The 56,331-nt window shown below is 65.2% G+C and carries 54 protein-coding genes and 1 tRNA gene (2 of these 55 running past the window's edge); 21 read left to right on the top strand and 34 right to left on the bottom strand.

The features are described from left to right. The 3 genes from ACFQ00_RS06355 to ACFQ00_RS06345 form a co-directional block, all read right to left on the bottom strand. Positions 1-458, bottom strand: the 5' portion of a protein-coding gene (locus ACFQ00_RS06355; protein ID WP_381487796.1) for a Csu type fimbrial protein. The gene continues 82 nt to the left of window position 1, outside the view; only the first 458 of its 540 coding nucleotides appear in the window; the start codon lies at positions 456-458; the stop codon falls past the left edge of the window. A 27-nt stretch (positions 459-485) separates the two neighbouring features. Then, a complete protein-coding gene (locus ACFQ00_RS06350) occupies positions 486-1,028 on the bottom strand; it encodes a Csu type fimbrial protein (RefSeq protein WP_381487793.1) in 543 nt (180 codons plus the stop codon). 958 nt (positions 1,029-1,986) lie between these two features. Further along, positions 1,987-2,589 (bottom strand): fasciclin domain-containing protein, encoded by a 603-nt coding sequence (locus ACFQ00_RS06345; protein WP_381487790.1) that lies wholly within the window; start codon positions 2,587-2,589, stop codon positions 1,987-1,989. Between the two features lie 419 nt (positions 2,590-3,008). Here ACFQ00_RS06345 and ACFQ00_RS06340 point away from each other — a divergent pair, with 419 nt between their 5' ends. Genes ACFQ00_RS06340 through ypfJ form a run of 4 tightly spaced genes read left to right on the top strand, consistent with a single transcriptional unit; the run spans position 3,009 to position 6,948 of the window. Next, positions 3,009-4,133 (top strand): 8-amino-7-oxononanoate synthase, encoded by a 1,125-nt coding sequence (locus ACFQ00_RS06340; protein ID WP_381487787.1) that lies wholly within the window; start codon positions 3,009-3,011, stop codon positions 4,131-4,133. Further along, on the top strand, positions 4,130-4,747 hold the full coding sequence (bioD, locus tag ACFQ00_RS06335) for a dethiobiotin synthase (protein WP_381487783.1): 618 nt from the start codon (positions 4,130-4,132) through the stop codon (positions 4,745-4,747). Before ACFQ00_RS06340 ends, bioD begins: the two co-directional genes overlap by 4 nt. Continuing rightward, positions 4,744-5,988 carry an adenosylmethionine--8-amino-7-oxononanoate transaminase gene (locus tag ACFQ00_RS06330; protein ID WP_381487780.1) on the top strand — a complete coding sequence of 415 codons (1,245 nt, stop codon included), beginning with the start codon at positions 4,744-4,746 and terminating at the stop codon, positions 5,986-5,988. The genes bioD and ACFQ00_RS06330 overlap by 4 nt, the downstream gene beginning before the upstream one ends. Positions 5,989-6,045: 57 nt before the next feature. Continuing rightward, on the top strand, positions 6,046-6,948 hold the full coding sequence (gene ypfJ, locus ACFQ00_RS06325) for a KPN_02809 family neutral zinc metallopeptidase (RefSeq protein ID WP_381487778.1): 903 nt from the start codon (positions 6,046-6,048) through the stop codon (positions 6,946-6,948). Positions 6,949-6,957: 9 nt separating this feature from the next. Here ypfJ and ACFQ00_RS06320 read toward each other — a convergent pair whose 3' ends face one another. The 3 genes from ACFQ00_RS06320 to ACFQ00_RS06310 are packed head-to-tail and all read right to left on the bottom strand — an operon-like array spanning position 6,958 to position 8,788. Further along, entirely contained in the window at positions 6,958-7,716 is a 759-nt protein-coding gene (locus ACFQ00_RS06320; RefSeq protein ID WP_381487776.1) for a hypothetical protein, read from the bottom strand. A 21-nt stretch (positions 7,717-7,737) separates the two neighbouring features. After that, positions 7,738-8,406 (bottom strand): hypothetical protein, encoded by a 669-nt coding sequence (locus ACFQ00_RS06315; RefSeq protein WP_381487773.1) that lies wholly within the window; start codon positions 8,404-8,406, stop codon positions 7,738-7,740. A gap of 40 nt (positions 8,407-8,446) precedes the next feature. Beyond that, a complete protein-coding gene (locus ACFQ00_RS06310) occupies positions 8,447-8,788 on the bottom strand; it encodes a ribose-phosphate pyrophosphokinase (RefSeq protein WP_381487770.1) in 342 nt (113 codons plus the stop codon). 74 nt (positions 8,789-8,862) lie between these two features. On the opposite strand from ACFQ00_RS06310, the gene ACFQ00_RS06305 reads away from it, so the two are divergent. Together ACFQ00_RS06305 and ACFQ00_RS06300 are read left to right on the top strand one after the other, a co-directional pair. Then, positions 8,863-9,084 carry a hypothetical protein gene (locus ACFQ00_RS06305; RefSeq protein ID WP_374593797.1) on the top strand — a complete coding sequence of 74 codons (222 nt, stop codon included), beginning with the start codon at positions 8,863-8,865 and terminating at the stop codon, positions 9,082-9,084. Between the two features lie 9 nt (positions 9,085-9,093). Further along, complete coding sequence (locus tag ACFQ00_RS06300) at positions 9,094-12,672, top strand: hydantoinase B/oxoprolinase family protein (protein WP_381487767.1); 3,579 nt, start codon at positions 9,094-9,096, stop codon at positions 12,670-12,672. 121 nt (positions 12,673-12,793) lie between these two features. On the opposite strand, the gene ACFQ00_RS06295 is transcribed toward ACFQ00_RS06300, so the two are convergent. After that, a complete protein-coding gene (locus ACFQ00_RS06295; protein ID WP_381487764.1) occupies positions 12,794-13,564 on the bottom strand; it encodes a helix-turn-helix transcriptional regulator in 771 nt (256 codons plus the stop codon). A 229-nt stretch (positions 13,565-13,793) separates the two neighbouring features. On the opposite strand from ACFQ00_RS06295, the gene ACFQ00_RS06290 reads away from it, so the two are divergent. Further along, entirely contained in the window at positions 13,794-14,549 is a 756-nt protein-coding gene (locus ACFQ00_RS06290; RefSeq protein ID WP_381487891.1) for a DUF1134 domain-containing protein, read from the top strand. A 12-nt stretch (positions 14,550-14,561) separates the two neighbouring features. On the opposite strand, the gene ACFQ00_RS06285 is transcribed toward ACFQ00_RS06290, so the two are convergent. The 7 genes from ACFQ00_RS06285 to dapA all read right to left on the bottom strand — a co-directional run bounded on the left by ACFQ00_RS06285 (position 14,562) and on the right by dapA (position 20,423). Next, entirely contained in the window at positions 14,562-15,434 is an 873-nt protein-coding gene (locus ACFQ00_RS06285; protein ID WP_381487759.1) for a MarR family transcriptional regulator, read from the bottom strand. 166 nt (positions 15,435-15,600) lie between these two features. Continuing rightward, positions 15,601-15,677 (bottom strand) — tRNA-Pro (locus ACFQ00_RS06280). A 44-nt stretch (positions 15,678-15,721) separates the two neighbouring features. Continuing rightward, positions 15,722-17,755: a M13 family metallopeptidase gene (locus ACFQ00_RS06275; RefSeq protein WP_381487756.1), complete on the bottom strand. Its 2,034-nt coding sequence runs from the start codon at positions 17,753-17,755 to the stop codon at positions 15,722-15,724. 104 nt (positions 17,756-17,859) lie between these two features. After that, on the bottom strand, positions 17,860-18,504 hold the full coding sequence (locus ACFQ00_RS06270) for a sulfite oxidase-like oxidoreductase (protein WP_381487753.1): 645 nt from the start codon (positions 18,502-18,504) through the stop codon (positions 17,860-17,862). Next, positions 18,476-19,048, bottom strand: a complete 573-nt coding sequence (locus tag ACFQ00_RS06265; protein ID WP_381487751.1) for a DUF2062 domain-containing protein — start codon at positions 19,046-19,048, stop codon at positions 18,476-18,478. The genes ACFQ00_RS06270 and ACFQ00_RS06265 overlap by 29 nt, the downstream gene beginning before the upstream one ends. An 8-nt stretch (positions 19,049-19,056) precedes the next feature. Then, on the bottom strand, positions 19,057-19,542 hold the full coding sequence (gene smpB / locus ACFQ00_RS06260; protein ID WP_293778240.1) for an SsrA-binding protein SmpB: 486 nt from the start codon (positions 19,540-19,542) through the stop codon (positions 19,057-19,059). Next, a complete protein-coding gene (dapA, locus tag ACFQ00_RS06255) occupies positions 19,542-20,423 on the bottom strand; it encodes a 4-hydroxy-tetrahydrodipicolinate synthase (RefSeq protein WP_381487748.1) in 882 nt (293 codons plus the stop codon). The genes smpB and dapA overlap by 1 nt, the downstream gene beginning before the upstream one ends. A 101-nt stretch (positions 20,424-20,524) precedes the next feature. On the opposite strand from dapA, the gene ACFQ00_RS06250 reads away from it, so the two are divergent. Together ACFQ00_RS06250 and ACFQ00_RS06245 are read left to right on the top strand one after the other, a co-directional pair. Then, complete coding sequence (locus tag ACFQ00_RS06250; protein ID WP_381487746.1) at positions 20,525-22,582, top strand: lytic transglycosylase domain-containing protein; 2,058 nt, start codon at positions 20,525-20,527, stop codon at positions 22,580-22,582. Between the two features lie 16 nt (positions 22,583-22,598). Beyond that, on the top strand, positions 22,599-23,084 hold the full coding sequence (locus ACFQ00_RS06245) for a GreA/GreB family elongation factor (protein ID WP_381487742.1): 486 nt from the start codon (positions 22,599-22,601) through the stop codon (positions 23,082-23,084). Between the two features lie 33 nt (positions 23,085-23,117). Here ACFQ00_RS06245 and ACFQ00_RS06240 read toward each other — a convergent pair whose 3' ends face one another. The 3 genes from ACFQ00_RS06240 to aspS all read right to left on the bottom strand — a co-directional run bounded on the left by ACFQ00_RS06240 (position 23,118) and on the right by aspS (position 26,758). Continuing rightward, positions 23,118-24,101, bottom strand: a complete 984-nt coding sequence (locus tag ACFQ00_RS06240) for a hypothetical protein (protein ID WP_381487739.1) — start codon at positions 24,099-24,101, stop codon at positions 23,118-23,120. A 70-nt stretch (positions 24,102-24,171) separates the two neighbouring features. Then, entirely contained in the window at positions 24,172-24,966 is a 795-nt protein-coding gene (locus tag ACFQ00_RS06235; RefSeq protein ID WP_381487737.1) for a polyphosphate kinase 2 family protein, read from the bottom strand. 4 nt (positions 24,967-24,970) lie between these two features. Then, the gene (aspS, locus tag ACFQ00_RS06230) at positions 24,971-26,758 is read right to left on the bottom strand and encodes an aspartate--tRNA ligase (RefSeq protein WP_381487735.1); all 1,788 of its coding nucleotides are present in this window, start codon (positions 26,756-26,758) and stop codon (positions 24,971-24,973) included. A gap of 101 nt (positions 26,759-26,859) precedes the next feature. Here aspS and rnd point away from each other — a divergent pair, with 101 nt between their 5' ends. Beyond that, a complete protein-coding gene (rnd, locus tag ACFQ00_RS06225; protein ID WP_381487732.1) occupies positions 26,860-28,023 on the top strand; it encodes a ribonuclease D in 1,164 nt (387 codons plus the stop codon). On the opposite strand, the gene ACFQ00_RS06220 is transcribed toward rnd, so the two are convergent. The 5 genes from ACFQ00_RS06220 to ACFQ00_RS06200 all read right to left on the bottom strand — a co-directional run bounded on the left by ACFQ00_RS06220 (position 28,020) and on the right by ACFQ00_RS06200 (position 34,774). Further along, positions 28,020-29,531 (bottom strand): Ppx/GppA phosphatase family protein, encoded by a 1,512-nt coding sequence (locus ACFQ00_RS06220; protein ID WP_381487729.1) that lies wholly within the window; start codon positions 29,529-29,531, stop codon positions 28,020-28,022. The genes rnd and ACFQ00_RS06220 overlap by 4 nt on opposite strands. Positions 29,532-29,600: 69 nt before the next feature. After that, positions 29,601-31,763 (bottom strand): RNA degradosome polyphosphate kinase, encoded by a 2,163-nt coding sequence (locus ACFQ00_RS06215; RefSeq protein ID WP_381487726.1) that lies wholly within the window; start codon positions 31,761-31,763, stop codon positions 29,601-29,603. After that, a complete protein-coding gene (locus ACFQ00_RS06210; protein WP_381487724.1) occupies positions 31,750-32,385 on the bottom strand; it encodes an HdaA/DnaA family protein in 636 nt (211 codons plus the stop codon). The genes ACFQ00_RS06215 and ACFQ00_RS06210 overlap by 14 nt, the downstream gene beginning before the upstream one ends. Next, positions 32,382-33,476 (bottom strand): AI-2E family transporter, encoded by a 1,095-nt coding sequence (locus ACFQ00_RS06205; RefSeq protein WP_381487721.1) that lies wholly within the window; start codon positions 33,474-33,476, stop codon positions 32,382-32,384. The genes ACFQ00_RS06210 and ACFQ00_RS06205 overlap by 4 nt, the downstream gene beginning before the upstream one ends. Then, positions 33,473-34,774 (bottom strand): heavy-metal-associated domain-containing protein, encoded by a 1,302-nt coding sequence (locus tag ACFQ00_RS06200; RefSeq protein ID WP_381487718.1) that lies wholly within the window; start codon positions 34,772-34,774, stop codon positions 33,473-33,475. Before ACFQ00_RS06200 ends, ACFQ00_RS06205 begins: the two co-directional genes overlap by 4 nt. A gap of 70 nt (positions 34,775-34,844) precedes the next feature. Between ACFQ00_RS06200 and purM the strand changes: the two genes are divergently transcribed. From purM to ACFQ00_RS06180, 4 genes are read left to right on the top strand one after another with little or no spacing between them, the layout of a single operon-like run. After that, on the top strand, positions 34,845-35,939 hold the full coding sequence (gene purM, locus ACFQ00_RS06195) for a phosphoribosylformylglycinamidine cyclo-ligase (protein ID WP_381487888.1): 1,095 nt from the start codon (positions 34,845-34,847) through the stop codon (positions 35,937-35,939). Then, positions 35,929-36,525, top strand: a complete 597-nt coding sequence (gene purN, locus ACFQ00_RS06190; protein ID WP_381487715.1) for a phosphoribosylglycinamide formyltransferase — start codon at positions 35,929-35,931, stop codon at positions 36,523-36,525. The genes purM and purN overlap by 11 nt, the downstream gene beginning before the upstream one ends. Beyond that, positions 36,497-36,868, top strand: coding sequence for an MmcQ/YjbR family DNA-binding protein (locus ACFQ00_RS06185; protein ID WP_381487712.1), 372 nt, complete (start codon positions 36,497-36,499; stop codon positions 36,866-36,868). The genes purN and ACFQ00_RS06185 overlap by 29 nt, the downstream gene beginning before the upstream one ends. Continuing rightward, positions 36,858-37,466 carry a hypothetical protein gene (locus ACFQ00_RS06180; RefSeq protein WP_381487709.1) on the top strand — a complete coding sequence of 203 codons (609 nt, stop codon included), beginning with the start codon at positions 36,858-36,860 and terminating at the stop codon, positions 37,464-37,466. The genes ACFQ00_RS06185 and ACFQ00_RS06180 overlap by 11 nt, the downstream gene beginning before the upstream one ends. Positions 37,467-37,469: 3 nt before the next feature. Here ACFQ00_RS06180 and ndk read toward each other — a convergent pair whose 3' ends face one another. The 3 genes from ndk to ACFQ00_RS06165 all read right to left on the bottom strand — a co-directional run bounded on the left by ndk (position 37,470) and on the right by ACFQ00_RS06165 (position 39,920). Beyond that, entirely contained in the window at positions 37,470-37,892 is a 423-nt protein-coding gene (ndk, locus tag ACFQ00_RS06175) for a nucleoside-diphosphate kinase (protein WP_121052901.1), read from the bottom strand. A gap of 85 nt (positions 37,893-37,977) precedes the next feature. Beyond that, complete coding sequence (locus ACFQ00_RS06170) at positions 37,978-38,433, bottom strand: DNA polymerase III subunit chi (protein ID WP_381487704.1); 456 nt, start codon at positions 38,431-38,433, stop codon at positions 37,978-37,980. After that, a complete protein-coding gene (locus ACFQ00_RS06165; RefSeq protein ID WP_381487700.1) occupies positions 38,430-39,920 on the bottom strand; it encodes a leucyl aminopeptidase in 1,491 nt (496 codons plus the stop codon). Before ACFQ00_RS06165 ends, ACFQ00_RS06170 begins: the two co-directional genes overlap by 4 nt. A gap of 151 nt (positions 39,921-40,071) precedes the next feature. On the opposite strand from ACFQ00_RS06165, the gene ACFQ00_RS06160 reads away from it, so the two are divergent. The 4 genes from ACFQ00_RS06160 (at position 40,072) to rsmA (ending at position 45,579) form a co-directional block, all read left to right on the top strand. After that, positions 40,072-42,291, top strand: coding sequence for an LPS-assembly protein LptD (locus tag ACFQ00_RS06160; protein ID WP_381487697.1), 2,220 nt, complete (start codon positions 40,072-40,074; stop codon positions 42,289-42,291). Between the two features lie 138 nt (positions 42,292-42,429). Next, positions 42,430-43,752, top strand: coding sequence for a peptidylprolyl isomerase (locus tag ACFQ00_RS06155; RefSeq protein WP_381487694.1), 1,323 nt, complete (start codon positions 42,430-42,432; stop codon positions 43,750-43,752). Further along, positions 43,749-44,735, top strand: a complete 987-nt coding sequence (gene pdxA / locus ACFQ00_RS06150) for a 4-hydroxythreonine-4-phosphate dehydrogenase PdxA (protein ID WP_381487691.1) — start codon at positions 43,749-43,751, stop codon at positions 44,733-44,735. The genes ACFQ00_RS06155 and pdxA overlap by 4 nt, the downstream gene beginning before the upstream one ends. Then, positions 44,728-45,579 (top strand): 16S rRNA (adenine(1518)-N(6)/adenine(1519)-N(6))-dimethyltransferase RsmA, encoded by an 852-nt coding sequence (gene rsmA, locus ACFQ00_RS06145; protein ID WP_381487688.1) that lies wholly within the window; start codon positions 44,728-44,730, stop codon positions 45,577-45,579. The genes pdxA and rsmA overlap by 8 nt, the downstream gene beginning before the upstream one ends. Here rsmA and ACFQ00_RS06140 read toward each other — a convergent pair. From ACFQ00_RS06140 to ACFQ00_RS06100, 9 genes are all read right to left on the bottom strand, one after another. Continuing rightward, a complete protein-coding gene (locus ACFQ00_RS06140; RefSeq protein WP_374593860.1) occupies positions 45,572-46,072 on the bottom strand; it encodes a tetratricopeptide repeat protein in 501 nt (166 codons plus the stop codon). The genes rsmA and ACFQ00_RS06140 overlap by 8 nt on opposite strands. Before the next feature lie 38 nt (positions 46,073-46,110). Continuing rightward, entirely contained in the window at positions 46,111-47,277 is a 1,167-nt protein-coding gene (locus ACFQ00_RS06135; RefSeq protein WP_381487686.1) for an RsmB/NOP family class I SAM-dependent RNA methyltransferase, read from the bottom strand. 9 nt (positions 47,278-47,286) lie between these two features. Continuing rightward, a complete protein-coding gene (gene guaB, locus ACFQ00_RS06130) occupies positions 47,287-48,759 on the bottom strand; it encodes an IMP dehydrogenase (RefSeq protein ID WP_381487683.1) in 1,473 nt (490 codons plus the stop codon). Between the two features lie 62 nt (positions 48,760-48,821). Beyond that, on the bottom strand, positions 48,822-50,291 hold the full coding sequence (locus ACFQ00_RS06125; RefSeq protein ID WP_381487681.1) for a M28 family peptidase: 1,470 nt from the start codon (positions 50,289-50,291) through the stop codon (positions 48,822-48,824). Between the two features lie 179 nt (positions 50,292-50,470). Continuing rightward, positions 50,471-50,893: a flagellar biosynthesis repressor FlbT gene (locus tag ACFQ00_RS06120; RefSeq protein ID WP_381487678.1), complete on the bottom strand. Its 423-nt coding sequence runs from the start codon at positions 50,891-50,893 to the stop codon at positions 50,471-50,473. Between the two features lie 65 nt (positions 50,894-50,958). Next, the gene (locus ACFQ00_RS06115) at positions 50,959-51,576 is read right to left on the bottom strand and encodes an ATP-binding cassette domain-containing protein (RefSeq protein ID WP_381487675.1); all 618 of its coding nucleotides are present in this window, start codon (positions 51,574-51,576) and stop codon (positions 50,959-50,961) included. Beyond that, positions 51,566-52,255, bottom strand: coding sequence for a molybdate ABC transporter permease subunit (gene modB / locus ACFQ00_RS06110; RefSeq protein WP_381487672.1), 690 nt, complete (start codon positions 52,253-52,255; stop codon positions 51,566-51,568). Before modB ends, ACFQ00_RS06115 begins: the two co-directional genes overlap by 11 nt. After that, positions 52,255-53,022 (bottom strand): molybdate ABC transporter substrate-binding protein, encoded by a 768-nt coding sequence (gene modA, locus ACFQ00_RS06105; RefSeq protein ID WP_381487669.1) that lies wholly within the window; start codon positions 53,020-53,022, stop codon positions 52,255-52,257. Before modA ends, modB begins: the two co-directional genes overlap by 1 nt. A 95-nt stretch (positions 53,023-53,117) precedes the next feature. Continuing rightward, positions 53,118-54,401 (bottom strand): tetratricopeptide repeat protein, encoded by a 1,284-nt coding sequence (locus ACFQ00_RS06100; protein ID WP_381487666.1) that lies wholly within the window; start codon positions 54,399-54,401, stop codon positions 53,118-53,120. Between the two features lie 218 nt (positions 54,402-54,619). Here ACFQ00_RS06100 and ACFQ00_RS06095 point away from each other — a divergent pair, with 218 nt between their 5' ends. From ACFQ00_RS06095 to ACFQ00_RS06085, 3 genes are all read left to right on the top strand, one after another. Continuing rightward, the gene (locus ACFQ00_RS06095) at positions 54,620-55,261 is read left to right on the top strand and encodes a lysoplasmalogenase family protein (RefSeq protein WP_381487663.1); all 642 of its coding nucleotides are present in this window, start codon (positions 54,620-54,622) and stop codon (positions 55,259-55,261) included. A 15-nt stretch (positions 55,262-55,276) separates the two neighbouring features. Next, on the top strand, positions 55,277-55,717 hold the full coding sequence (locus tag ACFQ00_RS06090) for a PaaI family thioesterase (protein ID WP_381487660.1): 441 nt from the start codon (positions 55,277-55,279) through the stop codon (positions 55,715-55,717). A 220-nt stretch (positions 55,718-55,937) separates the two neighbouring features. Continuing rightward, positions 55,938-56,331, top strand: the beginning of a protein-coding gene (locus tag ACFQ00_RS06085) for a hypothetical protein (protein WP_381487659.1). Its footprint extends 569 nt past the window's final position; only the first 394 of its 963 coding nucleotides appear in the window; the start codon lies at positions 55,938-55,940; its stop codon lies off the right edge, out of view.

Raw genomic sequence — 56,331 nt, 5'->3', positions numbered from 1 at the left:
GGCAGGCGGATGTCGTTCATGTTTGCAGCCGTGACCGTAATGCCGACGCTGCCCCCGATCGCGATCGGTGCCGTGCACGCAGCATCCCCGCAGACGCTGTAAGCGATTTGCTCGGCCGGATTCGCCCCGCGTTGAAGATGCCGCGTGGATCCCGCCGCATGGTCTCCGCCGTCGATGCTCATGGCGAGCGCGACGCCCGGCGTGCAGCGCAGCGTTATGGCCTGTGTGGTCGCGACGCTCGCGGTATGTGTCGCGGTGGAAAGCGCCGAGTCTGTTCCGAAATCGAGCGTGCCGATGACGCCGGCATTTCCGCTCGTGCCAAGACCGTCGACAAGGCAACCGGGTTCGATGGTCGCGGAAACCTGGAAGCTGGCACCGGTTGCCGCGCGGGCCGCGAAGGGCGTGGACACCAGCATCGGCAGGAGGCCGCATACGGCGACCCGTCCGAGCGCTCTCATGGCGTGGCCCCCGCCCCCGTGCTCTCGCTAGAGTTCCAGAACCACTGTTATGACATCGGTGTAGGTGCCCGCGATCAGGCCCGTGGCTCCGTAGGCGCGTCCATAGACGGGAACGACCTGCGCGCTGCCATCGGTCGCCAGCGCGATGTTTCCGCCGATGGGAATCACGGTGGAACGGCCTGCGTCCGAAAACAGGCTGTAGGTCACATACTGACCGGCGGTGACAGTATGCTCCATCGCGCGATTGCCACCGCCCGATCCGGATCCATCGTTCTGGCCGGCATTGAAAACGAGGACGGGTGAGACGCCGGGGCTGCACTGTACGGCAATGCCGGCCCCGGTGCCCGTCACTTCACCATCGGCCTGTGTAAACAGTGTATTGTGGCTGCCGAAGTCGATTTCACCAAAATCCACTGAGGCACTGCCATCGTCGGCACTTTGCGCATTGACGACACAACCAGTCGTCAATGTAATCGTTGCATCTATGCTTCCGGTTATATCTGCGTAAGATGCAGTGCTCACAAAACAAAGTATGCCTGAAACCTTTGCGCAGTATCGTATATTGAACATGTATTTGTCCTAACATCACAATCATGTAAGGCCGCTAGTCTGTTCGTTGGATCATTCGCCAATTATATTAAGAACTTGCAAACGCCGGGCCTTTTTCCCGGTTGGCTGGAATTGATCCGTATCAAGGGTCTTGCGATATTTGAGACAGGTGGAAAATACCATTGTAACATATTGAAATAAATATATATTATTTAATTGTTGCGGATAAAAAACATTCTTGCCCTTGAACAACCGCACGAGGGAATGCAGCCGACTGAACGTTAGCAAACGCTGAATCGGTAGCGATAAATGGGTTAGATCTCGACCGTCAGGGATCGACAATCGCAGTTATAACGAACGGAGAATAGCGAACCGGCGCGCAGCGTACATCAGTACGTGAGCACCGGAAGCGCAGAAAGCTGCCGTTTGCAGCCCGGCATGGACGGCTCTGCGCCCCGTTTCAAAGCAAACGGGGGCTGACCTTTCGGCCAGCCCCCACTCGCTCCGTTGGTCCTGCGCCATTCAGCCATGCGGCTGACGTTCAGGCTTCGGGGCTTGCGTCTCCGTCGGTCCCGGGGGGATCGTCCGGTTTCGCATTTCGATGCCGTTCGCCGGGGTCCATCCACGTCGCCTGTGCTTCGCACTGGCGGGTTTTCGGGCCGGGGTTTCCGGTATCGAGGACCATCGGTATTTCCTGTGGACTCCGCTTTCGCGTCGCATACGGGAAATGGAACCGAGACCCTGGTGGTTTTCCGGGGACTTCCGCCCGTTTCCGAGCTTTCGCCGCTTTCCGACCACGCATTGAAGGTCTCACGAATCCGTGAGTCGCCAAAGCGAAAAATGCGCTCGGCAGCCTGTGGATAATGGGGATATCGGGGATAAGAGGGCAGATTCGCCCAAAATGGAAACGCCCCACGCCGCATAGGGGCGCAGGGCGTTCCTGTAAAGCCTTGATCGGACTGTGATCGTTGCGCCGTACTTAACCCTGCGCAGGAACCACAATGCCATTGACGACGTGAACGACACCGTTCGAGGCCTGAACATCGGGCTTCGTGATATAGGTCGCATTGCCCTGACTGTCGGTGAGCTTGACGATGCCGGCGTCGAGCGTCGCGGTCAGCGTGCTGCCTTGGACGGTTTTCACCTCGGCCTTGCCGCCACCCGCTTCGATCGCGGCCACGACATCGGCTTGCGTCAGCCTGCCGGGAACGACAAAATAATTGACGAGGCCCGAAAGCTGCGCCTTTGCGTTCGGCTGCATCAGCTGCTGAACCGTGGTCGTGCCAAGCCGCGCGAACGCATCATTGTTTGGGGCAAAGACCGTGAACGGTCCCGGCTGCGAAAGATCGTCAACCAGCTCGGCAGCCTTCACGGCCTGCGCGAGCGTGCTGAGTTCCGGAGTCGCGAGAACGTTGCCGATCACCGAAGTGGGGTCGACGGCGACGGCCGTTTCAACTTGGGCCTCGGCGGGAGCTGCAGGCGCTGCGGTCGCGGCTTCGGGGGGCTCCGCGACCTGCGCCGCGACAGGCGTGGCCAACAGTGCGGAAATGGCAACCGCCTTCAGAAACGTGGAAGTCTTCATTCTTCTCCCTCTCGGTGATCGGGCGCACGAGCCCTCGATCTAGCAACCGCAGCATAGCGTGAAGGTTCCGAATGAAATGACGGGTGAAAACGGCCTGCCCCGGGCGTGGCTCGATTCGCCTCGAACCGTCGCAAAGCAGCGCAAAACGGAGAAAGGCCGCCCCGGATCGCTCCGGCACGGCCTTTCAACATGGGTCAGCGGCCGGCAGTCCGGCCCGGGAACCCGTCTAATCCTCAGGCAAAAGCCTCAGGCGCGATACCCCCGAACGAGCTGAACCGACCCCATCGCTGAACCATGAGACATCGGTCACCTCCTTTCGCACTTGTTGAACTCGATTCGAAAGATGGGGACAAAAACGCGATCCTGCAAGCATCAAAAAGGCGTGTCCCTCCGGCGCATCTTGGTCTAGGCAGCGCGCCATGTCGGTTTTCGAGGCCCTCGCCAGCGATCTCCAGCGGCTCGACGCCGCCTCCCGCCGCAGGCGGCTGATACCGCGCGTGGGCACGGACTTCTCTTCGAACGATTATCTCGCACTCGCAGGCGATCCCGCGCTTGCCGCCGCCGTCGCGGAGGCGGTCGCGCGCGGTGTTCCCGCCGGCTCGGGCGGTTCGCGGCTGCTGCGCGGCAATCATCCGGAGCACGAGACGCTCGAAGCCGAAGCCGCGCGCTTCTTCGGCGCCGAAAGCGCGCTGTGGTTCGCGACCGGCTACACGGCGAACTCGGCGATCGTCTCGACGCTGCCGCAGCGCGGCGATCTCGTCGTCTATGATGAACTCATCCACGCCAGCGTCCACGAAGGCTTGCGGCTCACGCGCGCCGAAGCCGTCGCCGTGCCCCACAACGACGTCGATGCCTTCGCCGATGCGATTGCCGCGTGGCGCGGCCGCGGTAGCGCGGGCCGCGCCTGGATCGCGGTCGAAAGCCTCTACAGCATGGATGGAGACCGCGCGCCGCTCGCCGATCTCGCCGCGCTTGCCGATGCGAACGACGCCGTTCTCATCATAGACGAAGCGCACGCGACCGGCGTGTTCGGCGAAGCTGGCCGCGGGCTCGCGGCGGCGCTCGAAGGCCGCGACAACGTCATCACGCTGCACACCTGCGGCAAGGCGCTCGGCTGCGAAGGCGCGCTCGTCTGCGCGCCCGCCGTCGTCAACGACTTCCTCGTCAATCGCGGGCGCGGATTCATCTTCTCGACCGCCCCTTCGCCGCTGATGGCGGCCGCTGTACGCGCAGCGCTGCGCATCATCGAAACCGCCGACGATCGCCGTGCAAAGCTCGCCGCGCTCATCGCCCATGCCGAGCGTACGCTGGGCCCACATGGCGCGCTCATCTCGGGCTCGCAGGTGATGCCGCTGATCCTCGGAGACGACGCGCGCACCATGCGCGCGGCGGGCGCGGTTCAGGCCGCCGGGTTCGACGTGCGCGGCATCCGTCCGCCAACGGTACCGGCGGGCACCTCGCGCCTGCGCATCTCGCTGACGCTGAACGTCTCCGAAAACGACGTATCGGCCCTCGCGGCAGTCCTTCAAGAGGTGCTTGCATGAGCCGCATCGTCGTCACCGGCACCGATACCGGCGTCGGCAAGACGGTGTTCGCCGCCGCGCTCACCGGAGCGCTTCGCGCGCATTACTGGAAACCCGTGCAGGCGGGTCTCGAAGACGGCAGCGACACGGAAAGCGTCGCGGCGCTTTCGGGCCTTCCGGTGGATCACATCCTTCCCGAAGCCTACCGTCTCACGACGCCCTGCTCGCCGCACCGCGCCGCCGAGCTCGACGGCATAGAGATCGATCCCGCCCGCCTCGCCCTCCCGGCGCATAATCCGCTCGTCGTCGAAGGCGCAGGCGGCGCGCTCGTCCCGGTAACCCGCCGGATTCTCTACGCCGACGTTTTCGCCCGCTGGGGCCTCCCGGTCGTCATCGTCGCGCGCACCGAACTCGGCACGATCAACCACAGCCTGCTCACCGTGGAGGCGCTGCGCGCGCGCGGCGTTTCCATCCTCGGCATCGCCTTTTCCGGCGACGCCAACGAAGACAGCGAAGCCACGATCTGCGCGATCGGCAAGGTCAGGCGTCTCGGTCGCCTCCCCCACGTCCCCCTCACCGCACCGTCTCTGTCGTCCGCCTTCGCATCCGCCTTCCGGCTGGAGGATTTCCGATGACCTCACCCGTCTGGCACCCCTTCACCCAGCACGGCCTCGGCGAACCGATCCCGCGCATCGTCCGCGCCGAAGGCTGCGCGCTTTACACAGACGACGGCCGCCGCATTATCGACGCCATCTCGTCGTGGTGGGTCACGACGCACGGCCACTGCCACCCGCGCATCATGGCCGCCATCGCCGATCAGGCGACGAAGCTCGACCAGATGATCTTCGCGGGCTGGACGCACGAGCCCGCCGAAACCGTCGCCGCCGCGCTCGTCGAGATGCTCCCCGCCCCGCTCGCGCACGTCTTCTTTTCGGACAGCGGCTCCACCGCCGTCGAGGTCGCGCTCAAGATGGCTCTCGGCTACTGGCGCGATCGCGGCGCCCGCCACCGCATCCTCGTGATGGAGCACAGCTACCACGGCGACACCATCGGCACGATGTCGGTGGGCGAACGCGGCGTCTACAATGCCGCTTACGACCCGCTGCTGTTCGACGTCGGCACCGTCCCCTTCCCTGCCGCAGGCCGCGAGCAGGAAACGCTCGACACGCTCGAACGCCTCTGCCGCACCGAAAGCCCGGCAGCCTTCATCGTCGAGCCGCTCGTCCTCGGCGCGGGCGGCATGATGATCTACGGCGCGGACACGCTCCGCGAGATGCACGCCATCTGCCGCCGCCACGGCGTCCTTTTCATCGCCGACGAGGTTATGACCGGCTGGGGCCGCACCGGCACGCTGCTCGCCTGCGAGCAGGCCGGGATCGTCCCCGACATCCTCTGCCTCGCCAAAGGCCTCACCGGCGGCGCCGTCCCGCTCGCCGTCACGCTCGCCACCCCGCCGATCTTCGAAGCACACCTCTCGAAGGACCGCGCCAAGCTCTTCTACCATTCGTCCAGCTTCACTGCGAACCCGCTCTCCTGCGCCGCCGCCGTCGCCAACATCGCGATCTGGCGCGAAGAGCCGGTGCTTGAACGCATCGCCGATCTCACCCAGCGCCAGGAGCAGAAGCTTGGGAAGCTTGCGACGCACCCCCGCATCCGAAACGCCCGCCAGATCGGCACGATCACGGCGGTCGAAGTCGAGGACACCACCGGCAACTATCTCTCCGCGCTCGGGCCCCGTTTGCTCGCGGCGTTCCGCGAACGCGACGTGCTGCTCCGCCCGCTCGGCAACACGGTCTACCTGATGCCGCCCTATTGCACGGACGACACGGACCTCTCGCGTATCTACGACGTGATCGAAGAGGCCATCGCGGAATAGTTTACGCCCACGCGGCAAGCCGGTACCTTCAGCGTCCAACAACCGGGGAGACCATCCATGCGCTGGCGCGGCCGCAGAATGAGCGACAACGTCGAGGACCAGACCGGCAGCGGTGGCGGCATGGGCTTCCCGATGGGTGGCGGCAGGCTCCCCATCGGCGGCAAGGGCGGCATGGGCTGCGGCACGCTTGTCATCGTCATCGTGCTGGCGCTCGTCTTCGGCGTCGATCCGATGCAACTCCTCGGCGGCCTTTCCCAGCAGGGCGGCGTTCCCACGCAGCAGCAGGCGCCGTCCGCTACCCCCGGCGAAGGCCAGGGCTGCGAACGCAGTGACCTCCACCGCTTCTCCTGCACCGTCCTCGCCGACACCGAAGACACGTGGAACAAGATCTTCAAGCAATCCGGGCAGGACTATCCGGAGCCGACGCTCGTCTTTTACGCAGGCCAGGGTCAATCCGGCTGCGGCACCGCGCAATCGGCGACCGGCCCCTTCTATTGCCCGGCGGACCAGAAGATCTACATCGACACCAGCTTCTTCGATCAGCTCGAAAAGCAGCTCGGCGCGGGAGGCGATTTCGCGCAGGCCTATGTCATCGCGCACGAGGTCGGCCACCACGTCCAGACGATCACCGGCCTGTCGAACGAACTCCGCCAGCAGCAGGCGCGGGTCAGCAAGGCGGAAGGCAATGCGCTGCAGGTGAAGATGGAGCTACAGGCGGATTGCTACGCGGGCCTCTGGGCTCGCACCGTCCAGCAGCAGCTCGAACCCGGCGACATCGAGGAAGCCCTCACCGCCGCGAACGCCATCGGCGACGACCGCCTGCAACGCCAGTCGCAGGGCTATGTGGTTCCCGACAGCTTTACGCACGGCACGTCGGCGCAGCGCATGGCCTGGTTCAAGCGCGGCTACGAGACGGGCGACCCGAACCGGTGCGACACCTTCTCGGCGCGGGAGCTTTGACGTCCGCTTCTAGAAGCGGCGTTCCTGATTGTCGGCAGAATCACACGTTCCGATAAAGGCATAGTCTGCTGTGCCACGAATCGAAATATGGCCAGACCGTCTGTCGATGGTGAGCTTGGGCTTGTTCAGTCCGTTCAAGCGATAATCAGCTGTGATCGTGTTCGGGCCGGTGGACACATTGTTCAGCTCCCACCACCCATGATCTCCCCGTGAGTGAATGGGCGGGATCAGCTTGTTCGGAAGACGGATGCGTCCGCCACCATCCCAGATCTGGATCATCACGGACGCATCGAAATCCTGCGTCGTGAGTTCGGTGCGGTTGCCATAGACATACCGGCCCTTGTCGAAATCCCAGGTATAGCCATAGCGCGTTGCCGTCGTCGGCCGCTTGCCTTCGCCGAAACAGACGAGCCCGATATCGAACCAGTGCTGGCCGTCGCCGGCACCGGGCACCGGGCGCGGCTCTGCCGAGAGGGGCGCCGCCGTCCGGCGACAATCGGCGGGGGGTGAGGTCGTGATCGCCTCATAGCGCCCATCCACGGTCGATACGGTGACGCAGGTCTGGGTTCCGGCGTTCCACCAGTATGTCCATTTGCGATCGTCGCCGGTCTCGCCGCCGACATTGGCGTACCCCCGCGCCTCAAGCTGTGTCTCCCCACCGGCTGCGCGCGCGCCGACAAGGTCACGAATGTCGGATGGTGTTTCGGCGGAAGCGGAGGTCGCGCCGCAAAGGCCTGCGAAAATAACCAACGACGTCGTTCGGCGCATTTCTTGTCCCCTGCTGCGTGGTCAGATGAGCAGTATTCCGATCAGTAATGTGAAAAGAAGGCCTCCGATCATCGCACATCCCGCCAAAAGACCGGCCCTGAAAATGCCACAGCCGAGCTGCCGACGAAACCAGACAATCTGAACCGCAAGATAAGCGATCAGCGCGGCGAGCATGATCGCGATGCCGAGAGCGGCCGACACCGTGCCACGGTGGAGAAGAAGCGTTCCGATGCCGATGGCCAGCGCAAACGGTGCGGCAGGATAGCATTGTTCGTAGAAAGGAGCTTTCAGCGTTTCGTCGCTGAGCTTCGATTTGCTGGCGCGCGCGACGATCGTCGCGAGGAGCAGGGGTATAATCGAGAATATGGCCAGCCTGAGAAGCAGGAGCTTCGTGTCGCTATCAACAAACCTCGCCAGGCCACGATTATCCGCAAGGATAAGATTGGTGCTGCCGTTCACGGACAGCTCGAGAGCGTGGGAAACCAGGAGCGCCAGCAGGAGGAAAAGCGGTGGGCTCAAGGCTTCGCGGAACTGCTTTTCGGGAAGCTCTCTCAGCTCCCTGCCGGCATAGGCCATCATTTCCAATGGGCGGGTTATCGTGCGCCAGAGCGTAAGCGGAAAGAAGATCAGCCAGCTCATCAGCTCATAAAGCAAATCGTCCAAAGACTGGATGAGCTGCATGAAGTTCATGGCGCAGCTTTACATGCCGAATTGGTGATGACAATCGGCGTCAGCGCTTCGCCCAATAGTCGAACACGCGCTTCTGGAGCTTCGTGACATGCCGCCGCGCGTCCGGGCCTTCCCACAGGCCCTTGTACCCTTCCGCGCCGCCCGCCACCCACCAGCCCTGCCCCGGCAGCCGGTCCGACTGGCGGACGACGAGCACCGCCATTTCCGGCTCGCCGCGCCCGCGCGCATAGGCGTCCACGTCGCCGAGAATCGTGCACAGTGCCCGCATCTTCGGCCGGGAGAAGCTGTAGCCGAACGCTCCGAGCGCCTCGGCATAGGTCACGCTCTCCCGCGCGCGGGCGTGAGCAAGCAGAAGCTCGCGAAGGTCCATCGGGTCGATCATTGCGGGACGCATCTTGCCAAGACGCGAAGCCAACCTAAATTGGTGTCATAGTCGAACGACACACTGGAACCCGAATGCTGAACCTCATCTCCGTCCTCATCGGCCTTGTCGCGCTCGTTGTCGGCATCATCGGCCTGTTCCCGCTCATCGGCCTCGTCAACTGGTTGGCGCTGCCCATCGCGGCGCTCGGCGCCGGCATCGGTACGTTGTCGGACAGCAACGCGGGCCGCAATCTCAACATCTTCGTGCTGATCCTTGCATCGGTTCGGCTTTGGCTTGGCGGCGGCATCCTGTAACCAGCCTGCATGGAGCAGCAGGGCTGGCAATTCTGGATCGATCGCGGCGGCACGTTCACCGATATCGTCGCGCTCGCGCCTGACGGCACACTGAAAACCGCCAAGCTGCTTTCGGAAAACCCGGAGCAGTACGCGGACGCCGCCATCGCGGGCATCACCCGCCTGCTCGGCCATGCGCCGGACGCGTGCGTGGCGTCGGTGAAGATGGGCACCACCGTCGCCACCAATGCGCTGCTCGAACGCAAGGGCGAGCCGACTCTCCTCGCGATCACGCGCGGCTTCGCGGATGCGCTCGCCATCGGCTATCAGGCCCGCCCGAAGCTGTTCACCCGCGCCATCACGAAGCCGTCGCCGCTCTATGCCGAGGTGCTGGAGATCGACGAGCGCGTGGGTGCGGACGGCGAAGTCGTCCACACGCTCGACGAGGCGCAGGCCGCCGCGGGTTTCGCCGCCGCCCGCGCACGCGGCATCAACGCTGTCGCCATCGTGCTGATGCACGGCTACCGCTTCCCCGACCATGAACGACGTCTGAGAAACCTCGCTGAAGCTGCTGGTTTCACGCAGATTTCCGTCAGTCACGAAATCGCCCCGCTCATCAAACTCGTCGGGCGCGGCGATACCACCGTGGCCGACGCCTACCTGTCCCCCGCGCTCCGCCGCTACGTGCGGCAGGTGACGGAAAAGCTCGATCCCGCGACACGCCTGATGTTCATGCAATCGAGCGGCGGCCTTGCGGGCGAAGGCGCGTTCACCGGCGCGAACGCCATCCTGTCCGGCCCGGCAGGCGGCATCGTCGGCATGGCGAAAACGGCCGGGGCCGCGGGCATAGCCCGCGTCGTCGGCTTCGACATGGGCGGCACCTCGACCGACGTCTCGCTCTACACCGGCAGCTTCGAGCGCACGCACGAAACCATCGTGGCGGGCACGCGCATCCGCGCGCCGATGCTCGCGATCCACACGGTCGCGGCCGGAGGCGGCTCGATCTGCCGCTTCGACGGCACGCGGCTGCGCGTCGGTCCGGAATCGGCGGGCGCCAACCCCGGCCCGATGAGCTACCGGCGCGGCGGGCCGCTCACCATCACCGATTGCAACATCTATCTCGGCCGCATCCAGCCCGCGCATTTCCCGGCGATCTTCGGCCCCGGCGGCGACGAACCGCTCGACCGCGACGCCGTCGTCCGCCACGTCGACACCCTCGCCACCGAAGTTTCCGCCGCCACCGGCCGCACGATCACCGGCGCGGCGCTTGCGGAAGGCTTCATCGCCATTGCCGTGGACGACATGGCGAAGGCCGTGCGGCAGATTTCTATCCAGCGCGGCCACAACGTCACCACCTGTACGCTTTCGAGCTTCGGCGGCGCGGGGGGCCAGCACGCCTGCAAGGTCGCCGACGCACTCGGCATCGGCGAGGTCTATGTGCACCCGCTCGCCGGGCTGCTCTCGGCGCTCGGCATGGGCCTTGCCGACCTCACCACCTTGCGCGAACGCACGCTCGGCACACCGCTGGACGAAGGCATCGCCGCCGCCGAAGCTCTCGCCGACATGCTCGAAGCCGACGCCCGCACCGCGCTCGCGGCGCAGGCGGACGACCTCGCAGGCGTTTCCGTCTCGCGCCGTGCGGAGCTTCGTTATACAGGCGCGGACAGCGGCCTCTCGCTTCCACTCGCTCCATCCAAAGCGATGCGCGCAGCCTTCGAAACGGAGCACCGCGCCCGCTTCGGCTACGTGATGCCCGGCGGCGCGCTGGTGATCGAGGCGGTGAGCGTGGAAGCGGTCGGCCATTGGCCCGCGCCGCCGATCCGCGTCGAAAGCAAAGCGCAATCCGCCTCCGCCTGCACGATGATCGTGGACGGCAAGCCCACCGAAGCCCCCGTTCTGGCGCGCGGCGCCCTCGTGCCGGGCGAGGCCATAAACGGCCCCGCCGTCATCCTCGAAGACGGCGCGACCACAGTGATCGACGCGGGTTGGCGCGGTGAGGTTTCACCCGGCGGTGACCTCATCCTCCGCCGCATCGTGCCCCTGCCCACGCAGCGCGCGCTCGGCACCGATGTCGATCCAGTGATGGTGGAGATCTTCAACAACCGCTTCATGGCCATCGCCGAGGAAATGGGCATCGCGCTCCAGACCACCGCGCACTCGGTGAACATCAAGGAGCGGCTGGATTTCTCCTGCGCGCTGTTCGATCTCGAAGGCGGCCTCATCGCCAATGCGCCGCACATGCCCGTCCACCTCGGATCGATGGGCGACAGCGTGCGCGCCGTCATCCGCGCCCATGGCGGCCGGATGCGGCCCGGAGACGCCTTCGCGCTCAACAACCCGATGAACGGCGGCACGCACCTGCCGGACGTCACCGTCGTCGCCCCCGTGTTCGCCCGCGCCGACGGCGGCGCCATCCTGTTCTACACGGCGGCGCGCGGCCATCAGGCCGACATCGGCGGCCTTACCCCCGGCTCGATGCCGCCGGATTCGAAGACGCTGGACGAGGAAGGCGTTCTCTTCGACAGCCAGTTGCTCGTCTCGGTCGGTGCGTTTTGCGAAACCGAGACGCAAAAAACACTCGCATCCGGCCCCTATCCGGCGCGAAACTCTGCCCAGAACATCGCCGATCTGAAAGCACAGGTCGCCGCCTGCACACGCGGCGGCGATGCGCTCCGCGCCATGATCGCCGAATTCGGCCTCGATACGGTCGAGGCCTACACGCGCCATGTGCAGGACAACGCCGAAGCCGCCGTGCGGCAAGCGATCGGCGCGCTGTCGGACGGCCACTTCCGCTACGAGATGGATAATGGCGCAGCGGTCGAAGTCCGCGTCACCGTCGATCACACAAGCCGCTCGGCCACGGTCGATTTCACCAACACCAGCGCCCAGCTTCCCGACAATTTCAACGCGCCGCTCTCGGTCTGTCGCGCCGCCGTGCTCTACGTGTTCCGTACGCTCGTCGACGACGAGATCCCGATGAACGAGGGCTGCCTGCGCCCCATTACGCTCATCGTCCCCGAAGGCACGATGCTCAATCCCGCGGCGGGCGCGGCGGTGGTCGCGGGCAACGTGGAAACCAGCCAGGTCATCTGCGACGCGCTCTACGGTGCGCTTGGCGTCATGGCCGCCGCGCAGGGCACGATGAACAACCTCACCTTCGGAAACGCCCGCCACCAGTATTACGAGACGATCGCGGGCGGCGCGGGCGCGGGCCCGGAGTTCGACGGCGCCGACGCAGTACAGACCCACATGACCAACAGTCGCCTCACCGACCCCGAAGTCCTCGAACTCCGCTTCCCCGTCCGCCTCGAATCCTTCCGTATCCGCACCGGCTCAGGCGGCGCGGGTCGCTACGAAGGTGGCAACGGCGTCATCCGCCGCCTCAAATTCCTCGAACCGATGACCGTGAGCCTCCTCGCCAACCGCCGCCGCGTCGCGCCCTTCGGCCTGTTGGGCGGCGCGGGCGCCAAACCCGGCGCAGGCCGCATCATTCGCGCAAACGGTGCGATCGAACCCCTCGCCGCCACGGCGCGTGCCGAGGTTCAGGTCGGCGATGCCGTGGAAATCGAAACCCCCGGCGGCGGCGGCTTTGGCCCTCTTCCCAAATAGGGAATCGTGTGAAGAAAGTGCCGATTGCTCTTTGAAGCGTATCGGCCGTCAATCGGCTCCGACGCGCACCGAATATTCCGTCTTGGCCTCTACTTCGCCTACTTCGCGGAAGTGGAAGAGGCTAGGCCGCGAGGCCGAGATACCCCAATTGCGCGGCTTTGAAGATCGTCTGGCTGCGGTTCACCGCGTCCAGCTTCTCGCCCGCGTTCTGGATGTGGAAGCGCACGGTGGCGTGGCTCCGCGCAAGGATCAGGCTGATCTCCTTGTCGGTTTTGCCCACTGCCGCCCAGCGCAGGCACTCGACCTCGCGCTTGGTGAGTTGGCAGTCCATCGGCAGCCATTTGCGCGTGCGCATCAGCTTCACATAGCCCGCGAGGAAACGGTGGACCCATACGGCCCACTCGTCGGCAAAATTCTCGTAAACCTCTGAAAGGTCGCTCTGATTCCGCGCCGATCCGATCACCGCGACGCCGATCTGGCCGAACGGCAGATGCACCGGGATCACCACGGCGGCGTGGCACATCGCCCTTTTGTCGAAGTTCGAGAGGTCGATACCATCGAGGTACGGGTTCGGCTGCTGCGTGCGGAAGCCCTCCTCGTTCGCCCAGAACGGCTCGCTTTCATACCGGCAGGCCCGAAGCAGCGGAGAACTGAGCGCGACGCGGTGCTCGCTCCACTGCCGCTCCTCGTCGCTCACGAAGCCGAAGACTTCCGAAGAGAGCGTATTCCCCTCGTCGTCCACCATGGGCCGCTTCGAGCAGATATTGTCGGTAATCGCGATCCGGAACGTGGGCGCGTTGCGCTCCACCATGTCGCGCAGCGCTTCCGAAGCGGGGCGAATGTCACTCATGGTGCGTACCGAAACGCGTGCAATATCATCCTGCAACGTCACGTTTCTCTCCCCAGTATCGCCGTCCGCTGTCGAGTCGGACGTATTTGAGGCATATTTCAACATGCCACGCACCGGGTGACAAGAGTGTGACGCATTCTAAGTATCTGCGGTTCAAGCGGGGTTCAGCCGTGCGGCTTTCAAGTAACGCCTCGGAAGGCGCCATTGATTTCGGGGACTCCCCGACGCATGGTCTGCCCGAAACCGACAATGAAGCGGGAGACACACGTTGATGTTTCGCATGGGCAGGGCCGGATTGGCAGTGTTCTCGATGATGTTCCTGGCGGCGACGGCGCACGCGCAGGATGCCAATGCCGATCTGGCACCAATTCCGGGGAGCGAAGCTGCCTATGGCACGATGTCGGCCGAAGTGCCGCCATCGACCGCACCCGTGGCCCAAGCGTCTACGGCCCCGCCGCCTCCGCCGCCCTCGGCGCAAAGTGGCGTTCCCGCAGCACCCGCCACCAATGCCGCGCCCGGCGTCGTCGGTGACGGTGACCTGCAGCCCGTGTTCAGCCAGAGCGAGGTGCTCACTGCTGCCGAGAACGTCTTCGGGCGCGGCGCGGAAGGCCTCGCGCGCATGATCGAGACGATCTTCAAGGATCTCGGCCAGCCCAACGCCTATATCGCCGGCCGCGAGGGCGGCGGCGCCATCGGCGTCGGCGTCCGCTATGGAGAGGGCAAACTCTACCACAAGGTCGAAGGCGAGCAGCCGATCTACTGGCGCGGCCCCTCCGTGGGCTTCGATGTCGGCGCCGACGGCAGCAAGACCTTCATTCTCATCTACAAGCTCTACGACACCGAAGAGCTGTTCCGCGCTTATCCCGCGGCTGAGGGCAAGGCCTACATCATTGGCGGTCTTTCCGCCCAGTATGTGCAGCGCGGCGATGTGGTGATCGTTCCGATCAAGCTCGGCGTCGGCTGGCGGCTCGGTGTCAATGCCGGCTACCTGCGCTTTTCCAAGAAGAAGAGCCTGCTGCCCTTCTAGCCTCGGCGCGCTTCAGATCGCGCCGCCGTCGACGAGCGCTATGTAGCGCTCCATCGCCTCCGCCGCTTCGTCGGAAAGGTCGATGAAGCTCCGGCGTCCGTCCCCGGGGTCGCTGCGCCGCGCCAGCATCCCGGCGTCGGTCATGCCCTTGATCCAGCGGAGCGCCGTCGTTGTCGGCACATCGGCGGCGATGCACAGGCTGGAAACGCTCACCTGCTTGCCTTCCAGCCGGGCGGCGGCAAGGTCGAGCATGATGTCCCACGCCGGATCGGCGAAGAGTTCGGCCGGAAAGAACTGCTTGCGCACCTGCCGCTTGCGGATGATCTCCCGAAGGCTCCGTGCGGTCTCGGCGGCGCTGCGGTCTGTTGCGACCGCCGGCAGCATCGGCCCCTCCTTCATGCTGGCGAGGCGTGCGAGCTGATCGGCGATGCGGCTCACTTCATCGCTCAGCATACCGATCTGCACAAAGGCATCGCGTCCCGTCTCGCGAACACCCGCTGCATAGCCCTGCCCGATGTCGATGCGTTCAAGAATGCTCAAGATGTCCTCGGCCTCCAGCGGCCATACGGCCAGTTCGACACTTTCAATATCCATAACGGATATCGCGTCGTCCAACGCATCGTCGTCCAGAATGACTATAACTGGTGCAGTTTTGGATAGAATTCCGATATCCGCCAAAGGCTGCCCCGTCCCGGCGACAAGGCCAGCTTCGGCGGCAACGATCAGCGGCTGCTTCGCCAGCGGCGCTGCGAAGAGCGCGGAGACGTCGATCCGCACGTGGCCAACGCCAGCTGCATCGAGGCTTGAACGGAGCGCTGTTTCCAGTGTTGGCGGCAGCGCCAACTGGACACGCGGTGGTCCCGCCGCGGAAAAGGTTTCGGCCATACGCTTCCCATAACACCACACGGGAAGCAGTGCTCGCCCGTCATATTTCCGAACCTGACCAGCGCCGCTGATACCAGCCGGAAGCGCACAAGGAAATCGCCAAATGCTGCCGCGAACAGCAGAGGGGGACGAGTTCGGCGGCGCAAAAAGGGGGACATTGAAGAGGTGGTCGGGGAGACAGGATTCGAACCTGCGACCCTCTGGTCCCAAACCAGATGCGCTACCAGGCTGCGCCACTCCCCGACACTGGGGCCGTCCATGACGGGACGGCTCCCACGCGTCAAGGCTTACCAGATGCGGATGCGCTGATCTTCGGGCAGGTAGAGCTTCTGGCCCGGCTTCGCACCAAAGGCCCGATACCAGGCATCAAGGTTGCGCACGGCTGTCGGACGCCAGTTTCCGGGCGTGTGGGGATCGGTTGCGAGCTGTTGCTGCAGCTGGGCGTCGCGGTACTTCTGCCGCCAGATCTGCGAGTAGCCGAGGAAGAATCGCTGGTCGCCACTGAAGCCGCCCACCACGGGCGCGGGCTTCCCGCCGAGCGACGCCTTGTAGGCGTCGTAAGCGACGGTGAGGCCGGCGATGTCGGCGATGTTCTCGCCCAGCGTCAGTTCACCGTTGATGTGTGCGCCGGGAAGCGGCTCGTAGGCACCGTACTGCGCAACGACCTGATCGGTATAGACCTTGAAGCGCTTCACGTCCTCGGGCGTCCACCAGTCGGCGAGCTTGCCGGTGGGATCGTACTTGCGGCCCTGATCGTCGAAATGGTGCGTGATCTCGTGGCCGATCACCGCGCCGATCGCGCCATAGTTGACCGCCGGGTCGGCGTTCGGATCGAAGAACGGCGGCTGCAGGATGGCGGCGGGGAACACGACCTCGTTCATTGTGGGATTCGCGTAGGCGTTCACCGTCTGCGGCGTCATGAACCACTCATCGTGATCGATGGGTTTCCCGAGCTTGGCGAGGTTGCGGTCGTATTCGAACGCAGCCGCGCGCTTCGCATTGCCGAAGGCGTCGCCGGGTTCGATTTTGAGCGCCGAATAATCGATCCACTTCACCGGATAGCCGATCTTCGGCTTGAACGCGGCAAGCTTGGCGCGGGCCTTCACCTTCGTCTCGGGGGTCATCCACGAGAGGTTTGCAATGCGCGCGTCCATCGCAGCAATAAGGTTGCGGACGAGCGCGTCCGCCTGTGCCTTCGCCTCCGGCGTGAAGTATCGGGCGACGTAGAGTTCCCCCACCGCTTCGCCGAGCGCACTGTTCACCGAATCGACGCCCCGCTTCCAACGCGGCTGGATTTCGGGGGTGCCCGACAGCGTCGTGCCCTCGAATGCAAAGTTCTCGTCGACGAAGGCCTTGGGCAGCAACGGCGCTGCGTCCTTCAGGGTCTTGAAGGCGAGCCAGTCGCGTAGCGTGGCGATGTCGGCCTCACCCATTATCTTCGCCATGCCCGCAAAGCTGCTCGGCTGGCTGACGATGAATTCGCTCTGGCTGCCGAGACCTGCCGCGGCAAAAAAGGCGTTCCAGTCGAAGCCCGGCGCCTTCGCGGCGAAATCTGCCTTATTCCATTTGTTGTAGGCCTTGTCGGAATCGCGGCTGTCGACGACGGTCCAGTGCACCTCGGCAAATTTGTGTTCGAAGTCATAAATGGCGGCGGCCTTCTTCGCCGCTTCGCCCGCCGAAATGCCGGAAAGCACGAACATCCGTGCGATGTGCGCCTTGTACTTATCGCGCGCCTCCACGTAGGCCGGATTCTCGACAAGGTAGTAGTCGCGGTCCGGCAGACCGATACCACCCTGGTAGAAGACTGGCACGTAGCGGTCGGGCGCCTTCTCATCCTGATTGATGTAGTAGAGGAATGGCGACGGGCCATAGCTGCGCAGCGCCTCGCCGAGTGCGGCCGCAAATGCGGCCTTCGAGCTGATACCGGCGACCGCATCCAGCTCGGCCTTCACAGGCGTCATCCCCTTGGCCTCGATCACCGCCTCGTCGAGGAAGCTGGCGTAGTAGTCGCCGACCTTCTGGCCGACCGAGCCCTTGCCGGCCTGGCTTGCGGCGGCGCCTTCGATGATCGTGCGCGTACGCTCCTGGCTGAGGTCGCGGAGCTTGGTGAACATGCCATAGTTCGAACGGTCAGCGGGAATCTCGAGGTTGCGCAGATACGTACCGCCCGCAAAGCCGGTGAAGTCTTCGCCGGCTGCAATGCCGCGGTCCATGCCTGCTTCGTCGAAGCCCCAGCTGCCGATTTCCGGCTTGTCAGCGGCAAGCGCCGGCGCAGCAAGGAGCGCGGCCGCAGAAGCAGCACACAGAAAAATGGTCTTCATAATGGATAGTCCCTGAAGCAGATGAGCATACCGGAAGCCTAACCGGCTCGCGCGTGCGCGCGGAGCGACCATTCGATGAACAGCCGACTCCGTTATACAAACGTTTAACTGTAGCGCTGCTCCAGCCACGGATCGCCGACATTGTGATAGCCGCGCACTTCCCAGAAGCCTGGCTTGTCTTCGGCAGTGAAGCTGATGCGCTTCAGCCACTTGGGGCTTTTCCAGAAATAGTAGCGCGGGATCACCAGCCGGGCCGGGCCGCCGTGTTCACGGCTGATCGGCGCGCCATCGTGCGTGTGCGCGACGAGGCAGTCCTCTTCGAGAAAGTGCGCGTATTCGACATTCGTCGTGTAGCCGTCGTAGCTGGTGAAGAGCACATGCTTCACCCCGCCGAGCGGCTTCACGACATCAGCGATGTGACGCGTCGAGACACCGTTCCAGCGATTGTCGTAGCGCGACCACTGCGTGACGCAGTGGATGTCGGAGACATCCTCGACCTGCGGCTGCGCGAGGAAGGCACTCCAGTCCCACGTCACGGGATTTTCGACAGCACCGTCGATCACAAGCTGCCAGTCGGCTTTCGCTACATCAGGCTGGATACCAAGATCGAGCACCGGCCAGTTTTCCACAAGCCGCTGCCCCGGCGGCAGGCGATCGATGCCATGTTCGGCGGTCTTGCCCGTCAGCAGGCGTCCGGCGCGCGCCCACGCCTTCTTGGTTTCAACCAGCTTTTCCCGGAACCCGCCCATCGCCGTCTCCCGTCCGCCGCGCATCCCGCTTCCGCCGCGCTTCCATCCGCTGATGAATCCACAGCCGCCATATACCATGAATGCCGAGGTAGCCGATCACCGCGCCCAGCGTGGCGATCGTGAACAGGCCGATCGCGGTGGGCAGCGGCGCATTGGTGAGCACCACGCTCAATTCTTCGAACCAGTGATCGGCATTCATGTTGGCGAGGCCGCCATCCTGAATCCGCAGCATCCAGCGCCCGATCTCGTAGGCCCCGAGATAGATGAAGGGCGTCGTAAGCGGGTTCGAGATGAAGGTGACAAAGGCCGCCACCGGCAGGTTCGCGCGGCACGGCACGGCGAACAGCGCCGCGGCAGGCGCCTGCGCGAAGGGAATCGAGAGCCCGAAGAACATGCCGAGCGCGACGCCGCGCGCTACCGACTTGCGGTTGAAATGCCAGATGACAGGATTGCCGATGGTATTGGCGAACGGCCGCATCCAGCGGTTTTCCAACATCGCCTCGCGCGAGGGGCGCTTTTCCTTCAGCCACTTTATGAGCCGCATCGAAAACCCTAACCGCGATCCCTGAGGATGCGCGCCTGATCGCGCTTCCAGTCCCGGTCGCGCTCTGTCGCCCGCTTGTCGTGCAGCTTCTTGCCTTTGGCGAGCGCCAGTTCGACCTTCGCACGACCCCGTTCGTTGAAATATATGGAGAGCGGCACCAATGTCATCCCTTGCCGGGCGACGGCACCGTGCAGCTTGGCGATTTCGCGGCTGTGCAGCAGCAGCTTGCGGGGCCGGCGCGGCTCGTGGTTGAAGCGGTTGCCGTGGCTGAATTCGGGGATGTTGGCGTTGATCAGCCACACTTCCTCGCCGTTCACCTCGGCATAGGACTCCGCGATCGTGCCCTCGCCGAAGCGCAGCGATTTCACCTCGGTGCCGGTCAGCGCGATACCGGCCTCGAAGACGTCTTCTATCGCATATTCGTAGCGGGCCTTGCGGTTTTCAGCGACGGTCTTGACCTTGCTGAAACTGCCTGCCCGTTGCGGGCGTACCATCAGGCGATCCCGGCATGGGCCATCGCAGCATCCACAATGCGCCGTGCGGCCTCTCCGGCCGGAACCATCGGCAGACGCAGCTCTTCATGCAGCTTGCCGAGCTTCGAAAGCGCATATTTCGCCGGGCCGGGGCTTGCGTCCGAGAAGAGGCCGGCGTGCAGCGGATAGAGCCGGTCCTGAAGCGCGAGCGCATCGTCCCAGCGCTTTTCGCGGCAGGCCGTCTGGAAATCGGCACACAGGCGCGGGGCGACGTTCGCCGTCACCGAGATGCAACCGTGCCCGCCCGAAACCATGACGCCGAGTGTCATGTCGTCGTTGCCCGAAAGCTGGATGAAGTCCGTGCCGCACGAAAGGCGCTGTTCCGAAATGCGCTGAAGCACGCCGGTCGCGTCCTTCACACCGGCGATGTTCGGGATTTCGGAAAGACGCTTCATCGTCGCAGGCGCGATGTCGACGATGCTGCGTCCGGGGATGTTGTAGAGGATGATCGGCAGGCTGGTTGCCTCTGCGACCGCCTTGAAGTGGCGGTAAAGCCCCTCCTGATTGGGCTTGTTGTAATAGGGGCTGACGACGAGCGCCGCATCCGCCCCCGCCTTCTCGGCGTGGCGGACGTGCGAAACCGCGCACGCCGTGTCGTTGGAGCCGCAGCCCGCGATCACCGGCACGCGGCCGGCGGCCGCTTTGATGCAGGCGGCGATCACGGCATTGTGCTCGTCGATCGTCATCGTGGCCGATTCGCCGGTGGTGCCGCAAGGCACGAGGCCGGTGCTGCCTTCGGCGATCTGCCAGTCCACAAACGCCTCGAAGGTGGCAAAATCCACCGACCCGTCGCGGAACGGGGTGACAAGTGCCGGAATGGAACCGTAAAATCTCGCTGTCATGCTACTCTCGCCCGTTGCCTCCTCGCGCGCCGCTGCTGCACCGTTGCACGCGTCGGCCGCAGTCGGCCTGTTTGTGGCGTCATAGGAGGCTCGGAAAGTCTGTGTCCAGTATTACCAGCGTTCTTCTGCGATTTGCCCTGCTTTCGGCAGCTGCGCTCGCCGCGCCGCCCGCCGTTGCCCAGTCCCGCGCCGACGCGGATGCGTTGAAGGCGGGTCTGGAAGCGCAGGCCCGCCGCGAGTTCCGCCCCGTCTCCGCGATGGGTGTCAGCGGCTCGCCGACCGCGCAGAAGCTGCTGGTGTGGGATCGGCTGCGACGCCCGGAATACGCGGCCACGTTCTCCGAGTTCTCCGAATTCCTGCGCGCCAACGCAGACTGGCCGGGCGCCGACGACCTGCGCCGCCGCGCCGAGGGCACGATCAGCGACACGACGCCGATGGCAGCGCGGCTCTCCTTCTTCCGCGCGTTGCCGCCGCTTTCGGGCATCGGCCGCTTCCGCCACGCCGAAGCGCTGATGGCGGCGGGCATGACCAACGCCGCCAATACGGAAGCCAAGCAGGCGTGGCGCATGGGCGGCATCGGCCCCGCGCTTGAAAACCAGTTCCTCGCGGCGTTCGGCGGCATCCTCAGCCGTGATGATCATGTGTTCCGCATGGACCGGCTGCTCTGGCTGCGCGATCTCTCCACCGCAACGCGAATGCTGACCTTCCTGTCGGGCAGCGACCGCACGCTTGCGGAAGCGCGCATTGCGCTCCAGCGGGCGGCGGCTGCGAAGGGCGCCGCCTCGGCACCTGCGGCAGTGGATGCCAACCTCGCGATCGGCAAGCTCGGCACCGGTTTCGAAAACGACCCCGGCCTCATCGCCGACCGCAGCGCCTTCCTGCGCGCCAGCGGCAACAGCCTTGCCGCGCGCCAGCTTCTTGCACGCGCCGAAATCGCACCCGGCAGCGCGGGAGACCGCAATGCCTGGATGACCGAGGTGCTGGCGGCGGCGCGCGGCGCTGTGAACGACAACCAGAACAGCCTCGCCTTCGAGATCGCCCACAATCACGGCGGCTTCGCCTTCGACCGCGCGCTGACCAGCTACAGCGGGGCAGAGCGCGACACCTTCACCAGTCTCGAATGGCTCGCGGGGTGGACGGCGCTCCACAAGCTGAACCGCGCGCGCGACGCTGTCCGCCACTTCGAGAATTTCGCTTCTGCTGCTGCGTTCGCGGGCACGCGATCGCGCGGGCACTATTGGGCAGGACGCGCCGCAGAGGCTGCCGGGCTCACCATCGACGCCAACCGCAATCTCGAAACCGCGGCACGCTTTCCCCTCACCTTCTATGGCCAGCTCGCCGCCGAACGGCTGAACCGGCCGCTCTCGATTCCCGCAACCGCTGATCCCGCCGTGCCGACACCCGAGCGTCAGGCATTCGCAGCGGACGACCGCGTCGAGGCTGCCCGCCTGCTCGGCATGGCCGGCGACCGGGCGAAGCAGACATTGTTCCTGAAAACGCTCGCAGACGGTGCGAAGACCTCAGCGCGCGAATTCCTTGTCAGCGAACTCGCGCAGCAACTCGGCCGCGCCGACTATGCGCTGATCGCGAGCCGCGGCGAAATGGTGGACGGGCCTCCCGCGATCCTGCGTTTCGCTTACCCGCAGCTACCCGTCGGCGGCGTGCTGACAAGCAATTGGACGATGATCCATGCGATCACCCGTCAGGAAAGCCGCTTCGATCCCACCGCTGTCAGCCGCGCCGGTGCGCGCGGCCTGATGCAGCTGATGCCGGGCACGGCGCGCGAAACGGCGGGCAAGATGGGCACGACCTATCGCCCCGAGGCACTGACCAGAGACCCCGACTACAACGTCCAGCTCGGATCGACCTATTACCTCAACCTCGTCGACCAGTGGGGCGGCAACCACATGCTCGCTATCGCCTCCTACAACGCCGGGGCGGGCAATGTGCGCAAGTGGATCACTGCGAACGGCGACCCCCGGCTGCCGAGCGTCGATGCCGTGCGCTGGGTGGAGGAAATCCCGTTCACCGAGACGCGCGGCTACGTGCGCGCTGTGCTGGAAAACGCCGTGGTCTACGATCGGCTCAATCCCGCGCGCGCGGGCCAGCCTTCCACCAACACGCTCTCGGCGTGGATCGGCAAGAATCGCCCCGGTTGAGACGATCGCTGGAAAAATGGCTGATATCCCCAACTACATCACGCCCGCGGGCATGAAGGCGCTCATCGAGGCGCACCGTGCGCTCTTCGAGGTCGAGCGGCCGAAGATCGTCGAAATCGTCTCGTGGGCGGCAGGCAATGGCGACCGCTCGGAAAACGGCGACTATCTCTATGGCCGCAAGCGGCTGCGCGAGATCGACCGTGAGTTGACGCGCATTTCGAAGCGGCTGAAAAATGCCCGCGTCGTCGATCCGACGAAGCAGCCCGACAAGTCGCGGGTATTCTTCGGTGCCACCGTCACCGTCGCCGACGAAGACGACCGGCAGCGCACGATCACGATCGTGGGGGAGGATGAGACGGACACGCCGCGCGGCCATATTTCATGGCGCGCGCCGCTTTCCATAGCCCTTAAAGGTGCGGCGATCGGAGACCTGAGGAGCGTCCGCCTGCCGGGTGGCGTGCAGGAGCTTGAGGTCGTCTCGATCGCCTACCCTGGAGCCTGATCGTTTCAGGCCGAGGCCTGAAACGATCGCAGCCTAATAGTTGAAGCTGTACCGGTACTCGTCCCGCAGTTCTTCAACACCGAAGCGGATCTCTCCGTCGTTCAGGTAGCCGTCGCGATTGCGGTCTGCCAACCGGGCGAACTCGCGGTTGGCGCGCCGGGCCTCGTCCTTCGAAAGCTGGCCGTTGCGGTTGCGATCGAAGTTCCACATCACCCAGTGCTTCGCCGCCGGGTCTTGCCGGAGCCACGGATCGAGCAACGCCCAGCCGCTGCCGTACTGCGAACCGTAGAAGCCGTAGCCGGGACGATACCAGGAATCGTAGTCGTAGTGACCGTAATAGCGGTTATCGAAGTAGAAGGCGCTCGAACCCCACCAGTGCGGACGATAACGGTAGCTAGGGCTGGGGCGCACGATCACGACAGGGCGCCGATTGTGGTCGCGCCAGCGATCACGATCCCTATCGCGGTTACGGTCGTTATCCCGCCAACGATCGCGATCACGGTCCCGATCTTTGTCCCGGTCGCGCCAATCGTTATCACGATCCCGATTCCGGTCGCGGTCCCAGTTTCGGTTGTCGTTTCGGTTGTCGTTCCGGTCGCGGTTTCGATCCCAGTCGCGGCGATTGCCGTCGCGGCCGTCCCGGTCGCGGTTGTTCCAGTCACGGCCCTGATTGCGGTTATTGTCGCGGTTGTTGTCACCGTAACGCTGATTGTCGCGGCCAATCACACCGTTCATGCGCTGCTGCACGGCTTCCGCCTGCCGCGGCGCTTCCACGCGCGATTGGCGGGGTTCCGGCGTCTCGATCCGGCGGATCTGACCGCGTTCTTGGCCACGTTCCGGCTGGACAACCCGCGGCGGCCTTGCCTCGGGTGCGCGCGGCGCCTCGCGATTGACCTGCATACCGCGCTCGCGCTGCGGGCGAGGCCCGTCGCGGTCGCGGTCCTGTGCCATCGCCGGGCCGGCAAGGACCGCTGCAACCAGCGTACCCGCCATCAAACTTGCCTTGTGAACACGCATTTCGAACACTCCTGACCCAATTGTCATGGAGATTGCGACTCGCTCGTTGAACCGCGGCTGAAGGTAGGCGTTAGCCGAGGTTCAGCTTCTTGCCGAACGCGGCCTTCGCCAGCTTCACGATATCGGGCGAAAGCGCAGGCGGTGAGAGGTCGAGCCCATCCGAAAGCCGGTCCGCGACGAGGTTCAGCGCCGTGATGCGCGCGGTCTTCTTATGCTCGCCGTCGATGATCGTCCACGGCGCATGGGCCGTGTGCGTGCGGGCGAACATGTCTTCCGCAGCTTCCACGTAGGCGTCGCGCTTCAACCGATTGCGGAAGTCCTCGGGCGAAACCTTCCAGCGCTTTGCTGGTGTTTCCAGCCGCTCGACCAGCCGCTCGTCCTGCTCCTTCTGGCTCACCGTGAAGAACAGTTTGATGATGACGGCGCCGTCATCGACGAGCGTCTTCTCGAAGGCGTTGATCTCATCGTAGGCACGGCGCCATTCGGCTTCGGTTGCGAAACCCTCGACGCGCTCCACGAGTACGCGCCCGTACCATGTGCGATCGAAGATGTTCACTTCGCCATGCGCCGGCAGTTTCTGCCAGAAGCGCCAGAGATAGTGGTGAGCCCGCTCCTCGGCATCGGGCGCCTTGATCGGCTGCACGTCGAAGAAGCGCGGGTCCCACGGCGCAGTGAGCCGCTGGATAAAGCCGCCCTTCCCCGCCGCGTCGAGGCCCTCGACCGCAACAATGGCGCGGCGACGTCGGCCGATACAGCTCGCCTGAACGGCCGCGAGCCGCTCCTGCACCGTCTTCAGCGCCGCCTCATAATCCCCGTTCGAGACTTTCTCGAACTTCGGCAGGCGATGCAGCGACGGCGCTTTCATCGACTTACCCGGCCTTCGGCTTCGGCAGGTCGAGCTTGATCGAAAGCTCTTTCAGCTGCCGATCGGAGACGCTGGCCGGAGCGTTCATCATCAGGTCCTCGGCCTTCTGGTTCATCGGGAACAGCACCACCTCGCGGAGGTTCGGTTCATCGGCCAGCAGCATGACGATACGGTCCACGCCCGGCGCTGATCCGCCGTGCGGCGGGGCCCCGAACTTGAAGGCATTGATCATGCCCGAGAAGTTCGTGTCGACCTGTTCCTGGCTGTAGCCGGCGATCTCGAACGCCTTGTACATGATCTCGGGCTTGTGGTTCCGGATCGCGCCCGAAGACAGCTCGATGCCGTTGCAGACGATGTCGTACTGCCACGCGAGGATATCGAGCGGATTCTTCGTCTCCAGCGCCTCAAGCTCGCCCTGCGGCATCGAGAACGGGTTGTGCGAGAAGATGACCTGCTTGGCTTCCTCGTCGTACTCGAACATCGGGAAGTCGACGATCCAGCAGAACTTGAAAGCACCCTCTTCGATAAGGCCGAGGTCTTCGCCCACTTTGGTGCGCGCCTTGCCCGCGAGCTTCGCCGCGTCGGCTTCCTTGCCCGCTGCGAAGAACACGCCGTCGTCCGGGCCGAGGCCGAGCGCCGCGATCAGCTTCGCGGTGGCGTCCTCACCGTGGTTCTTGGCGATGGGGCCGGCGGGCACGCCGTCCTTGATGTTGATGTAGCCGAGGCCTGCGAAACCTTCGCTACGCGCCCAGTCGTTCATGTCGTCGAAGAACTTGCGGCTGCGCTCGCCCGCTTTCGGCGCGGGAATCGCGCGCACCACGTTGCCGCCTTCCACCATCTTCGCGAAGATGCCGAAGCCCGAACCGCGGAAATGCTCGGTCACGTCGACGATCTCGATGGGATTGCGGAGGTCCGGCTTGTCGTTGCCGTACTTCAGCATCGACTCGCGGTAAGGAATGCGCGGGAACGAACCCGCCGGGGTCACCGACTTGCCGTTCGCGAACTCCTCGAAAACGCCCGCAAGCACCGGCTCGATCGCGTTGAACACGTCGTCCTGCGTCACGAAGCTCATCTCGAAGTCGAGCTGGTAGAACTCGCCCGGCGAGCGGTCGGCACGTGCATCCTCGTCGCGGAAGCAGGGCGCGATCTGGAAGTAACGGTCGAAGCCCGCCACCATCAGCAGCTGCTTGAACATCTGCGGCGCCTGCGGCAGCGCGTAGAACTTGCCCGGATGCATACGGCTCGGCACCAGGAAGTCGCGCGCGCCCTCGGGCGACGAGGCGGTGAGGATCGGCGTCTGGAACTCGGTGAAGCCCTGCTCGATCATGCGGCGGCGCAGCGATGCGATGACGTTCGAACGCAGCACGATATTGCGGTGCAGCCGGTCGCGGCGGAGGTCGAGATAGCGGTACTTGAGGCGGATATCCTCGGGATACTCGGTATCGCCCGCCACCGGCATCGGCAGCTCGGACGCCGCCGACTGCACGGCAACCTCGGCCGCCCACAGCTCAATCTCACCCGTCGGCAGGTTTGGGTTCACGGTCGCGTCCGAACGCGCCACGACCTTGCCGGTCACGGTGAGCACGCTCTCGGCCCGCGCGCCGTCCAGCACAGGAAACGCCGGCGAGTCTGTGTCGCACACCACCTGCGTCAGCCCGTAATGGTCGCGGAGGTCGACGAACAGCAGCCCTCCGTGGTCGCGCTTCCGGTGGACCCAGCCCGAGATGCGGGCGGTATTGCCGACATCGGCCTTGCGAAGGGCGCTGCAATGGTGCGTGCGATAGACGTGCATTCTCACTCGATTCCGGTGTTTGTGGCGGGCCAGACACATGCCTGCACCCTTGTTGTCAAGGCGCTGGCATGGAAGCGCCGACCGCCCTAATAGAACCGTCCATGAAAATCCATCCGCTGATTACCGATACCGAAACGCTCGCCGCCTTCTGTGCCCGTCTCGCCACCGCCGACTATATCGCCGTCGACACCGAGTTCATGCGCGAGAACACGTACTGGGCCGACCTCTGCCTGATCCAGCTCGCCTCGCCCGACGAGGCCGCGGCTGTCGATCCGAAGGCGAGCGGCATCGACCTTGCCCCGATGCTCGACCTTCTCGTGGCGGCCGATGTCCTCAAGATCTTCCACGCCGGCGGGCAGGATATCGAGATCATCCACAATATGACCGGCAAGACCCCCTCGCCCGTGTTCGACACGCAGGTGGCGGCAATGGCGCTGGGGATGGGCGAGCAGGTCAGCTACATCAACCTCGTCGCCTCGTTCACCGGCGCCAATCTCGACAAGGGCGCCCGCTTCACCGACTGGGCCCGCCGCCCGCTCGACAAGCGCCAGCTCGATTACGCGATCGGCGACGTGACGCACCTCATCCAGCTGTTCCCGAAGCTGCTCGGACGCCTCAAGAAAACCGGGCGCGGCGACTGGCTCGACGAGGAGATGGCGCGGCTGACGACGCCCGAGAACTACGTCAACGATCCGTGGACCGCCTGGCAGCGCATCCGCCTGCCAAGCCGGAAAGCCGACGCGCTCGGCCGGTTGAAGGCGCTTGCCGCGTGGCGCGAGCTGGAAGCCCAGCGCCGCGACCTGCCGCGCGGCCGCATCGTGAAGGACGAGACGCTTGCCGATCTCGCCGCGCATCCGCCGGGGGATCAGGAAGCGCTCGGCCGCGTGCGCGGGCTTTCGAAGACTTGGACGACGAACGACATGGGTGCACGGCTGATGGAGGCGCTGGACGCCGCCGTGCCGCTGCCCGAAAGCGAAATGCCCGAGCGCGACGCAGGCAAGCCGCGTCTCGGATCGGACGCTGTTCTCGTCGCCGATCTCTTGAAGCTGCTTCTGAAGATTCGCTGCAAAGAGGCTGATGTCGCGCCGAAACTTATCGGCAAGGCAGATCACCTCGAAGCCCTCGCCGCAGGTGTCCGCGACGGACTGCCACTGCTGAACGGCTGGCGCTACGAAGTCTTCGGCCGCGATGCACTCGCTCTCGTCGAAGGGCGGCTCAGCTTCGCCGTGCAGAGCGGGAAGCTGCGCATGACCGAGATCGACTAGCTCCTCTCCACCTCGAACACCGCGACAAGACCCATGGCGGCCGCCAGCGCTTCGTGACGCCGGGCGACAGCCTCGGCGTAGAGCGGCTGGTAGCGCGGTGTCAGTGTCAGAACGAGGCGGCCGCCATCGCGGTAGACACGGCTCTTTTCGAGCGGCCGGGCCGTGCCGGCCGTCAGCCGCTGGCCGAGCCTCAGAGCAAGCCCCCACTTGAATGCGCGCGTCAGTTCGTCCCGCGCAGCGAGTCGCGGCAGGTCGGCGATCGCCGGATCGTTCGCCGAGCCGCCATAGGCTGCGAACAGCGCTGCGCCGAGCAGCGCGCGCTCGCGCCCGTCGATCCCGACCCAGTTGCCGTGGAGCGCCAGCTCAAGACCCCGCTCCGCCCGGAAATCCGGGTGCGCGCGCCACGCCGTATCGGCAAGCACGCAGGCGACGAGGCGCAGCCGCGTATGGTCCGGCATCTCGGGCGCGAACATGCCGTTCATCCATTCCATCAGCGCTTCGGCATGGAGCGGGAAACGGCCCTGAATCGCAGCCTCCTGCTTCGCCGCGGAGACGAGCGGGTCTTCCTTCTGAATATCCTTCGGCAGGTCCGCGTAAAGGATGCCTTCGCGAATGCCATAGGACGAGGCGATGACACCGCTGCTGCCGAGCCGCTTCACGACGGCGCGGAGCAGGAGCGCTGCGCCCGGAAGCTGCGGGATACGCGCCGAGGACAAGCGCGGGATCGCGCGCAGGCGTTTGGGGCTCAGGTTCGGCAGCGCGCGCGCCATGTGGTCGATTCCCGCGATATCCATCGCATACTGGTGGACGACCGGCAGCGGATAGTCGGCGAGATGCATGTGAAGCTGCGCGAGCGCGCGCCACGAGCCGCCGACCATGTAGAAGGGAAGCCCCTTCCCCTGCCCCGCCCACTTCACCTCGGCGAGCGCCTTCTTCACCAGCCCCGCCAGCGAGCGCCCGCCCATCTTGCGCGCGGCATCAAGCTTCAGCGCACCGATGGGCAACGACAGATGGCTGTGCGGCTTGCCCTTCTTCACGCGGACGAGTTCCAGGCTGCCGCCGCCGAGATCGCCAACGACACCATCGGCATTCGGGATACCGGCGATCACACCGTAGGCTGCGAGCCGCGCCTCCTCCGCACCGCTCAGTATGCGGACATCGAGCGCGCAGCGCTTCTTCGCCATTTCAAGAAAGGCGTCGCGGTTCCGGGCATCGCGCACGGCAGCAGTCGCGAAGGCGTGAAGGCGATCGACGTTCATGTCATCGCACAGCAGGCGAAAGCGTGTGAGCGCGGCGCGCGCGGTTTCCAGCCCCTCGGGCGTGATGGCGCCGGTATCCGCGACGCCCCGGCCGAGCCCGGCCATCACCTTCTCGTTGAACAGCACCAGCGGCGTGCGCCGGTCGCCGCGGAAGGCGACAAGGCGAATCGAGTTCGAGCCGATGTCGATGACGGCATTGACCGGAATATCCCCGGCCCGGCGGCGGTCTTTCGTCGCGCTCAGCGCCATTCGCTTGCCCCTGTCGCCGCACCCAGTTGCCGCAATGCGCTCGGCAATAACGGCTGGCTTCACACGAGTCTATTCGGCGGCGGCGGCCGGAAGGCCCGCGTCAGTATCCGACAGGTAGAGCCGGGGTACGGGAGCGGCAGCCTTGATAGCGGCGCCGCGACCCGAAAGCGACGGATTCGTCATGAAATAGCGGTGCAGGTTGAACGATTCCCCGGGTGAAGCGATGCGCTCATATGTCCCATCCGGGTGGAGTTCCCACGACTGCTCCGTGTCCTTGAGGTTCGCCAGCATCACCTGATCGAGGATCTGCGCGTGCACCGTGGGGTTCTCGATCGGCACGAGCAGTTCGACGCGGCGGTCGAAATTTCGCGGCATCCAGTCCGCCGACGAGGTGAAGAGCAACGCCTTGCGTGAAGGCAGTGCGCTGCCGTTCGCGAAAGCGATGATGCGGCTGTGTTCGAGAAAACGCCCGATGATCGAGCGAACGCGAATGTTCTCCGAAAGCCCGCGCACGCCGGGGCGCAGGCAGCAGATGCCGCGGATCACAAGCTCGATGGGAACGCCTGCGGCGCTCGCCTCGTAGAGCTTGTCGATGATCGCCGGATCGACGAGCGAGTTCATCTTTGCCCAGATGCCGCTCGGCTGTCCGGCCTCGGCATTGGCGATTTCCGCGTCGATGAGCGCGGTGAGCTTCTGGCGCATCCCCGAGGGCGAGATTGTCATCGCCTCCAGTCCGCGCGGCTCCACGTAGCTCGTCACGTAGTTGAAGATCTGCGCGGCATCGCGGCCGAGCTTGGGGTCCGCACTGAAAAAGCTGAGATCGGTGTAGATGCGTGCCGTCACCGGGTGATAATTGCCCGTGCCGAGGTGGCAGTAGGTACGAAGGCTACCGTTTTCACGGCGCACGACGAGCGATATCTTGGCGTGCGTCTTCCAGTCGATGAAGCCGTAGACGACCTGCACGCCCGCGCGCTCCAGCGCCGCCGCCCACACGAGGTTCTGCTCCTCGTCGAAACGCGCCTTCAGCTCCACGACCGCGGTCACCGACTTGCCCGCCTCCGCTGCATCGACAAGCGCACGCACCACGGCGGACTGCTTGCCCGCGCGGTAAAGCGTCTGCTTGATCGCAACAACGTCCGGGTCCGCCGCCGCCTGCCGCAGGAAGGCGAGCACGACGTCGAAGCTCTCGTAGGGGTGGTGGACGACGATATCCTTGGCGCGGATCGCCGCGAAGCAATCGCCACCGTACTCGCGGATACGCTCGGGGAAGCGCGGCGTGTAGGGCTCGAACTTGAGGTCCGGGCGATCTTCCTCGACCAGCTGGGCGAGATCGGCGACGCCGATGATGCCCGTAACCGGGGTCACGTCGCGGTCGTCGATGTGGAGCGCATGTTGAACCATCTGGTGGAGGCGCGGCGGCGTGCCGTCCTCGATCTTCAGGCGGATCACGCGGCCCCGGCGGCGGCGCTTGATCGCGGTCTGGAAGAAGCGGACGAGGTCTTCAGCCTCTTCCTCAACCTCGATGTCGCTGTCGCGGATCACGCGGAACACGCCGTCGCCCATGATCTTGAAGTTCGGAAACAGGTCGTCCGCGAAGATGCGCACGACGTTCTCGAGCGCGATGTAGCGCGCCTGCGCGCCCGGCAGGCGCACGAAGCGGGCAAGCGGCGCGGGCATCATCACCAGCGCGAGCAATTCCTCACCATCCGATTCGCGCTTCAGCTCCATGGTGAGCGCAAGGCCGCGGTTGGGGATGAACGGGAAGGGATGCGCCGGATCGATCGCCTGCGGTGTCAGCACCGGGAATATCTGCTCGCGGAAATAGGTTTCGAGCCAGCGTTCGTCTTCTGGCGAGAGCTCGGGGCCTTTGAGCACGTGAAAACCGGCGACCGCCAGTTCACTCGACAGCGCACGCCACACATTCTGTTGCTGGCGCATCAGCGCATCCGCGCGCTCCGTGACGGCGACAAGCTGCTGCGCGGGTGTCGCTCCATCGGGGCTGCGAAGCTCGACCCCCTCCTCCACCTGCCCGTACAGGCCCGCCACACGGACCATGTAGAACTCATCGAGGTTGGCGCCGGAGATTGACAGGAAGCGCAGACGTTCGAGCAGCGGATGCCGGACGTTTTCCGCCTCTTCGAGCACGCGGGCATTGAACGCCAGCCACGAAAGCTCGCGGTTGAAGTACCGCGCGTTGTTACCGCCAACCGATTTGATGTTACGTTTCGCCACTTTCGCTTCCGTCCGCCGTCTCGCCGAGCAGCAGTGCCACGCGCACCAGCGGCACGGTCACGGCGCGCTGCCCCGCAAGAGCGGCGGCGTCGATCGCGGCGACAGCGGATGCGGCGGCGGCAAAGCTGCGTTCGATCCGTTGTACCATATACTCTATGACAATTGGTGAAACGCGCAGGCCACGTTCGCGAAAAGATTTTGCAACGATTTCGGCAAGCAGCGCGTCGTCGGGGGCATCGATATGGATGATCCCCGCCGCACCGAGGCGAGAGGCAAGATCGGGCAGCCGCACATTCCATTCGCCGGGCGACGTCCGCGCCGCGACGAGCAGCGCGGGACCACCTGCCTGCGCGGCGTTCCACGCATGGAACATTGCATTTTCGTCACGGCCGGACACGTCGGTATCGTCGAAAATGCGCACAGCACCGGGATGCCGCCCCGCGAAAAGCCGCAACAGGTGGCTCTTGCCTGAGCCTTCGGGGCCGACGACGATCAGCGTATGCGACGGCCAATCCGGCCAACGGTCAAGCATCGCGACCGCAGCAGCATTCGCCTCCGAGATGTAGAAATCCGCTTCCCCGTCGGCCGACCGGTATTCGAGCGGCAGCGCGAACTGGCTCATGCGGAAAGGGTCACGTCCTCTGGCGGCGGTTCGTCGTCAAGGAAGAGCGGGCTTTTCAGATACTCGCCGAGCAGCCAGCGCATGACGACGCCAAGAACCGCCGCCACCGGCACGGCGAGGAACACACCAAGGATGCCCAGCAGCTCACCGCCCGCAAACACCGCGAACAGCACCCACAGGGGATGCAGCCCTATGCGGTTGCCGATGAGGTTCGGTGTCAGCACGGTGCTTTCGAGAAGCTGCCCCACAAAGAAGATACCAACGATGAGGCCGAGGTGCAGCACGTCCGGCCCCCACTGGCCGAGACCGACGAGAAGCCCGAGCCCCACCGAGACGACGACGCCGAGATAGGGCACGAAGCCGAGCACGCCCGCAAGCGTGCCGAGCACGAGCGCGTAGTTGAGACCGATCAGGCTCCAGCCCACCGAATAGAAGATCGCAAGCGACAGGCAGACAAGCGACTGCCCCCGCACGAACCCCGCAAGCGCGGCATCCGATTCGCCCAGCAGGCGCCGGATCGTCTCCGCATAGCGCGGCGGCCACCACGCATTGATGCGCATCGTCAGCGCGTCGTAGTCGCGCAGGGCATAGAAGGCGACGACGGGCATCATCACGAACAGCGCAAGCAGGTTGAAGACCGCGAGGCCTCGGCTCAGAATGCCGCTCGCAAGCGTGCTGAGCCACGCCGCGGCGCGGTGCATCAGGTCGTTGCTGAGCGTTTCGATCGCGACGACGTCGCCAGCCGCGTCCGAAAGGCGCTCGACCAGAGGTCCAAGTGACTGAATGAGTTGCGGGAGGTTCTGTACAAGTTGCTGGAACTGCGCTGCCACGAGCGGCGCCATCGCGAGGATAAGCAGCGCGAACACGCCGAAGAAACCCACAAGGATCAGCATCGCCGCCACCCAGCGCGGAACGCCGCGCTGCTCCAGCCTGTCCGCCACCGGATCGAGCAGATAGGCGATGACGAGCCCGGCGACGAACGGTCCGAGCACGCCGCGTGTCGCATAGGCGAACCACAGGATGATCGCGGCGACGAGAATCCAGCGGATCGGGATGCGCCGCCGACCGCCGAGGACGGCGCCCTCGCTCACCGTTCGTTCTCCGACGGCATCAGGTCGCGCGGGCCGCCGCTTTCGGTGACGGCATCGTCGGCGACCGGCAACGACGGCAGCACAACCGCCGGGCGCGGCAGCGGCGCCTCGCCTTCCGCGCGGCGGCGAAGCTGGCTGCCATCGAGCCGCCAGCCGCGCTGATCGAGCGCGTAGCGAAGCATCGCGTAATCGACCGTGTGATTGATGCGCACCTGCGACATGCCGCCGATGGAAAGCCCGAGCAGCGTAACGCCGTCCACCTCGGGCACGCCGCCGAGCGCGGCCTCGATCGCATTCCAGCTCACCGCATCGGGCGTTGCGACACTGACGGTCGTCCCCATCGATCCCAGCGATTCCGCCGGATCGAGCAGCGGCGATACCGAAACCGGTTCCAGCGCCAGCGTCAAAGTCGGGTCGGCGCGCAGCACGCCGGACTGGAGCGCGCGCGCATAAGCGGAATCGATCCGCCGCACGGCGGTGTCGAGCATCGCATCAAGCTCACCCGCGGCCCCGGCGCGCAGGCGGAACCGCGTCAGCACGGCCGAATCCGGCCCATGCCGGGCAAGGAAGGTGCCGACGATCGGCCCGCCGGGGTAGGTGCGGTCGAGCCAGGCCTCCGCCACCAGCACGTTCTCAGCGCCATAACGCGACAGGATCGAACGCCACAGGCCGCGATTGTCGCGCCGCGCCTGCCATCCCGTCAGCAGCATCGCGTCGGACGCGCTGCCACCCGCACGCACATAGGAAATCGGGCTCGAATCCGTGCCGAAGCGCGACCACGCCTGCAGCCACGGCGAGCGCCCCTCGTAGACCGAGGTCACACCGCCGTCCGCGAGCACCGGCAGCAACAGCATCGGCGCGGACTGCAGCACGCGCGCGTTCGCGGGCAGCCGCTCCCCGGCGCGGACACGGTCGAACACGACGCCGAGCTTGCCGACGTAGCGCTTATCCGAAAAATGCTCTGCCTGAACCTCGACGCCGCTCACCATCCCCTCGATCGCGCTGTCGGGGAGCTTGGGGGCGCCCGACGCGGCAACGCCCGTCATCCGCGCATAGAGTTGCGGCCACGCCTGCCGCGCCGCCTCGCGAAACGCGGCGACGCGCGCGGCTTCGGCGGAGCCCGCCACCACATCGACATCGATATCGCTGACGAGGAACGCGCTCCCGCCCGCGGCGGGGGCCTCAGCGGGCGGTTCCGGGCGATCGCCATCCTGCGCCAGCAGCGGCACCGCGACAGCCGCCGCAAGCGCCGCCAGCGCGGCCGCCATCCATCCGTTGAGCTTGCGTTTGAAGGTCACGGCGCCTCTATGCCAAACGCGGCGCGAATTGGGAGTCGAATATTTCTCGCTTCGGCGCTATGGCCGCGCGATGACCACGGGCAAATCCTACAGCTACGCCGACGCAGGCGTCTCCATCGCCGCCGGAAACACCTTCGTGAAGGCGATCTCGTCGCTGGTGAAGGCGACGGCGCGTCCCGGCGCAGACGCCGAGATCGGCGGCTTCGGCGCGTTCTTCGATCCGAAGGCCGCAGGGTTCAACGATCCGCTGCTCGTTGCGGCAACGGACGGCGTCGGCACCAAGCTGAAACTCGCCATCGACACCGGACGTCACGACACGGTCGGCATCGATCTCGTCGCCATGTGCGTGAACGACCTTGTCGTGCAGGGCGCCGAACCCTTGTTTTTCCTGGATTATTTCGCGACCGGCAAGCTTGAGCAAGGCGTCGCTTCGGCTGTCGTCGCGGGCATCGCCGAAGGCTGCCGCATCGCGGGCTGCGCGCTTATCGGCGGCGAAACCGCCGAGATGCCGGGCATGTACGGCGCAGGCGATTATGACCTCGCGGGCTTTTCCGTGGGTGCCGTCGAACGCGGCCAGCAGCTGACCGGCGAACGCGTCGCGCAGGGCGACGTGCTGCTCGGCATCGCCTCCTCGGGCTTCCATTCGAACGGCTATTCGCTCGTCCGCCGCATCGTTGCCGACAAGGGCCACGCGCTGGACGCCCCCGCCCCGTTCGACACATCGCGCCCTCTCGGCGAAGCGCTCCTCACGCCCACGCGCATCTATGTGAAGGCATTGCTTCCGGAAATCCGCGCGGGCCGCATCAAGGCGCTCGCACACATCACCGGCGGCGGGCTCCTCGAAAACGTGCCGCGCGTGCTGCCGAAGGGCGCACACGCCCGCATCGACACGGGTGCATGGGCGCTTCCGCCCGCGTTCGCGTGGCTCCAGCATGAAGGCAACATCGCCGCCGGAGAAATGGCGCGCACGTTCAACTGCGGCATCGGCATGGTCGCGGTGGTGGCATCGGCGGACGTCGAAGCGACGCTCGGCGCACTCGCTGCTGCCGGGGAAACCGCATACGTGATCGGTGCCATCGATGCGGGGGACACCGGCTGCACTGTCGTCGGCGGCGCCGAAACGTGGGGTAGCCGCGAGGCTTGGGAAGCCGTGCATGTCGCCTAAACTCCGCGTCGGGGTGATGATCTCCGGCCGCGGCAGCAACATGGCTTCGATCCTTGCCGCCGCCGAGGCGCAGGACTGCCCATACGAGGTCGTCCTCGTCGCCTCCAACAACCCAGAAGCAGCCGGCCTCGGCTTCGCGGATGAGCGCGGCGTGGCCATTTGGGCGCATGATCATCGCGGCATGAAGCGCGCCGAATTCGACAGGCTGATTGATGCGGCGCTGCGTGCCGCGAACGTCGAAATGATCGCACTCGCGGGCTATATGCGGCTGCTTTCGTCCGAATTCGTCGAATCCTGGAAGGGTCGCATCCTCAACATCCACCCCTCGCTGCTCCCCAAATACAAAGGCCTCGACACACACGCCCGCGCGATCGAAGCCGGCGATGCCGAGGCCGGCTGCTCGGTGCACATCGTGACGCCGGAGCTCGACGACGGCCCGGTGGTGGCGCAGGCGCGTGTTCCCGTGCTTGCAGGGGACACGCCGGAAACGCTTGCAGAGCGCGTTCTGAAAGAGGAACATCGCCTGTATCCCGCAGCGCTTGCGAAGTGTGCCGCCGATGTCCTCCAATCCCGAAGCCCTGCTTGAAGCCGTCCGCGCGCGGGCGCTCGCTCTGCCCGCCACCGCCGAAAAGCTCTCGCACGGCGCGCCCGGTTTTTACGTCGAGAAGGGCAAGTTCTTTGCCTATTTCAGCGACGATCACCACGGCTGCGGCATCACCGCGCTGCTGGTGAAGACGAGCGGCCTTGAAGAACAGGCGATGCTGATCGAGGCCGACCCCGATCTTTACTACCGCCCGCCCTATCTCGGCCCCTACGGCTGGATCGGCATCCGGCTCGACAGGCAAGAGCCGGACTGGGAGCACGTGAACGACTGGCTCATGAAAAGCTGGCGCCTGTCCGCGCCAAGGAAACTCGCCGATGTCTTCTGACGTACCGGAAATCCCCGAAACGCACGCAGAGAAAGCCGCCGAAACCGCCCGCATCCGTCGCCGATGGCTTTCGCTCGGCGAAACCGTGGCGGTGATCGCCGTCGTGATCTCGGCGCTGACGCTGTGGAACAACTACGACGAGCGCAAATCGGCGGAGGCCGAACGGCGGGCAGAAAAAGCCACGTCCCGGCCGAAATCGATCGGGCTGATCGCAATCGATGCAGGCGGTGCCGGCCTCGCGTTCAAGGCCGCGGACTGCGCCCTGCAAAGCACCGACATCCGCTTCCCGAGTGCGCTTGGGGTCGGGCCGGAAAGCACCGTTCTCGATCACCGCATCGAAGCGGACTGGTTCGAAAGTGCGCTCTTGAAGGCGGTGGAAAAGGATGCGCGAGACGGGCGCCTGCCGGTCGTGATCGCCAGCCGCTGCGAAGCAGCCGATGGCCCGCGCACCGAAACCGCCATCTACGATATCGTGTACCACATAGAACCGCGCGTCATTCTCGGCCGCACGGTCAAGCTGCGCGGGCTCGTGCGCCGCGAAAGCGTGGCGGGCGACGACAATGCCGCCGCCCGCCTCGATAAGCTTTGGAAACCTTAGGGCTTAACCGACGATTTCTTCGGGCTTGAAGAAGAAGTCGATCTCGATCTTCGCGTTCTCGAGGCTGTCGGAGCCGTGCACCGTGTTCGCCTCGATCGATTCCGCGAGCGCCTTGCGGATGGTGCCCTCGTCGGCGTTCGCCGGGTTGGTGGCGCCCATCACTTCGCGGTTCTTCGCGACGGCGTCTTCGCCTTCGAGGACCTGCACGACGACGGGCCCCGAGGTCATGAACGCCACGAGATCGCCGAAGAACGGACGCTCGCGGTGCACGCCGTAGAAGCCTTCGGCCTGTTCCTTCGTCATGTGGATGCGCTTCGAAGCGACGACGCGCAGGCCGGCTTCCTCAAGCATCTTGGTGACGGCGCCCGTCAGGTTGCGACGCGTCGCGTCGGGCTTGATGATCGAAAAGGTACGCTGCAGCGCCATGGGAGGTCTCCAGATAGGGCTTGTTGTGTCGTTTCAGGAAGTCGCGCGCCCAATATCCGGGCGCGGGTCCGATTGCAAGCCGCGCCTACCCTGCCTTCTGCCAGCCGCCCTTCTCGCCCTGGGTCCAGTAGACCGGCTGGACCCCTTCCCGCGCTTTCAGCGCCCGCCAATGCGCACGCGCGGCAGTGAGCGAGTCCTCGTCGTTGCCGTCGAAGAGGTAGAGGACACGCGCGAACACTGCCGGGTCGCCGGGTAGCTTTCCGCCCACCGAAATCAGCAGATCGGCACCATTCGCGGGCGCGAAATCATCAGACAGCAGCACGGGCTGAACCGCCGGATTGTCGCGCCCGTGCGGCAGGAAGCTGCCGGGGTCGTAGGTCCACAGGTGGCTGTCCAGCGCATCGAGTTCGTTGCCGTCCGAGGCGTGGACGAGCACGCGGTGCCCGGCTTCGATCGCCTTGCCCGCAAGAACGGGCACGACGTCGAACGGCCGCGACCGCGTGCAATGATAGAAGCCGACCGGTGTGAGCGCGTCGCTCACGCTTCCAGCGTATCCTCGACGAAGCGGTCCAGCAGACGCACGCCGTAGCCGGTTGCGCCCTTCTCCCATGTCGCGCCGGCCTTCGCGGACCACGCCATGCCCGCGATATCGAGATGCGCCCACTTCACGCCGTCGTTCACGAAGCGGCCGATGAACTGCGCCGCCGTGATCGAGCCGCCGTCGCGCGGGCCGACGTTCTTCATGTCGGCGATCGGCGAGTCGATCATCTTGTCGTAGGCGCTGCCGAGCGGGAAGCGCCACAGCTTGTCGCCCGTCGCGATGCCCGCGGTGACGAGTTGCTTCGCAAGCTCGTCGCTGTTCGAGAAGAGGCCCGCATATTCGTGGCCGAGGCTGATGATGATCGCGCCGGTCAGCGTCGCGAGATCGACGATGACCTCCGGGTTGAAACGCTTCTGCACCCACGTGATCGCGTCACAGAGCACCAGGCGGCCTTCGGCGTCGGTGTTGATGACCTCGACCGTCTGGCCCGACATCGTCGTCACCACGTCGCCTGGGCGCTGGGCGTTGCCGTCCGGCATGTTCTCGACGAGGCCGCAGATACCGACGACGCGCGCCTTGGCGCGGCGAAGCGCAAGCGCCTTCATCGCCCCCGCGACGGCGCCTGCGCCGCCCATGTCCCACTTCATGTCTTCCATGCCCGCGGCCGGCTTGATCGAGATGCCGCCGGTATCGAACGTCACGCCCTTGCCCACGAACACCGTGGAGGTCTTTGCCTTGCCGTTCGTGCCGTCCCACTCCATCACGAGCAGGCGCGGCGGCCTTGCCGAGCCCTGCGCGACCCCGAGCAGCGCGCCCATGCCGGCTTGGGCCATCTCCTTTTCATCGAGAACTTCGATCTTCACGCCGAGATCGGCGAGCGACCGGCAGCGCTCCACGAAACTTTCGGGGTAGATAACGTTGGCCGGCTCGGTGACGAGGCTCCGCGTGAAGCCCACGGCCTCCACGAGCGGTTCCAGCCGCGCCCATTCCTGCCCGGCGCTGCCCGCGTTCGCGATCGCGATCTCGGCGAGCGTCGGCTTCTGCTTCTCGGGCAGCTTGGTGCGGTACTTGTCGAAGCGCCACGCGCGGAGCGACGCACCGAGCGCGAGATGGGCAGCGGCCTTGGGCGTATCGACCGCGAGGTCGGAAACGCCGCCGAAATCGACCGTGACCTTCGTTTCGCCCGAAGCGAGCAGCCGCGCAGCGATCGCGCCGCCGATCCGCTCGAACATGGCGGCGTCTGCAAGACCGGGCTTGCCCGTGCCGACCACGAGGACGCGTGAAGCGTCCGTGCCCGAGGGTGCCAGCAGTTCCACGATCTGCGCGGCGTCGCCTTCGAACCGTGCCGTCTTCACGGCATTGGCGACCGCGCCGCCAAGCGCTGCGTCGAGTGCCTGCGCCGTCCCCGAAAGCACCGCGTCCTTCGCCGCGAAAACCACAAGGGCAGTGCCCGGCGTGTGCGACGTAACCCCGAACTCGATGCGCATCGGAAGGACTCTCCTGGAAGAAAAAACGATCGGGGGCGTTCTAGCCGTCCGGCAGGCGGACCGCAATTCACGGCGTATCGACGGGCGCTGCTTGCCGCCGTGGGTACGCCGCGGGTAAGAGGCGCTATCCGCCTGTCCGGGGAGCGCTTTCTTGTCCCGTTGCCTTGCCGCCTTTCTGCTGTCCACCGCGCTCGCGGGATTCGCCGCGCCTGCGCTGGCGCAGACGGAAGGCGCCGCCACCGTGGATGCCGGTCCGGCGCTGAAACCCGGCGATGCGATCGAGTTCGCTGCGGACACGATGCAGTATGACGACGACACGCAGCTGGTGACGGCGCGCGGCAACGTCGTCGTCACGCGCGATGGCTACCGCCTCACCGCGAACGAGGTCGAATACGACCGCAAGACCGGCAAGGTCGAGGCGCGCGGCGCGGTGAAGGTGATCGATCCCGACGGCAACGAGGCCTTCGGCGAACGCGTCGAGCTGGACGAATCGCTGCGCGACGGCGCGGTCGAGAACATCCTCCTCGTGCTTCGGGACGGCGGCCGCCTTGCCGCCCACGACGGCCGTCGCGACGCCGGGCGCACCACGGTGAACCGTGCCGTCTATTCGCCCTGCGACATCATCGGCGAAAACGGCTGCCCCAAGGAGCCGCTGTGGCAGGTGAAGGCGCTGCGCGTACGCCACGACCCCGATCGCAAGCGCGTCTACTACAAGGATGCGAGCCTCGAATTCCTCGGCATCCCGATCTTCTACACGCCGAGCCTGTCGCACCCGGACGGGCCGGGCCGCAACGCGACCGGCATCCTCGTCCCGTCCGTCACCATCGATCGGTCGCTAGGTGTCTCGGTCGAACTGCCGTATTTCCTCAGCTTCTCCGAAAGCAACGACCTCACCATCGCCCCGATCCTCTACACGGAGGTCAACCCGGCGCTCTCGGTGGAATACCGGCACCAAACCGCATCAGGCCCGCTGCGTTTCGGTGGTATCGGTACATATTCATCGGAACTGGACTTCCCCGACCCCGCGGGCACCGGCATTCCGAACAAACAGTTCCGCGGCTATATCTACGGCAACGGCCGCCTCCAGCATGGCCGCGACTGGCGCTCGACCTTCGGCCTCCGCCTCGCCACAGACGACACGTTCCTGCGCCGCTACGACATCTCGCGCGACGACACGCTGCGGAATTTCTACCAGCTCGAACGCTTCGGCGTGGAAAGCTATTTCGCGATCGAAGGCTGGGCTTTCCAGGGCCTGCGGCAAACGGATGTCGCTGGGCTGACCCCCGTCGCGCTACCCCTTATCAACTACATGTGGTCGCCCAGCGAGACGATCGGCGGCGGCCGGCTGAAGCTGGCGGCGGACACGGCAGCGATCACGCGCACCGACGGCATGGACACGCAACGAGCCTCCGCCTCCGCCGAATGGAAGCGCAGCGCGATCACCCCGTGGGGACAGCGCGTGACAGCGACCGCCCTCGTCCGCGGCGATATCTACCACATTACTGACAGTGCCTTTGCCGAGCTGCCGATCTACGCCGGGCGCAACGGCTGGGAGGGCCGCATCCTGCCCGCCGCCGCGCTCGACGTTGAATGGCCGCTCGCCGGCCCCGCGTTCGGCGGCACACAGACACTGACACCGCGCGTGCAGTTCTCCGTCTCACCGAGCGATGTGAACGACCACATCCCGAACGAGGATTCGCGCGCCGTCGACCTCGACGACACAAACCTTTTCGACTTGAACCGCTTCCCGGGTGCGGACCGCTGGGAAGGCGGACAGCGCGTGACCTACGGCGCAACGTGGCGGCTCGACCGCCCGCGTTGGCAGATCGAAAGCGAGTTCGGCCAAAGTTATCGCTTTGACGACACACCGGCGACGTTTCCGCAGGGCACGGGCCTTTCCGGCAACTTCTCCGATTTCGTCGGCCGCAACACGCTGCGCATAGGCAGCGGCTTCGACGTGACGCACCGCTTCCGCCTCGACAAGACCAGCTTCAAGCTACGCCGCAACGAGATCGACGTAACGGTGGGCAACAAGCGCACCTACGCGACGGTCGGCTACGTGAAGCTCGATCGCGATATCGACATCGAGGACCTCGAAGACCGTGAAGAACTGCGTGCCGGCGGCCGCATCAGCTTCGCGCGCTACTGGTCGGTGATCGGCTCGGTGATCCTCGACCTCACCTCGCGCGCCGAAGATCCGCTCAACACCTCGGACGGGTTCGAGATGGTGCGCCACCGGCTCGGCATCGCCTATCAGGACGAGTGCTTCGAGTTCGGCGTCACGTGGCGACGCGACTATGTGGAAGACCGCGACTTCCGGCGCGGCAACGCCTTCCTCTTCTCGATCAGCCTCAAGAACCTTGGCCGCTAATCGGCGGTTCAGCCGCGGGGGACTAGCCCTGCGGACAAGCGTAAACGATACGCTGACATTCATGTCCGCGCGTGCTAGGCGGCATGACCTGAGAGGCTACAAGACCGCTTCGGCGCTGCCGGGACGGGGGAGAGATTGATGAGGTTTTCGACGCTGCGCTGGCTTGCTGCCAGTGTCGCAGTTCTTGCTGCAGGGGCCACACTGGCCCAGAATTCGCCGCTTGCGGGCCTCTCCGATCCAGATATCGAGATTCTCGGTCAGCCTGTCGACCCGACGGTCCGCAAGGCGACCGCGATCGTCAACGGCGATGTCATCACCGATACCGACATCGACCAGCGTCTCAATCTCGTGCTCGCCGCGAACCAGGGGCAGATTTCCGATGACGAGCGCACGCGTCTACGACTTCAGGTGGTGCGCAACCTGATCGACGAAAAGCTCCAGATTCAGGAAGCGACCGCTCAGGAAGTCACGATCGCGCAGGACGAGGTCAATCAGGCGTTCACCCGCGTCGCCTCCAACTTCCGCATGAGCGCGGATCAGTTCGACGAGTTCCTCAAGACGCGCGGCACGTCGCAGAACTCGCTGAAGCAGCAAATTCACGCGGAACTCGCGTGGAGCCGTCTGCTCCGCCGCCGTGTCGAACCGTTCGTGAACGTCGGCGACGACGAGGTTCAGGCGCTCATCGACCGTCTGAATGCCGCCAAGGGCACCGAGGAATATCGCATCGCCGAGATTTTCCTGACCGCAACGGCGGAAAGCGCTGAGCAGGTGCGCGAGAACGCACAGCGCATCGTTGATCAGGTGCGGCAGGGCGGCTCGTTCATCGCCTATGCGCGCCAGTTCTCCGAGGCCTCAACGGCGGCGGTGGGGGGCGATCTCGGCTGGGTGCGCCCAGCGCAGCTTTCGCCCGAGCTCGCACCTGTGGTCGAAAGCCTGCCGCGCGGTGACGTTTCCAATCCCATCCAGATTCCCGGCGGCTTCGCGATCATCGCACTCGTCGACAAGCGGCAGGTGCTCGCGGCCGATCCCAAGGATGCAGTGCTCGCCGTGAAGCAGATCACGGTGCCGCTGGCAGCCGATGCGACACAGCAGCAGGCTGCCGGAATCGTGCAGCGGCTTCAAGCGGGTACGCAGGGCATGGGTGGCTGCGGCGGCGCCGAAGCGCTGGCCGAAAGCTTCGGCGGCAACGTCGTCGCCAACGATCAGGTCCGGCTCGGCGATCTGCCGCCGCAGCTCCAGCAGATCATGGAACCGATGCAGATCGGCCAGAGCACGCCGCCCTTCGGCACCCGCGAGGACGGCATTCGCGTGCTCGTGCTCTGCGGTCGCGAAGACCCGCCTGCCGCCGGCGCGCCATCGTTCGACCAGCTTTACGCGCAGATGGAAGAAAGCAAGGTCGCCATGGCGGCCCGCCGCTACCTGCGCGACCTTCGCCGCGACGCCGTTATCGATTACCGATGATTCCACCGATTGCCGTCACGCTTGGGGACCCCGCAGGCATCGGCCCGGAGATCATCGGGCGGTGCTGGGAACAACGCGAGGCGCTCGGACTTCCACCCTTCTTCGGGGTCGGCAACCGCGATTCGCTTGCGGGGGTCTGGAAAGGTGAGGTCTGCCAGATCGAGCACCCCGAGGATGTGGGCACCTGCTGCGACGCGCTGCCGCTGATCGAGGTCGCTGACAGCGAGGTGGTCGAGCCCGGCAAACCGACGCTGATCGGCGCACGCTGCGCGCTCGATGCGCTCGAAATCGCCACCGGCCTCACCCGCAGTGGCGCGGCAGGCGCGCTCGTCACCGGACCGGTCTCCAAGGCGCAGCTTCAGGCGATCGGCTTCACGCATCCGGGGCAGACGGAATTCGTGGGCGAACGCTGCGGCGTATTCGCGGCAAACCTTGCAATGATGCTGGTCGGACCGACGCTCCGCACCGTGCCCGTCACCATCCACATCGCGCTCGCCGATGTGCAGCAGCGGCTCACCACCGACCTCATCGTCAGCCGCGGGCGTGCGGCGGCGAAAGGGCTGGCGCGCAATTTCGGTATCCAGAATCCTCGCCTTGCCGTTGCCGGGCTCAATCCGCACGCGGGAGAAAGCGGACTCCTCGGGCGTGAGGAGATCGATGTTATCGCCCCTGCGATCGCCGAACTCCGCGCCGAGGGCATCGACGCGTTCGGGCCGCTTTCCGCCGACGCGATGTTCCACGAACATGCCCGCAAGAGCTATGATGCTGCGCTCTGCATGTATCACGATCAGGCGCTTGTGCCGCTGAAGACGCTCCACTTCGACGAGGGCGTCAACCTGACTCTCGGCTTGCCGATCGTCCGCACGGCGCCCGACCACGGCACCGCGTTCGACATCGCCGGCATGGGGATCGCGAGCCATCGCGCCATGGCGGCAGCGATCAGAACGGCGCACGCGTGCGCCGTGCATCGCGCGATTGACTGACACCCTGCCGCCCGGCCTCGCCGCACTGCCGCCGCTGCGCGAGGTGATCTCGAGGCACGGCCTCACGGCAAAAAAGGCGTTCGGCCAGAATTTCCTCTTCGATTCCAATCTTCTCGACAAGATTGCGCGGGTTCCAGGGCCGCTTTCCGGCGCACGTATCTATGAGGTGGGACCGGGCCCCGGCGGGCTGACACGAGCGCTGCTGCGCGCTGGCGCCGACGTAACAGCGGTGGAAATGGACAACCGCTGCCTCCCCGCGCTTGCCGAACTCGGCGAAGCGGCAGAGGGGCGTCTTACCGTTATCGAAAGCGACGCCATGCGGGTCGACGAGCCTGCAGTGCTCGCCGGCCCGGCCCACATTGTCGCGAACCTGCCTTACAACGTCGGGACCGCGCTTCTCGTGCGCTGGCTTACTGTCGATCCGTGGCCGCCGTGGTGGCTGAGCCTCAGCCTGATGTTCCAGAAAGAGGTCGCCGAGCGCATCATCGCAGCGCCGGACACAAACGCCTACGGACGTCTGTCGGTCCTCGCGCAGTGGCGTTCGCGGCCGCGCATCGCGTTATCGCTGCCGCCGCGCGCGTTCATTCCACCGCCCAAGGTGGATTCTGCAGTGGTCCACATCGTCCCGTCCGACGCGCCGGATGGTGTGCCGGTAAAGGCCGTGGAGCGGGTGACGGCGGCGGCGTTTGGCCAGCGACGCAAGATGCTCCGCGCCAGCCTTAAGGCACTACCCGGCGGGCTCGAAGCGCTTGCAGCAAGCGGCATCGACGGCGCACGGCGCGCGGAAACGCTTTCGGTTGGTGAGTTTGTGGCGCTCGCGCGCTGCTGGTCTGCGCTTAGTTAATCTTGGGCGCGGGCTTCTCAGCGGCGGCCGTTACCGTCGCCGGAGGCCCCTTCTCGATCGTCGCCGCAAGCGTCACCGCATTCTGGCATTCGCTCTGGCAGAGTTTGCGGATGCGCTCCAGATTGCCCTTCGCAAGCGCCACGGCACCACGCGCCATGTACGCCTCGCCCTGCTCCGATAGCGCGGTGAGATCGTTGGGATCGATGGCGAGCGCTTCGCGGTAAAACTTCACGGCGCGGCCAGGAAGACCGAGCTGGTCGTAGGAGCGCGCAATACCGATGTAGGCGCGCGTGTTGCGGGGATCGACGGCGAGCGCGGTTTCGAACTGATCGATCGCAGCCTGCGCCTTGTGACCATTGAGGAGCGCTTCACCGCTGCGCGTCAGCTGCATAGAAAGCGGCGCGATGCTGGGCTCCGCTGTCTTGCAATACGCAACGCTCGACGCCGTGGCGATGGCGACAGCAATTCCGGCGAGCATGATTCTGGACTGCATGAACACTTCCCTCAACGTCACTCCCCCAGAGGCCCGCTTTAGCATGACTTTTCATAACCTGCGATGAAGAAACCGTCGGTTTCGTCGCGGTCTGGACGCAGAATTTGCGCGCCACCACCATCAAGAGCCAGGTCCGGATGCGCCTTGCTCAGGGCCTCTGCCTGAAGCCGTCCTTCCTCGGGAAGCAGCGAGCACACGGCATAGACCAGCCTGCCACCCGGCTTCAGCAGGCGCGCGCCAAGATCGGCGAGATGGGCCTGCAGTGCTGTGAGCCGTGCGAACCGCTGCGGCGTAAGCCGCCAACGCGCCTCCGGATTGCGGCGCCACGTGCCTGTACCGCTGCACGGCGCATCGATGAGCACTACGTCGGCGGCACCCAAGAGGTCGCCGAGCGCGTCGGCCTCGCGGCCCGGATCGAGGAGGCGTGTTTCGATGTTCGCGGCGCCTGCGCGCGCCGCGCGGGGACCAAGGCGTGAAAGCCGCGAACGATCAGCGTCGCAGGCGATGAGGCGGCCCCGGTTTTCCATGTCCGCCGCAAGGGCGAGCGTCTTTCCGCCCGCGCCCGCGCAGAGATCGACGACTGTCATTTCCGGCTGCGCACTGCAGGCGGCGGCGATGAGCTGACTGCCCTCGTCCTGCACCTCGACGCGGCCATCCGCATAGACGGGCAGGTCCTCGACATTGAGAGCCTCCACCATGCGGAGGCCGTCTTGCGCGTGCACGGTCGGCACGGCGCCCGGAATGAGCGGCAACACCGCACTACGCGTTGTTTTCAAGCGGTTGACCCGCAGGTCGAGCGGTGCGCGCTCGGCGAGCGCGGCGAGCAGCGTCTCCGCATCGGCATATTCAGCAGCGAACTTCGCGATGAGCCATTCGGGCGCGAGTCCCAGTGCGGCGGCCGGCTCCCCTGCAACGACAGCCACCGGACCGCGCGGGTCCGTGCCAAACAGCGCGAGCAGGTCGGGAGCTTCCGCGCGGGCATAGCCGATCATCGCGGCGCGGCCGTTTTCCGGCCGTTCACCGAGCGCGCGGATGACGTGGTAGACGAGGTCGCGAACAGCGCGCCGGTCCTTCGAGCCCGCGTATCGCCGTGTCTTGAAGTAGCGCTGGATAAGCGTATCTGCCGCCGCGCCGCCACCGACAGCGGCGGCGATGATCTCGTCCAGCAGCACAATTGCCGCCTCGACGCGCGCGGCGGGCGTCACTGGCTTGCCTTACCGGGTCGGGTAATTGGGCGCCTCACGCGTGATCGTCACGTCGTGGACGTGGCTTTCGCGCAGGCCCGCATTGGTGATCCGCACAAAACGCGCGCGCTTCTGCAGGTCCGCGATCGTGCGCGCTCCCGTATAACCCATCGCTGCTTTGAGACCGCCGGCGAGCTGGTGGATGATATCCTTCGCCGGCCCCTTGTAAGGCACCTGACCTTCGATACCTTCGGGCACCAGCTTCATCTGGTCCTTGATATCCTGCTGGAAATAGCGGTCCGCCGAGCCCCGCGCCATCGCCGCGACCGAGCCCATGCCGCGATACGCCTTGTAGGTGCGGCCCTGATACAGGAACGTCTCGCCCGGCGCTTCCTGCGTGCCTGCCAGCAGCGAGCCGACCATGACGGCGGAGGCGCCGCCAGCGATCGCCTTGGCGATGTCGCCTGAAGTGCGCAAACCGCCGTCCGCGATCACCGGAACACCCGATTTCATGGCTTCCTCGGCGGCATCCTGAATAGCCGTGAACTGCGGCACGCCGACGCCCGCGACGACGCGCGTGGTGCAGATAGAGCCCGGACCGATGCCGACCTTGATGCCGTCCGCGCCCGCGTCGATCAGCGCGCGCGTGGCTTCCGCCGTCGCGACGTTGCCGGCGATGATCTGGACGGTATTCGAAAGCTTGCGGATGCGGCTCACCGCCTCGGCGACGCGCACTGAATGGCCGTGCGCCGTGTCCACGACGATGAGGTCGCACTCGGCATCGATGAGCGCCTCAGTGCGCTCGAAACCGGCGTCGCCCGTCGTCGTCGCCGCGGCGACGCGAAGGCGGCCTGCGGCGTCCTTGGTCGCCGTGGGGAATGTCACCGCCTTCTCGATGTCCTTCACGGTGATGAGGCCGATGCAGCGATAGGCGTCATCGACCACGAGCAGCTTCTCGATGCGGCGTTGGTGAAGAAGCCGCCGCGCCTCCTCGTGCGTCACGCCGGGGCGGACGGTGGCGAGGTTGTCCTTCGTCATCAGCTCGCTGATCGGCTGCTCGGGATGTTCGGCGAAGCGGACGTCGCGGTTGGTGACGATGCCGATGAGCTTGCCGGGCTGGCCGCTCGGGCTGCGCTCGACAACCGGGATGCCGCTGATCCGGTGGCGCTTCATCAGGTCGAGCGCTTCACCGAGCGTCTCGTCCGCGTGCATCGTCACCGGGTTCACCACCATGCCCGATTCGAAGCGCTTCACCTGACGCACGGCCTGCGCCTGCTCCTCGATCGTGAGGTTCCGATGCAAGACGCCGAGCCCTCCGACCTGCGCCATCACGATCGCCATGTCGGCCTCGGTCACCGTGTCCATCGCCGAGGAAAGTATCGGAACATTCAGGGAAATTTCACGCGTCACGCGCGTCGAGAGATCGGTCTCGCTCGGCAGAACCTCGGACTCGCCGGGCACCAGCAGGACATCATCGAAAGTGAGTCCGAGCCGGATGTCCATGCCGTTTTCCTTGTTGCCGATTTTCGAGGTGGCGGGCTTATGCCACCGGTTTCCGGGAATTGCTACGGTCGCCGCTGATATGGCGACGATTTCGTCCATGTGGGCCATTCGCGGCTGTTCGCAAGGCCCTGACCAACGCCGAGCAGGAGGTTCATGTCGGCGGCCGCACCGCGATAATCGATTGGCAGCGTTACCGCGTCCGAGGGCTGGTGGTAGTGCTTGCCCATGTATTCGCCAAAGTCGCCGCCCGCAAAGATACCCGTTGCGATGACAGCGGGAACACCAACCTCAGCGAAGGCGAAATGGTCGGAGCGCGCGTAGAAACTCTGGACATCGGGCATCGCCATGATCCGGCGGCCCTGCGCCTTCGCAGCCTCAGCCAGCCGTGCGTCGAGACTGGTGAGCCCCTGCCCCAGTACGACGACATCATCAGAGGGGCCGTTCGCGGCGATGGTATCGAGGCCAAACGCGGCGACCATCCGCCCTGCATCGACGGGGCCTGACGTCGCAAAGTACTTGCCACCCAGCAGTCCGCTTTCCTCGGCGGTCGTAGCGAGGAACAGCACGGAGCGTTCAGGACGCCTGCCCTTCGCAAACGCCTCTGCGAGTTCGATGAGGCCGCCGACGCCGCTCGCATTGTCGACCGCCCCGTTGCAGATCGTGTCGACACCGGTTCCGCAGTGACCGAGGTGATCCCAGTGGGCGAGATAGACGATGTATTCGTTCGGGTGCTTACGCCCCCGGAGCACGCCGGCCAGATTGTATGACGTGAATCGCGTGACTCGGTTTTCGGCGGAAAGCGCACCGGAGCCGAGCGTTCTCGGCCTGAAGCCCGCCATCGCAGCTTCGGCTTTCAGTGCCGGGAGGTCCGTGCCGAGGCCCCGCGCCAAAGCGCTTCCGGCTTCACGGCCAACGACGGCATAAAGCAGAGGCTGCGCCGCTGCCGGCGCGTCAATCTGCAACTCGGCCCGCCCCGCAACTGTGCGCGCGCGCTGCCAGGCGTCATCCTCCGGCGGCGCATCATAAACGAGAATGGCTCCGGCCGCGCCGGCACGTGCGGCGTTCTCCAGCTTTGCAGCACGCGCAGATTCCTGGCGCATGGCCTCCGACGGTTCGACGGTTCCATCGGGAAGGCCCGCGAAAACCAACACAATCTTGCCGTTGAGATCAGGCCCGGCGAAGTCGTCGCGCCCCTGATCGGGAAGAACGATGCCATAGCCGGCGAACACGATGTCGCCCTTCGCGGCGGCACTCGCCTCCGTCAGCGGGGCCCGAACCACTGCAGTCTCGCCGTTTTCCACGAACACGGATCCCGCCGAGATGCGGCCGGTAGTACCCTCGGATTTCAGCAAGGGCACGGGTGAACGATAGCTTCGCGGCGAAACCGGCTGTAGTCCCGCACCACGAAACGCCGTTTCGATATAGGCAAGCGTCTTCACCTCGCCCGCGGTTCCAGGCGCGCGGCCTTCATAAGCGTCTGACGCAAGTTCCGTGACGTGCGCGGCTATGCCCTCGGGCGTAACGATGGGCACGTCGCGCGCGCCTGTCGCGCAAGCTGCGAGCAACAGAAGGGCCGGAAGCGGAAAGGGAAATCGGTATATAGGCATGGGTGCGACGCTAGAGGCCGCACTCCGGCCTGCCAAGCCTTCGCCTGCAGGCTTTCCATGACGGCATGACAAGCGTCGACGGAGGCCGACCGAGCTTGTGCCCGTTACGCCCGGCTCTCCAGCCGCTGCTCGACGTCGATGTCGCCGAGGATCAGCGTTTCATACGCGATGAGTTCGCGGCAGCCCGAAAGCGCGCGGTAATATTCGCGGTTCATCATCGCGAGGCTGACCTGCGCGCAGATGAGACGCACACGCGGGTTTTCCACCACTTCCATGAACGCATCCATATGCTCGCTGAAACGTGGATAGTGGCTGTCCGCCGCGTCTGCATCGAGATAGGACAGCATACAGACGAAATACAGGCGGGTCGCCGGCGTGCGTGCCTCGTCCTCGCGAATAACGTCGCTGTCGCGAAGCACCCCGGCCTGATTATCGACCGTCAGCACAGCGTGCCGATCGCCATTGACGATGACGGCACCGTTGATGGCGAATTTTTCGCCCGGATCGAGCGACAGTTTAAAAGTCACGGCCAGTTCCCCCTGGAAATCAGCCGCAATCTACTTTCATATTGGAAAGAACTTCTTAACAGGCATCAACCGATCTCGATGATCTGCGTCGCCAGCCGCTCCACCTCGCGCTCGTCGTGCGTGACGTAAAGGATGGGCAGCTTGAGGCTGTCGCGGATGCGTTCGATGACGTGGAGCACCTCCTCGCGGCGGGCCCGATCGAGAAACGATAGAGGTTCGTCCAGCAGCAGCGCGCGCGGCCCCGAAAGCAGAGCGCGGCCGATGGCGACACGGCGCGCTTCGCCACCCGAAAGTCCCTTTGGCCACCGATCGAGCAGGTGCGCGATGTCGAGCAGCCGAACCGCGTCGTCGTAGGCCATCCAGCGGTCTTCCGGCCGTGCGAGGCGGTGGCCGTAGAGCAGGTTCTCGCGAACCCGGAGGTGCGGGAAAAGCCGGGAATCCTGAAACACATAGCCCAGCCGACGGCGCTCCGGCGGCACGTCGATGGCCGCGGCATCGAACAGCGTCTCCGTGCCGATGAGGACATGACCGCGCTCGGGCGTGAGCAGGCCGGCCACCATGTTGAGCACCGATGTCTTGCCCGCGCCTGACGGACCGAAGAGCACAACGAGCCCGCTTCCTGAAAAGCGGGCGGATACTTGCGTTTCGCCGACGCGGCGCGTGACGTCGACATCAAAGGACATGGCGCCCCCTTGCGGTACGGCGCGCCAGGATTTCGGAGATGACGAGTGCCGCCAGCGACAACGCGATGGCGATGGCGGCGAGGCGCAGCACCTGCCCCTCCCCGCCCGGAAGCTGGAGCGCACTGTAGATGGCGAGCGGCAGGGTTTGCGTCTGGCCCGGCACGTTCGACACGAACGTGATCGTTGCGCCGAACTCGCCGATCGAGCGCGCAAAGCCGAGCACCGAGGCGACAAGTACGCCGGGGATGGACAGCGGTAGCGTGACCGAGAAGAACACACGCGCCCGGCTCGCACCGAGCGTGCGCGCGGTGCTTTCGAGGCCGCGATCGACGTTCTCGATGGAGAGCCTCAGCGCCCGCACCATCAGCGGCAGCGCCATCACTGCTGCGGCGATGGCGGCACCGGTCCAGCGGAACATCACCGTCATGCCGAACCAGTCCTCCAGCCATGCGCCGACCGGGCCGTTCCGTCCGAACGCAAGCAGCAGCAGCCAGCCGGTGACGACCGGGGGGAGCACGAGCGGCAAGTGCACGAGGCCGTCGAGCAGCACCTTGCCGGGGAAGGTCGCGCGGGCGAGCAGCCATGCGAACGCGAAGGCGATGGGCAGCGTGACCAGCACGGCCGAGATACCGACCTTAAGCGTCAGCAGCAGGATCTCAAGCTCGGCAGGCGAGAGCATCAGGGCGTGGAAAAGCCGTGCCGGACGAAAATGGCCCGGGCCTGACGCGAGCCGAGAAACGCGAGGAATGCCGAGGTATCCTTCGCCTGCGCCGCCTTCAGCCGTGCGGCGGGATAGCGGATCGGCGGATGGCTCGATGCCGGGAACACGCCGACAACGCGGACCTTGCGCGACGCGGCGGCATCCGTCGCGTAGACGATGCCGAGCGGCGCCTCACCGCGCTCGACGAGCGCGAGCGCGGCCCGCACGTTCTCGGATCGCACCACGCGCGGTTCGACCGCGGTCCAGACACCGAGCGACTCGAGCGCAGCGCGGCCGTAGCGTCCGGCGGGAACGCCGGCGGGATCGGCCATCGCCAGCCGCCCGGTGCCGAGCGCGCGGGCGAGCGGGAAGCCCTTCGCGATCCTAAGCGTGATGGAGGAATCCGAAGGCGCGATCAGGACCAGCCGGTTGCCCGCGACAACCCGGCGGCTGCCGGATGCAAAGAGGCTCCGCTGTTCGAGATGGTCCATCCACTCCTCATCGGCCGAGATGAAGAGATCGGCGGGGGCGCCTGCCTCGATCTGCCGCGCGAGGGCCGAGGATCCGGCGAACGAGAGCACGGGGCGCGGGTGGCGCTGCTTCGCCCAGGCATCCGCCGCCTCGCTCAGCGCTTCCTGCAGCGAGGCGGCGGCGAGGACGACGGGGGCGGGACTTTCGGCGCGTGCCGGGAGGGCGCCGAGCAGGGCGAGCAAGACGAGGGAGACGATGCGGGCTGCGTGGATCATTTTGCTGTATTCCGGCTTATATAGCCCCGGCCGCTGCCGCAAACAAAAAGGGCGGAGCCGAGGCACCGCCCTTTTCGAAGCTGTCCGCAGGTGGATCAGTTCACGGTCGATGCCGTCTGCGTGCCACCCTTGCTGTTCAGGTGCGCGAGCCAGAACTTCGCGATGTCGGCGCGCTTGCCGCCCTGCACCGAATTGAAGACCGACTCTGCCCCGGCCTTGTCGCCGCTGCGCGCGAGCGCGATGCCGATGCGGGTGTTGACCTCGGCCGTGTCGACGCCGCCCTTCTGGAGCGCCAGCCGGTACAGCTCCGCCGCCTTGGCGTTCTCGCCGTAGCCGAGGTAACCGTCCGCCGTGGCCTTCGCCATGCGGCCGGTCTTGTCGGCGCGCGCTTCCTTCTCGAGACCCGGAAGCGAGGCGCGGTCGCTCTTCACCTTCGGCGTGACGATGTTGACGAGTTCCTTCACGTACGGCTTGCTGGACGAGAGCGCGCCCTTCGCCGCACCGGCATCGATGATGCTCTTGGCTTCACCCGCCAGACCACGCTTGTCCGCGGTTTCGGCATATTCGAAGTAGTCGCGTTCGCCGGTGAGCGAGTTCGTGTCGTGCATCAGGCGCATGACATCGAGGTTGCCCTGATCGTCGAGACCCGACGTTTCGCGGAAGATCACCAGCACGTCGCGCCAGTTCGTCGGCGACGGATAGGCCTGCACGAGCGCGAGCGACGCCGGAAGCACCTGGTTCGCAAGCTTGCCGTCGTAGGCGAGCGCGAGCGCGCGCTTGTACCAGGCTTCCTCGACGGGCTGGCCCGCCGCCTGCTTCGCCTTGATCGCCTTGTCGATCGTGGCGACCGCCTCCGGTGTGCGGCCGGCGCGGTTATACATCTCGCCGAGACCAACGACGATATCGGCATCGCCCGGATGCTCGGCCGCCATCGCTTCATAGACCTTGATCGCGCCCGGCACGTCGTTCTTCTGTACCGCGAGCGCGGCGAGGCTGCGCTGGAACTTCAGCTTTTCCTCGGGGGTCGAGCTGCCGCTGTCGATCGAGCCCTGCAGCCCCTCTGCAAGCATCGCGTTGTCCTGCTTCGCAAGCGCAACGTTAATCTTGAGCGCGTTCGCCATGTACTTGTCGTCAGGCGTCTCCGCGAGAGCTTCGGCTTCGCGGATCTTGAGGAGCGCGGTGTCGTTGTCGCCCTTCTGCTGCGCGGCCTGCGCTTCGCCCAGCGCCTTCTGCGCCTTCTTGGAGAACTTGAACTTGCGCTGCTCGGGGCCCGCTTCCTTCTTGTCCTTCTCCTTGGCGATCGCGGGCGCAACCATGGCGCCGCTCGCAATGCCGAGTGCAAGCGCGAAGCCGAGCGCCGTGCGTGAAACCATCTTCATCCGTCCAGTCTCCCCAGTGCAAGTTCCCGAAAAATCGCCGGGAAAAGCCGAATATGCCGCCGCAGCATGTCGCGCCCGTGACGGTCTGCGTCAAGCCTTGATGCGATGCATGGATGGCACAGCCATGGTGAACCGCGCTTGAACCTCGTTCAGGCGTGTAAGCGCGCGATAATCTGCTAAATCCATAGCACGACTCGATCCCCGGGGGTGATCCTGCCATGGCTCAACGCATCGCGCTTCCCGCAAGCCTCGCCGCAATCGCTGCGGCGGCCTACTTCCTCGCCATGAACGCGGGGCTGCCCTTCGCGGCGCACGTCGCCCTGAAAGGCGCCTGCGTCACCATCCTCGCCATCGCCGCCGCTATGGCCGCGCGCCGCACCGACGGCTGGCTGTTCGCAGGCGTCATGGCCTTCGGCGCGCTTGGCGACATGCTGCTCGAATTCGACCTGATGATCGGCGCGGCGGCGTTCGCCGCAGGGCATGTGGTCGCGATCTGGCTCTACCTTCGCAACCGGCGGGCCGGGCCGATGCCCATCAGCCAGCGCGGGGCGGCGCTTGCACTGCTGCTCTCGGCCGCTTTCCTCTACCTGATCGCGGGACCGGCCGCGAACGCGGGGATCGCACTCTACAGTTTCCTGCTCGCAGCAATGGCGGCGGCCGCGTGGACGAGCCGCTTCCCACGCTACCGGACGGGAATCGGCGCGATCCTGTTCCTCGCCTCCGACGCCTTCATCTTCGCGCGCCTCGGCGGCCGCATGGACCCGGATCAGGCGGCACTCCTCATCTGGCCGCTCTATGCGGCAGGGCAAATCCTAATCTTCGTGGGGGTACGGCAGAAGCTGGAGGCTGAGGGGCGGTAGGCTATAGGGGACCGTATGAACCTGCCCAATCGCGCACCGCTCCAGCTCCAGCTATCCGAAGACCAAGTTACGGCCTTCCTTCACGACGCCTTTCCTGCCGAGGTCCGCGCCAAGCTGGGCACGGTGGACATGCTGTCGCTCAACCATCTGAGGATGCGGCTCGACCCCGACGAGTCTATGTTGAGGTCCGGCGGCATCGTTTCCGGGCCGACGCTGATGGGGCTGGTGGACGTCGCGGCCTACGCCATCATCGCGGCGCACCATGGACCGGAAGCCATGGCCGTGACGAACGCGCTCAACATCAACTTCCTGCGCTCCTGCAAATTTCAGACGATCTTTGCCGATGCGCGCCTTTTGAAACTGGGACGACGGCTCGCAACCGTTGATGTTTGCATCTGGCAGGATAGCGAAGACGAACTGATTGCACAATCGACCGTGGGATATGCGCTGCCTTGATAGTCGCCCTTTTGGATACTGCCGTGCAGTTCACCATAGTCACGTAGTTCAAGGCAAGATGACTGGACACACTGCAAGAGTGGATTTCTTGATGTCTCCGGAATTCATCTTGCGAAGCTAATTCGATAGTTAATCCATATCGATCTGACGTGTCACAATAACGCCAGAGCCGTTCAATGGGGGATATATGTGGCGAGTCTTGATCGACGCAAATGTGGTGATGAACGCCATTTTCAATAGATCCAACTTTTCCAGTAGACTTTTGGAAACCATAAAGAATCAGGACCACCTCTCCGGATTAATACTAGAAAATCAGTACAACGAAATAATAGATAGAGCTTCATCAATTTCAAGAATAAGCAAACATGATATAAAAAATCTCGTTCGAGACATTTTGGAGAAAAAGTTTATACTTTTACCATTTCAAAAAGCAGAAAATCATGACAACGCATTTAGGAAAATATCCCAAGATCATAATCTTATAGGATGTACTTGGGATATGAATCTAATAAGAGAATGCATGAAAAGAGGAAATATAGCAACCAATCCTTATGAATTGCTATGGTCACTGGCAGAGCCAGACGTCCTTCTGAACGAAGATACATTTTATTTCG

Origin of the sequence: Sphingosinicella xenopeptidilytica, assembly GCF_042676985.1 — a bacterium.
In the GTDB taxonomy this organism is placed as follows: Bacteria; Pseudomonadota; Alphaproteobacteria; order Sphingomonadales; family Sphingomonadaceae; genus Sphingosinicella; species Sphingosinicella xenopeptidilytica.
The sequence above is the reverse complement of the archived record's forward strand: the minus strand, read 5'-3'. Positions and strand labels throughout refer to the sequence as shown.

Coding starts and splice junctions, on each gene's coding strand:
- ACFQ00_RS06220 (WP_381487729.1), bottom strand. CDS start 29,531: ATGGCGCTGAGCGCGACGAAAGACCGCCGCCGGGCCGGGGATATTCCG.
- ACFQ00_RS06310 (WP_381487770.1), bottom strand. CDS start 8,788: ATGATCGACCCGATGGACCTTCGCGAGCTTCTGCTTGCTCACGCCCGC.
- ACFQ00_RS06090 (WP_381487660.1), top strand. CDS start 55,277: ATGAACCTGCCCAATCGCGCACCGCTCCAGCTCCAGCTATCCGAAGAC.
- ACFQ00_RS06115 (WP_381487675.1), bottom strand. CDS start 51,576: ATGTCCTTTGATGTCGACGTCACGCGCCGCGTCGGCGAAACGCAAGTA.
- ACFQ00_RS06340 (WP_381487787.1), top strand. CDS start 3,009: ATGTCGGTTTTCGAGGCCCTCGCCAGCGATCTCCAGCGGCTCGACGCC.
- ACFQ00_RS06165 (WP_381487700.1), bottom strand. CDS start 39,920: ATGCGCATCGAGTTCGGGGTTACGTCGCACACGCCGGGCACTGCCCTT.
- ACFQ00_RS06245 (WP_381487742.1), top strand. CDS start 22,599: ATGGCTGATATCCCCAACTACATCACGCCCGCGGGCATGAAGGCGCTC.
- ACFQ00_RS06155 (WP_381487694.1), top strand. CDS start 42,430: ATGAGGTTTTCGACGCTGCGCTGGCTTGCTGCCAGTGTCGCAGTTCTT.
- ACFQ00_RS06140 (WP_374593860.1), bottom strand. CDS start 46,072: ATGCAGTCCAGAATCATGCTCGCCGGAATTGCTGTCGCCATCGCCACG.
- ACFQ00_RS06210 (WP_381487724.1), bottom strand. CDS start 32,385: ATGAGCCAGTTCGCGCTGCCGCTCGAATACCGGTCGGCCGACGGGGAA.
- pdxA (WP_381487691.1), top strand. CDS start 43,749: ATGATTCCACCGATTGCCGTCACGCTTGGGGACCCCGCAGGCATCGGC.
- ACFQ00_RS06270 (WP_381487753.1), bottom strand. CDS start 18,504: ATGGGCGGGTTCCGGGAAAAGCTGGTTGAAACCAAGAAGGCGTGGGCG.
- ACFQ00_RS06275 (WP_381487756.1), bottom strand. CDS start 17,755: ATGAAGACCATTTTTCTGTGTGCTGCTTCTGCGGCCGCGCTCCTTGCT.
- ACFQ00_RS06100 (WP_381487666.1), bottom strand. CDS start 54,401: ATGAAGATGGTTTCACGCACGGCGCTCGGCTTCGCGCTTGCACTCGGC.
- ACFQ00_RS06265 (WP_381487751.1), bottom strand. CDS start 19,048: ATGCGGCTCATAAAGTGGCTGAAGGAAAAGCGCCCCTCGCGCGAGGCG.
- ACFQ00_RS06305 (WP_374593797.1), top strand. CDS start 8,863: ATGCTGAACCTCATCTCCGTCCTCATCGGCCTTGTCGCGCTCGTTGTC.
- ACFQ00_RS06240 (WP_381487739.1), bottom strand. CDS start 24,101: ATGCGTGTTCACAAGGCAAGTTTGATGGCGGGTACGCTGGTTGCAGCG.
- ACFQ00_RS06320 (WP_381487776.1), bottom strand. CDS start 7,716: ATGCGCCGAACGACGTCGTTGGTTATTTTCGCAGGCCTTTGCGGCGCG.
- ACFQ00_RS06345 (WP_381487790.1), bottom strand. CDS start 2,589: ATGAAGACTTCCACGTTTCTGAAGGCGGTTGCCATTTCCGCACTGTTG.
- purM (WP_381487888.1), top strand. CDS start 34,845: ATGACCACGGGCAAATCCTACAGCTACGCCGACGCAGGCGTCTCCATC.
- smpB (WP_293778240.1), bottom strand. CDS start 19,542: ATGGTACGCCCGCAACGGGCAGGCAGTTTCAGCAAGGTCAAGACCGTC.
- ACFQ00_RS06350 (WP_381487793.1), bottom strand. CDS start 1,028: ATGTTCAATATACGATACTGCGCAAAGGTTTCAGGCATACTTTGTTTT.
- rnd (WP_381487732.1), top strand. CDS start 26,860: ATGAAAATCCATCCGCTGATTACCGATACCGAAACGCTCGCCGCCTTC.
- ACFQ00_RS06315 (WP_381487773.1), bottom strand. CDS start 8,406: ATGAACTTCATGCAGCTCATCCAGTCTTTGGACGATTTGCTTTATGAG.
- ACFQ00_RS06235 (WP_381487737.1), bottom strand. CDS start 24,966: ATGAAAGCGCCGTCGCTGCATCGCCTGCCGAAGTTCGAGAAAGTCTCG.
- aspS (WP_381487735.1), bottom strand. CDS start 26,758: ATGCACGTCTATCGCACGCACCATTGCAGCGCCCTTCGCAAGGCCGAT.
- guaB (WP_381487683.1), bottom strand. CDS start 48,759: ATGGACATCCGGCTCGGACTCACTTTCGATGATGTCCTGCTGGTGCCC.
- ypfJ (WP_381487778.1), top strand. CDS start 6,046: ATGCGCTGGCGCGGCCGCAGAATGAGCGACAACGTCGAGGACCAGACC.
- ndk (WP_121052901.1), bottom strand. CDS start 37,892: ATGGCGCTGCAGCGTACCTTTTCGATCATCAAGCCCGACGCGACGCGT.
- ACFQ00_RS06180 (WP_381487709.1), top strand. CDS start 36,858: ATGTCTTCTGACGTACCGGAAATCCCCGAAACGCACGCAGAGAAAGCC.
- purN (WP_381487715.1), top strand. CDS start 35,929: ATGTCGCCTAAACTCCGCGTCGGGGTGATGATCTCCGGCCGCGGCAGC.
- ACFQ00_RS06300 (WP_381487767.1), top strand. CDS start 9,094: ATGGAGCAGCAGGGCTGGCAATTCTGGATCGATCGCGGCGGCACGTTC.
- modA (WP_381487669.1), bottom strand. CDS start 53,022: ATGATCCACGCAGCCCGCATCGTCTCCCTCGTCTTGCTCGCCCTGCTC.
- ACFQ00_RS06285 (WP_381487759.1), bottom strand. CDS start 15,434: ATGGCCGAAACCTTTTCCGCGGCGGGACCACCGCGTGTCCAGTTGGCG.
- modB (WP_381487672.1), bottom strand. CDS start 52,255: ATGCTCTCGCCTGCCGAGCTTGAGATCCTGCTGCTGACGCTTAAGGTC.
- dapA (WP_381487748.1), bottom strand. CDS start 20,423: ATGACAGCGAGATTTTACGGTTCCATTCCGGCACTTGTCACCCCGTTC.
- bioD (WP_381487783.1), top strand. CDS start 4,130: ATGAGCCGCATCGTCGTCACCGGCACCGATACCGGCGTCGGCAAGACG.
- ACFQ00_RS06095 (WP_381487663.1), top strand. CDS start 54,620: ATGGCTCAACGCATCGCGCTTCCCGCAAGCCTCGCCGCAATCGCTGCG.
- ACFQ00_RS06185 (WP_381487712.1), top strand. CDS start 36,497: ATGTCCTCCAATCCCGAAGCCCTGCTTGAAGCCGTCCGCGCGCGGGCG.
- ACFQ00_RS06330 (WP_381487780.1), top strand. CDS start 4,744: ATGACCTCACCCGTCTGGCACCCCTTCACCCAGCACGGCCTCGGCGAA.
- ACFQ00_RS06290 (WP_381487891.1), top strand. CDS start 13,794: ATGTTTCGCATGGGCAGGGCCGGATTGGCAGTGTTCTCGATGATGTTC.